We start from the raw sequence: 49,840 nt of genomic DNA on the forward strand, positions 1-49,840 counted from the left end.
GATGACACCCTGCAAAGCTTTGGGATTAGCACCTTGGATGGCGGTGCGGGCAATGACTTTCTCAGTGGTGGTGGTAATAGCATCTTAGAAGCGGGTGCCGGCGATGATACCCTCAGTGCCGAATTTGGCAGTGGGAATGTGCTGCGAGGCGGTGCAGGTAGCGATCGCTATTTGTTGCAGGCTTCCGGGCAGAATCAAGTTCAAATTCAGGATACAGGTGGCATCGATCGCTTAGACTTTGCTGATTTTGAAAACAATGTCAGTACAAGCCCTACCCTGTCGCTGTCGCTGTCATCGGGAACTATAGGCTTGGCCCGACAAGGCACGAGTTTAGTGATTGACATCAATAAAGACGGCATCGTCAGGGCTGCCGATGACATTGTAATTTCCGACTTCTTCGGTGCCTCGGCGACTGTCGAAGGTGCTGGCTTTATCGAAACAGTGGGCAACTTCTCTGGTAGCCAGATTCTGGCTGCTAATTTACCAGACTCACCCACCACGCCGACACCCACCGCGCCGACACCCACCGTGCCAACACCCACCGCGCCAACACCGATTGCGCCCACCCCGCCGAAGCCCACACCGATACCCACATCGGCTACGACGCCCACACCGGTTACAACACCTACACCCGTTTTCACTCCCCCACCGCCTGTGACGATCGCACTTCCGATCGCACTCACACTCACAAACGCACCCGCACCGACAGGCTCAGCGTCAGGAAATATCGGCAGCAACAGCAATGACGTGATTATTGCGATCGACGCTAACAGTCCCGTCTACGGCAACAAAGGCAACGACACCTTAATCGGCAATAGCGAAAACAACACATTCTTCGGAGGCAAAGGTGACGATGCCTTATTTGGCGACGACGGCAACGATCTCCTATTTGGCAACGACGGCAATGACACCCTGATTGGAGGCGACGGTAACGATATCGAGTTAGGAGGAAAAGGTGACGACTTCTTGTATGGCGGCGACGGTAACGATGCCCTCAGCGGCGATCTAGGCAACAATACCTTAGCCGGCGACGCTGGTAATGACTCCCTGTACGGCGGTAAAGATAATGATGCTTTGCTGGGCGGTACTGGCAACGATTTCCTCTACGGCAAAGAAGGCAACGACATTCTGAGTGGCGTTGACGGCACTGCTGCTAATCCAGGGCTGGGCGAAGTCGATACCCTGATTGGCGCTGAAGGCAATGATACTTTCTTGCTGGGAGATGCCACCAAGTTCTATTACAACGATGGCAACGATACCGGTAGTGGCGCAGGCGACTACGCTTTGATTGTCGGTTTTAACCCGACTGAAGATATCCTCCAACTTCAAGGCGCTTCTAGCACTTACCAGTTAGGTGATTCTCCCGCAGGCAATCCTGCGGGAACCGCTATTTTTAAGAAGACGAATGGCGCGGATGAATTGATTGCGATCGTCCAATCAGTTTCTTTCCTGGCTATGGACAGCACCTCTTTGCGCTTCGTCTAACGGCAAAGTTCGATCGCCCTCGATCGATCGGCGGTTGAAACCGCTTCTGGTCAAACTTTCGTCCACTCCTAGCGGACTAAGAAATTTAAGTTAGATTAAGTCCTGCCTTTGGTGCAGGGCTTTTCTTGTGCGGCCCAGGGGCGATCGGCTGCCACCCACAATTAAGCGTCAAAATGCTATACTCAAAATCAGAAAATAGTTGTACAATGTTTTTCTAGTCGTTTTTTACCGCGACCCCCTCTAACGTCAAAGAAGGTCAAAGAAGGTGAAAGCAGGTAAAAAACACTAAGCGCGGGCGTAATTCAGTGGTAGAATGTCAGCTTCCCATGCTGAACGTCGTGGGTTCGAGTCCCACCGTCCGCTTGCGGAAAAAGTATTTAAACCCTTGAGAAATCAAGGGTTTTGGCGTTTCTAGGGCTTAACCTCTGTGGCTGCACAGGATGTTTTTGGAGACAAACACAGGGTTTTTGAGGGCTGTTTGGAGACAATTTGGAGACAAAATTGGAGACAATCAAGTCCCTAGCTCTGCCAATACGTCCAATACTGCTTCCATATCAGCCAAGTCTGCCCTCGACTTTTTACGCCGCGCTTTCAACTGGTTGAGCAAGTCGGCCGGTTCTGGAAATTCTGCGACGGTCTGCGCTGAGTTTTTATTTGCTTGGCGATCGTGCCGCGCTTCCTTGAGTTCTTGCTCCAGCATCTGCACCTTCAGTCCTAAATCGCCGTTGCGCTCGTGTAACTGATTCAGTTCTGCATCCCATTCTGTAAGTTGCTTGTTGGCCGCTTTCAATTCAAGCCTGAGCGATTCATCGTTGCCATCGCTCAGGCACTCAATTTTCCCAGCCGTTCCTCAATGGCGGCCATACGCTCCATCACGGGGTCAAGACTTGAACTTACAGCCTTGTCTACAATGTCTACAATATCTGTAGACACGACGCTATCATCGCTTGGTGTAGACAAACCTGTAGATCCTGTAGACAGCGCGTTAGTGTCGCTTGGTGTAGACACCGTAGACAGTGTTGTAGACGTGTCTGAGACTTCCTTGAGAATGCGTTGTGCAGCTTGACTTACCGACTCACCCTCTAGTCTCTGAGCTTCTATCCAGTTCAGGAAGTGGCCCGAAGCTCTGAACGATACGACTTGACTTTGACTCATTGTAGACACCTGTATACAGCATTTGTCTACAATAACTGATAACCGTCTACACTGTCAACATATTGTCTACAGAATTTGTAGACACAAAAATCCCCCCATAAGGGGGATGAGTTTGAGCCGTCAGTTGTCAGCCAGCCTCTAAATTTTCCGCAGGTTACAGAAGAGCATGGAAATTACCCGTCCGCCCCTCATACCTTCGCGCTCTTGCCAGTCCACTTTGCAACTGATACTGGTAGTAATCTCAACGATGCGACCGTGCCAGTTGTAGCTGGAGTCCTCTGGCTTGTTGCCAGCCACTTTGTCTCCGACCCTGAAAGCTTTGAGCGGGTCAGAGCAAGGGACGCCCGTAAGTAGTTCCACCAGTTTTTGCTTGTCAGAGAGGGTGAGTTTTGCTATTCCATTGCACAATTCCAAAATAGTTGGGTTTAGTGCTCCAGCATCTCCAGCAGCGCTCTGTGTAAGAGTTGTTTGCTCCAGCGGTGCTCCAGCAGGTATCTCTTGCTGGAGCACTGCTGGAGACAATATCCTTGCTGTGTCTACTGCTGGAGATGCTGGAGCAATTTTTCCACTTGTTTGAGACTTTTGTTTGCTAATGCCGAGATAGTAAAAATCACCCATTGTCCGCTGAGACTCAAAGCCCCGTTCTGTATGCCGATGTTTCTCTAATTTGGGGAAAATCTCACACAGTCGAGCGTACAACTGGTTTATAGCTTTCACGGGCTTATCCCACTGATTAGGGAGTTCGTTCCAGATGAGTTTTTCCTTGCCGTCCTTGTTCCACTCAATCTCAAGTATTCCCGCCTCTTGATACCACTCTTGCAGTTCATTCCATAAGTCCTTAGCGTAAACACGCTCGCCCTTGCCAGCCTCATATCCCAAGTCCCTCACGAACTGCCACAAGTGTCGGCTTTCTTCCTGAGCTTCCCGCATCGCCTCGCGGGTTGCCTTGTAGTCAATGCCCTCGGTCAGCAGTAATGGCAACCGCTCCAACATCTTGTTAAGCATTGCCGGCGCAATCCGCTCAAGGATAAAGTTCTCGTCATCCTTAAAACGCGGGTCAGCCTCTAACTCGCCCTGAGACGGGTCAGCGTCGCGCTTGTAGGTTTTCTTGAAGCTCAAGATGCCGTAGCGGTCATCAATTGCAGCCGTTCCCCCGGTGATAGAGGGTAGTTTGTTGCAGTTGGCAAAAAAGGTAGCAACAGGCTTGTATTCGTAGCTGTCCTTGCCTTTGGGTTCAATATCAATCGGGTCGCCAGTAATGAACTGTTTAAGGCTCTGAATGTTGTCTAGGTCTACTTTTGAAGTGTTCTCAGAAGCCCAGTTGCAGACACCCCCTAAAACACCCGACAGATTGAACTTGCGACCATTATCGTAGGACTTGAAATCCGACAGCGACTTGTTAGTCATTCCCCGCCCGAATACAGCGGCCAACACAGCTCGCAGCGTATCCTTGCCGTTAGACCCCTCGCCATAGCACAGCAAACCTTTAACGCCCCGCCCCGTCAATTTCGAGCGCACAAGCTTCAAATTCAACGCAGCAGCAGCAGTTCTCAGGAATATCTCGCGCTGTGCCGGCTCCAAACACTCTAAAAGACGATCGCAATCCGTCGCATCAATATCGGGGTCATACGTGCAGCCGACATAGGTATAGATATTTTTGGGGTCATGCGGCACAAGCAAGTGAGAACCATCGGGATTGATTTTCAGCACCCCTTTAGTAGTGTTCAACCCATCAGGATTGATGGTATCGGGGTCTACTGCCACAGCCGAGAGGATGTAAGTGTAGACTTCCTTGAAACTGGCAGAATTGGCACGGTTGCAGCGATATTTCCCCCCCACAAATTCAGAGTAGGTACTCAACCACTCAAGGATGCGCCGCTTCTCTGTAGCCTCCGATCGCAGCTCGTAATGAGTCCCGGTGAACTCAAAAAGCTGTCCTGCTATTGAAACCCAGTGTCCGCCAGAATACAGCGCCTCGACAGTCTTTTGGATGTAGTTTCGCTCTGGAGTCGGTGCAGTGTCTGGGATGTAGTCACCCGTAACACTATTAGACTTCAAGCGTGCTACATTCTCTCGCGTGCGCGGGTGAGGAGTAAGAGAATTTAGTATGTCTTGAGCATTGAGTTTTTCGCCTTCAATCCAATCTTTGACATCCAATCCCTGACTCTTTGGTGGATTATTCCAAGCCCAAGATTCTGGGTAACAGTAGAGCCACATCGCGTCTGTAAAGTGTTCGGAGATTTTAGCCGCATCCTCAATCCCTGGTATGTCGCGGTCTGGACAAATAACAACTTTCGCGCCCTGTAAATCGCTTGTGTCAGTGATTCGCCATTTTCCAGCGCCGCCGATACTGGTGGTAGCGGCCAAACCTAAAGTCCAAAGAGTATCGGCACACTGCTCGCCGTCAACGATGAAAATGTAGCCGCCTTTTGCGATCGCTCTTTGGACATCGGCATAGCGATAAATCGGGATACTGGCACGCTGAACGTCCCCCAAGCCCATAACCCAGTCGTTTTTATCTTTGTTCCAGTGCTGTTGTTTGATATCTTTTTTGTGGTCTTTGCCATTGTCAATCCGTCGCACCCGAACAAGTGGAAAGCCGTCGCGGTCGGGATATTCCCAATAGCGAGTCAGAGCGGGGCGAATAGCTTTCTTTTCTTGAACTGGCGCGTAAAAGAAATGGCCGTCTTGGTCAGCTTTGCTGGTAGCCTCCCAACCAGTAGCGGGCGGTTGGTCGCGGTTGCAAACAGACAAATTGCCGACAGAGTAGCACCAGTCTGGTTTGCCACAGTGCGGGCAAAGATTTGACTTGGTTACACGAACAAGATTGCGGGTACTTGAAAACTGCCCGTTCATCGGGTTATTATTGTCGTACATGGATTTTGCTCGCCCATAGCGAGTTTGATTACCAAAAACCGTTGCGATGTAGGTTCCAATTACGAGCAGCGGTTTTTTGGCGTTTACATGAAAATTTTGAAAAATTGAAAGCACAAGTGGAACCAGCTTTTCTGGCGTCAAAAGAATATGACGTTCAAAAGCCAGACTTCCTCGTGCAAATGAGAGCCAGCTTAATGTTATTGGTGTGTTGCGTTCTTCGCACGCGCAGCCATGCGTAACTGCCAGTTTCCCGAACTCTGTTAAATCCGCCTTCCTTACAACTTATTTTGGGGGAATTCCCGAACTCATCAGCCGAAACCGTACAAGCCGCCTACTCTTTTCTTACCCAAAACATTTTCGAGAGTTGCTTTCAGATTCACCTTAGTCGCCCAAGGCTAGGACTCCACCAATTGCCTGTTAGGTCTTTTTTCCAGATAACCTGGTAGCTACATCTCCTTTAATAAAGATGCCAGGACAGTTTTACTTGCTCTATATTCTAGGGCTTACCCGACCGCAACTGGCAACCGCTTCGCTAAATTTTGGCGTCGGACGTTCCCGGAGCTTTGGTATTAAATGCAGAATATAGGCAAGAACGCCCGCCACTCAAAATTTTTGCCAGTTGCTAGACCTAAAATTTATCCGTAGGGTTTCTAGGGTAAGGGAGCGAATCATCATGATATCCAGGAATAGGAGCATCAAAGTTAAGAGCGAAAAAAATAGAATTAGGAAGCTCTCCCTCATTCGCGTCCATATAAGAAACTAATTCCAAAATCTTGTCCACATAAGCAGAAGGTATGCGTACCAACTTTGTTTGACCACCAGTCCGCCATTTATAAGGTCGCCCCGCCCCCGAGCGTACCCCACCCCGTTTAGTTTTTTTGACTCTCATTTTGTTACACAATCAAATTTTTGTTACACAATCAAATTTAGCTACAACCTTTTGCTGGCAGTCTCCTTAAATATTATATTTTTACTATTTTTATGTGTCTAACCGGGTATTACTCAGACCCGGTTTTTTTACACTTGTGCCTGGTGCCTGCGGCGCCCTAATTCTGACCGTCGTGGCCGGGGGGGGAGGCCACAGCCCGGCTGCCCCCCCCGGCCCACGTTTTCATCCTGCTTCTTCTTCTCCTTTAACAAATGGAATTAGAAATTCATACTCAGCTTTAGCATCGCGGTAAGCTTGACTGCTACCTGCACTTACTCCCCAAACTTCTTTAAGGATTTTGTTTTTACCAGTAATGCCTTTCGCATGGCATTGCAGAATTAATTCGATTTGTTCTTGCTGCCTAGTAGATAAATTCGCCACAGTTAGTTCGTTGGAATCGTTACAAGTCCGATTCAGCAACAGTTCTAACGATTCTCTTATCGAATCAAGTTCTATCTCCTGTTCGTGTTTGGTTCGCGAGCAAGCCGCCAAAATTTCTTCGGCTTCCTTCCGCCGTTGTTGCTCGGACACGTACACCGATGTGCTGATTTCATCGACTAAATCAGCGTTAACAGCAGCGTCTTTGAGTGCTTCAAACTCTTCTGCTTTAGCAAGCCTCAAAGCACTTTTACGTGCCTCAAAGCAGCAAGCGAAACCAGACACCAGGGCAATGCCTTGCATGAAATTGTGCAGGGGAATCTTGCGGGAAAAAATAAACGGCGGTGCTAGCCAGAGGGTAAGCCCAGAAACCGACAGCACGGAAACCTTTAGGAGCGACATAACATCACCCCCACACCGACCAAAACTCCGACTGTGCTGGCAATCAACCTGAATCTGAATTGCAGTAAATCGATTTTCAAAATTGCAATGATGGCATCATCCAATACCCAGGCAGCGACGCTGACAATGAGTTTGAGCGCGAACAACGCTTGCACAAATAACAGCAGGGACGGATGCAGCGACGCCAGCCAGCATAAAAAGCTGGAGGCGATCGCAGTCAGCAAAAAGTTGTTACCGAGTGCGATCGCTTTTATCATTCTTTAGCCCCTCCCAAAAGCTTGGCTTTGATGGCTTCAATCCGTTCAGTAGCACGATTTTCTGCCTTCTCCAAGCCGATACCCAGGCGGGCATATCCCGGTCGCAGTCCTTGCAGAGTCTTGGCGTGTTTCACGTCCCCGCGTTTTTTCTTGAGTTCGTTGGTCGCTACCGCAGATTCATACTTGCGGTGCGCTACGTGTACTTTGGCGTCCGCTTCCTCAATCCTGGTCATAGCTTTGTAAGTTTTCTTGGCGTGCCTTGCATCCTCAGTTTTCTGTTTGGCGAGTTTTTTCATTGCGTCCGCTTCTTCGGCAGAGAAGTAGCGTGGAGCCTCGCACACTGGTGTGGTGCGGATACTCGTAAAGCTTCCAGGATTTAGGGGTGTGATAACGCTCGCATCGGTCGGAGCGGTTAACTTCTCGCTTTTGTGGCTTATGGCTTCGCTACTGTCGCCACCAAATAGTCGGGTCATGGTTCCCATTATTTTGAAGCTCCGATTTGAATGTTTACGCGGACTGAAGGAAATAAATTCAAGGGATTGATTTGTCGCCACAAACTCATTGCCAGCACAAACACTCCCGCCGATGCGAGGGCAAGTGCAATGAGTTGACCGAAGTTAACCCAGTCCAAAAAAGTGGAATCTTGGCGGCTAAAACTACACACCGGGGATGAGCCATCATTAGTCCAATGCAGCCTGTCTACACTGTCTACAGTGGTGTCTACAATGTCTAGTGGTGTGTCTAGCAGCGTGTCTAGCGATTCACCATCGACAAGGTACAGTTCTAACAGCGCCTCCCATGTAGCAGTTTTGCTGAGTTTTCCGAACTGTTTGGCGTCTTCGTTGGTAAAACCACGGTCAAAAGCGATCGCTCTGAGCCGGTCAATCCGACGGCAACTGACAGCAGGTTTAGTCATCCCCGCCCCCCCATCTTGCTCGCCGTCAAAACCATGTGCAAAACTTTTTGAGCCTGAGATAGTTTGTGAGTAGCAACGCTCAATACATCGGGGGACTTGTCTGACCACGACTCAATGAACAACATAGCGCTCTTAATCGGTCGCTCTAACTCTTCAACCTCGCAGCACCGAGTCTCTGTACTCTCTCTCAAGCAACGTTCGGCAGCAGAGATAAAATCTTGCCACAGCTCGCATTCCTCCAATCCGTCTATGGCTTGCACTAGAAACCAATTAAGCTCCTCAAGCGTTTCGCGGTCAATTAAAACAACATCAACCGAATCGCAAGTCAATAAGAATTGCGATCGCCCCTCCGTAGGGGTTTCTAAATCTGGCATTATTATTTAGCTCCAAACGTTGTGTTCTAACGGTTTGGGGAAGTCGTGACTTGGCTAGCGGTGGAAACGCTTGTCAGTCGCGCATCAATCTTCCTTAGTTACTCACGATTGCAGACTTACAATCCCTTGTCAACACAAGGACTGTAAAGTTTTGTTTCGCAAAAGTTGCCCCTACAATCAACATATTAACAGCATCATAACGGGCGTAAATGCTCCAAAATCTTGCCGTCTAAATACACAGCATTAATTACTTTTTCCGACGTATCGCACCACTTAGCAACTACCGCACTAGGTACACCCTTACCTACCTGTTCGCTGATAAAAGTGTCTCGACAAGAGTAAGGCGTAGTCGTTTTGCGATGTCCTTCAATCTCGCGAGTTTTCTCGGTAATCGGGTCAACCAATTTATGCCAAGTTCGGATGGTGAAATTGCTGTAATTAATCGCCCCGCCCTTTTTGGGCGAAGGAAAAACCAGACTGTTCCTGTCCGTCAAGTTTTCCGGCTCAAGCTTTCTTAAAAGCTCGCTCAATTCCTGATTACAAGGGAACTTACGACGCTTGTTGTTTTTACTGCCATCAACCCTAGTTTCCGTCCCGCCCGGATGCTGTACACTGCCGTTAAACACAATGTGAGAAAAGTCGAAGGCAATATCGCGCCACCTCAAGCCAACAGCCTCGGAGGGACGGCATCCAGTCATGAACCAAAATTGCACCAAAGGGTAATAAAAGCAAAGCTTTTGCCCTGCGTAGCCCCTACCGTTCCAGTTCCCTTTGTGGTTCTTAAAGGCTTCTAATACTAACGCCTTTTCTTCTGGACTAAAAGCGTTCGGTTCGGGATCACTTTGCCAGTTATGTTTTGGTAAGTCGGCTGCCATGCCTTTAAAAGGGGAGACGCGCAACCCGCTGATTATTTTAAATTTAATCCCCCATTCAACCGCTGCATTCACGTAAGTCAAGACTCGCTTGGTCATACTGTTAGTAGTCTCGCCAAGCAGCCACGCACGTAATAGCAAAGCATCATCCTCAGACAAACTTTGGTAAGGACAGCGGTTAATATAAGCTTGAATACTGGTCACTAAATAGTGAAAAGTTGTGGGTTTGACAGCAGGTTTTTTGAACTCCAAGTATCTTTCAAACAATTTAGTTAGAGTCAGTTCTGGCTTGGACTTGACAGTCTCAATTACAGTCAAGTGAGTTTGCGGCTTGTACTTTTTGAGGGTAGGGTCAAAACGCTCGAACCTAATGTCGGATTCAATCAATTGGGCTTTAGCTTGTGCTAGTTCCCAGTTCTCAGGGGTGTCAGACAGGTTCAGGTACAGGTATTTACGATCGCCCCCGTAAATCTGGCGGGGCAACTGCAAGCGCAGCCTACCGCTGCGAGTCTGGACAACTACCGCTCCTTTTTTAGCCCTGCCAAGGGGATGGGTCATGGTAAAATTTTAAAAGCAACAGGACAATGCTAGCAATTTGGAGACAAATTGGAGACAAATTTGGAGACAAAAATTAGTGTGGAGGATGCAAGCCTTTGCCAGTATAGCGTTTCCCGAGTCATATCTAGTGCTTCCCATGCTGAACGTCGTGGGTTCGAGTCCCACCGTCCGCTTTGACTGAATTTTCATAGAAGTATGAAAATTAATTAGTGCTATAAATTCAATCTATGGCTTATTTCTTAACCGCTGCTTTATATAAGTTCGTTGAACTACCGGATTTTGCAGACCTGAAAGCACCGCTACTCGATTGTTGCAACAACAACAACGTCAAAGGCACTATCTTGCTGGCCTCTGAAGGCATCAACGGCACTATTGCCGGCACGTCCGAGGGCGTACACGCAGTGCTGGCATTCTTGCGTAGTCACCCGCGTTTTGCGGATCTGGTACACAAGGAATCTTTCTCGGAAAAAGCACCTTTTTACCGCCTGAAAATACGCTTGAAGCGCGAAATCGTCACGATGGGGATACCGGACATTAATCCCCGCCTCATGGCTGGCAAATATGTTAAGCCTGATGAATGGAATAAGCTGCTTGACGATCCCGATGTTGTCGTGGTTGATGTTCGTAACGACTTTGAGGTATCTATGGGTACTTTTGAAGGCGCTATTAATCCAAAAACAAAAAGCTTTTCCGAATTACCTGAATGGGTGCTGCGGGAAACTGCTTTACGCAATAAACCCAAGGTGGCAATGTTTTGCACGGGTGGTATTCGCTGCGAGAAATCTACTGCTTTTTTGCGTACTCAAGGTTTTGAGGAAGTCTATCATCTCGAAGGCGGAATTTTAAAATATTTGGAAACGGTGCCGGAAGCTGAAAGCCGTTGGCAAGGTGAATGTTTTGTCTTTGATGAGCGGGTTTCTGTTGGTCATGGGTTAAAGTCGGGTAACTATGAACTTTGTCGCGGTTGTCGTCACCCGATTAGTCAGGAAGATAAGGCTTCTGAATTATTTGTACTTGGTGTGAGTTGCCCTCATTGCCATGACTCAAAAACTGAAACCAAAAAACAAGGCTTATCTGAGCGTCAACGTCAGATTGAGCTTGCTAAGCGTCGCAATCAAGTACATATAGGCGCGCGCTACGATGCGAAGGAAAAAGTAGATGGTGCGATCGACTAATATTATTATTCACTAAGCTTAAAGAAACCCCGTTTCTACGAAAAATCTTGTTTAGCGACGAGAAATCTACGAAGAAACGGGGTTTCTGACCCGAAAAACCCGATCGCGCGATCGACTAATTATATCGTTTCCGGTTGCATCGGAATAATAAAATCGAGTCAACAGTTAACACTCAACCATTCAGTTTTTCGACCCGCCCGTCAACAGTCAACAGTCAACAGTCAACAGTCAACAGTCAACAGTCAACAGTCAACAATAATTCCGGTGCAACCGGAATTGATATAATATGTCAGCAAAATACCCGATTTTGTATTCCTTTCGTCGCTGTCCCTATGCTATGCGCGCGCGCTTGGCCTTAATGGTTAGCAATCGGGTGTGTGAGTTGCGGGAAGTTGTTTTGCGAGACAAACCACAAGAGATGTTGGAGGTATCTGCCAAAGGTACGGTACCGATATTGATTGATGTTGACGGGCGCGTACTCGATCAAAGTATCGATATCATGTTGTGGGCATTGAGACAACACGATCCTGAAAAATGGTTGATGCCAGAACAAGGTTCTGTTGCAGAAATGCTGGAACTTATTGCTCTATTTGATGAGGGGTTTAAATATCATCTTGACCGTTATAAATACCCGGACCGTTATCTAGGTGTTGATGCCCAAGCGCACCGGCATGAAGGTTCTTTATATCTGGGCAGACTAAATGCACAGTTAAGCGCGACTAAATATTTGTTTGGTAACAATGTAGCATTGGCCGATATGGCGATCGCACCTTTTGTTCGTCAATTCGCTCATACAGATCGAACTTGGTTTAACGAACAGCCTTGGCCTGGGCTACAAGCTTGGTTAACAGGGTTTACAGACTCAGAAATTTACGCTAGTGTTATGCAGAAATACGCGAAATGGGAATCGGGGAATGCAGGCGTTGTTTTTGGGCGATCGTAATTGTCCGCAATCAAGAGACAAGATTGCTTTCATTCGCTCTCAGTTCTTAAAATTATCTGCGTTTATCTGTGTTAATCTGCCTGACATCTGCGGTTGACGTATCAATCAAAGATTTATGTAAGAATTCTAAGATGCAATGTTATTCTAGTCGCTCAGGCGTTAGTGTAATCTAGTAAGTATTGTCAGGCTGAAATTATGATTGATGTTGGTTCGTTAGTTCGATCGCCCAGAAACGATTTGGGAGTCGGAAAAGTTGTCGAGGTATCGCGTACCGATGCCCTAATTGAATATTTTTGCTCAGTTAAAAACCGCATCCGCAAAACTGTGCCCTTAAGTCTGCTGCAAGAAGCCAGACTTCAGCGCCAAACCCGCTGCTACCTCTGGAGCACAAGTCAGGAAAGGTGGATTATCGGGCGAGTTTATGACTGGGATGAAGATAAATTAGAATACGAAATTGACCTCCCCGACAGCCAAAGTTTGCAAGCTGTCGAAACCGAACTTTACGTTCGCTGCAATATCCCGATCGCCGATCCGATCGACATTTTAGCAGTCAAAGGCCAAGAAACGCCGTATTTTCACGATCGCCGATTGGCATTCGTTCAATCTGCGATCGAACAGCGGGCCGTCAGCCGCGGCATGACTGGTTTAATTTCTGCTAACATAGACCTCTATCCGCACCAAGTTGAAGTCGTCCGGCGCGTCCTAGAAGACCCCATCGTGCGCTATTTATTGGCAGACGAACCAGGACTGGGAAAAACAGTAGAAGCCGGGACAATTCTCCGCCAATTTTTGCTAGACGAACCCAACGGACGCGCTGTGGTACTGGTTCCAAAATACCTGCTCGAACAGTGGCGGCAGGAGTTGGAAAATAAATTCTATTTGTCTCATTTCGCTGACAGAGTGCAGCTTGTTGCTGTTAGCGACATTAATCAAATTAGCCGCAATGCTAACCTAGATTTTTTGATTGTTGATGAAGCTCATGATGTGGCGGCAATGGCACACTCGAGCGATCGTACTCAGCAGCAGTCCTTTGAACTCTGTCAGAAACTAGCTCAAAAAAGCAAAAATGTATTGTTATTATCTGCAACGCCGGTTCTCGGCCGCGAGCAAGATTTTCTAACGATGCTGCACTTGCTAGATCCGACAACTTACCGTCTTGATGACCTGGAAAGCTTCAAGGAACAGGTGCAAAACCGTCAAGAAATCGGTCGCGCTTTGCTCGATTTCCGAGAAAATTCCCAGCCTGCTGTCTTGCAAACAAAACTTGCTCAACTTCGCAGTATTTTTGCAAAAGATGATTATTTAATCGGATTAGCAAGTGAGTTAGAAAGTTGTTTGAAAACTCAAGAAACCGCTGAACAGGCTCGCCTTGTCCGAACTATTCGCACTCACGTTAGCGATACCTACCGCCTGCACCGCCGCATCCTTCGCAACCGCCGGGATGCCGTTGAGGATGTGATTTTTGACCGAGATGCTGTCCCCAAAGCCGAGTACGATCTGAATGATGAACAGTGGTCGGAAATTCAAGCTGTACTCGATAAGTGGCGCACAGTCGCTCCCAAGTCGAGCGAATATCAGAGAATTTTTCTGCTGTTTTTCCGCGCTTCTGGTACTTGGTTGAGTGTTTTAGAACGGGTTGTCAGAGCTCGTTTGCAGAAAAAATCGACTCCAGAACTAGATCGCGAATTTGGACAAAATGACACGGCGATTTTGACCAAAACTGCGCTGTTTCCCGAAGAAAGGGAAATGCTGGAAACCTTGCTCAATACCCTGGAAAAGCCCCAGGAAGGAGCCGATCGACTCAGTTTGTTACGAATCGCGATTCTCCGATTTCTAGCAGTGGCTTTGAAGGTTCCGCGCGAGTATCACAGCAATCCTCGCGATTTGCTGTCGAGAATTCAACAGCAAATTAAACGGCCGATTCCGGGCGAGCGTTTCCCGAAAATTGTGATTTTTACCAGTTTTACTGCAACTTGTAAAGAGATTGCGGAAAATTTAGCTAAAATCTTTGGTAAAAATGCGATCGCCAGCCATGACACGAGCAAATCGGCTGATGAGGTTGAGGCTAGTCTCAAACGGTTTAAGACTGAGGCGCATTGTTTTATCTTAGTGTGCGATCGCTCGGCGGAAGTAGGGGTAAATCTGCAATTGACAGATTGGTTAATTCATTTCGATTTGCCCTGGTTTCCCAACCAGTTAGAACAAAGACTCGCCCGAGTCGATCGCATTGGCAGCAAAATGGGAGGGCAATTTTGTTTCTTTGCAGGCCCGGATTTGCCTGAGAGTCCCCACGAAGCTTGGTTTCAAGTTTTAAAAGACGGGTTTGATATCTTCAACAAATCTATTGCCAGCCTTCAGTTTTATGCTGAGGAAAAACTTCTCAAACTTGAAGAAAAGTTGTTTGCTGAGGGAGGCAAGGGCTTATCCAGCGAAATTGCAGCGATTAAAACTGAAATCGAACAAGAGAAAATTAAAATCGACGAACAGTACGTTCTAGATGAAATTGATACTCTTGATGACAGCGCCTCTGTGTATTTTGAATCTCTCGATAACTGCGATGCTAAGCATAAAGAAATGCAGCGGGCTGTGGAAGGTTGGTTGTGTCAAGCTCTCCACTTCAAACAAATCGAACATCCGAGTATATCGGGGTTGCTGCGCTATCAACCTACTCAAAAAACTTTGATTCCCTCGAACGATTTGAGAACTAGATTGATTCCTTATTGTCAGCAGTATGGTAGTTACAATCGCCGCATTGCTCATCAGAATGCGGATGTCGCTCTTTACCGCATTGGTGAGGGGTTGATCGATGCACTTGGCTCTTATATTCGCTGGGACGATCGGGGTCAAGCTTTTGCTATGTGGCGACATGATGAAAGTTGGGACGCGGCACCCGGGAAGGAGTGGTTCGGCTTTCAGTTTAATTATTCAATCCAGACTGATGTGCAGCCCGCCCAGCAAGTTTTGGAAGCACAAAATATCGAAAATTACAACTTGAAAGCTTTGCAGCGACGCGCTGATGCTCTGTTTATCCCAACTTTTGAAACGGTGTATGTAGATGCTCGTAGCGAGGAGATGTCTCTGGTGGAAGATGCGGAACTTCTGGGGATTTTGCAGCGGGCTTATAAGGGGAAAGGCCCAGGGGATCGAGATTACAATTTGTCAAAAAATCGCACGTCGCTTATTGACAGTTTTGTCGATCCGCTAGAATGGGATGATTTTTGCCAAAAGGGACGGGTGATATCGGAGGAATTGCTGCGCGGGCGATCGGCTTTTCGGGCAATGTGCGAGCAATCTGCTGTTACTGCTGCTATTCAACTCGAAAACCGGGTGAATCAATTGCAGTTGCGGTTGCATCGACTTTCTAAATCTGAACAAGCTTTAGAATCGGTTTTGGCTGAGGAAATCAGTACGGAAAGTTTGTTGAGTGAAGCTGTTTTAGCTGGTATTCGCCGCCCGCACATGACTCTTGAGTCTGTGGGGTTTATTGTGATTTCTGGGCGTCCTCCTGTAAAGTCGGAGGATGAAGGATAATTTGTTTGGGTGGGCGATCGCTTTTGTTGGGGGCGATCGCTCTTTTTTGAACCGCAGATGCAGGCGGATAAACGGGGATGGACGCAGATGGATGAAAGGGCGATCTGTTTTATCTAAACTGGGGAAGTGGCAGCAATTTTTAGGTGATGGGACTGTAAAAAGGCTAAGATAAATGGAGTAGTAATGAGTAGTAGTGATTTAGTTAGAAGCCACGCTTCGGCCTGACATTAATGCGCGTCGATCGCATGGGAATTGCACCGCACAGCCAAAATGAAGAAGTCTCCGATAAAAATTCTGCTCGTAGAGGACGATGGAGGGCTGACTGCAACCCTGGCTAAGGTGTTGGAAGCAAATCATTACGGGTTCGATCGGGCAAATGATGGACAAGTGAGCCTAGACTTGGCTGCAGCAATTGAGTATGACCTGATTTTGTTAGACGTGCAGGTTGCCAAATTAGATGGAATTAGTCTATGTCGGCAACTGCGATCGCAAGGCTACTGCAAACCGATCCTGTTAATGACTGCAAAGGACTCAGATGCGGAGGTGGTGGCTTTTTTGGATGCGGGGGCCGATGATTACATCAGCAAGCCTTTTGTTACGGAAGTATTACTGGCAAGGATACGAACTTTATTGCGACGCAGTAAAGCACTTTCCCCAGGAGGTTCTACTCAGAATTCAGCGGCTAATATTTTGACTTGGGGAGCTCTTTGTTTAGATTTAGATGCTGGTAGAGTGACATTTGCCGGACAAATAATTTCACTGACAGCGACAGAATATAATGTGCTGGAACTATTACTGCGAAATCCCGATCGCATTTTTAGCCGCAGTGCTATTTTGGATCGTCTGTGGGGATTTGATGACGCACCAACCGATCGCGCTATTATCACTCATATTAAGGATGTCAGAAAGAAACTGAAGGCGGGCGGCTTAACTGAAGAAATTATCGAAACAGTTTATGGCATGGGCTATCGACTGAAACCCTACCCCCAATCTGCGTCTAGTTCAAATAATCCTGGGGTTGAGCGCACCAAAAAACATCAATCTCGCGGGATAGATAAGTCTAAAAGCGACAAAATTTTAGAGCGGTTTCGGGGAAGCTTCAACCAACAAATTGCTGTATTGGATGAGGCAAAAACTGCTCTATTAGCAGGAAAATTAGCAACCGAATTACAGCAAGCTGCAAAACATGAAGCTCATAAATTAGCCGGCTCTCTCGGATCTTTTGGTTATCCCGAAGGCTCGAAATTGGCACGATCTGCTGAGCATTTGCTAAGAAACAATCGCTCTTGGACTGCTGAGGAAATTACCCGCTTCTCGGATTTGGTGACAGGATTACAGCAGGAATTAGACAAAACACCGATTACATCAACGGCTGCAGCAGTTTCTACTCTTTCCAATTTTAACTATCGGGTTTTGGTAGTTGATGATGATGCTGCATTAACAGAGCGGTTGAAAGTAGAATCGGAAGCTTGGGGATTTCGGATGAAAATTGCGCCGAATATTACTGCTGCCCGATCGCGTCTTGCTTTGTCAATGCCCGATGTGATGTTACTAGATTTAAGCTTTGCACAGACAGAGGAAGATGGATTGACGCTACTGCGAGAACTGACTGAGCGATCGCCTACTCTTCCTATAATCGTTTTTACCGGACGAGGTAGTCTTGCCGATCGCTTGGCTGTATCGCGCTTAGGTGCTAAGCAATTTCTCCACAAACCTGCAACCACCGAGCAAATTTTTCGAGCCATCGCCCGTGTTTTACCCAGTCCCAAAACTTCCGAGGCCAAAGTCTTAATCGTAGATGATGACCCTGTGATGCTGGCTAAATTATCAGCGTTACTCACTCCCTGGGGACTTGAGGTGACAAATCTCAAAGAACCACAGCAATTTTGGGAGGTGTTAATTAGCACTGAACCCGATTTAGTAGTGCTGGATCTAGAAATGCCGATCGTCAGCGGCTTAGAATTGTGTCAGGTCGTCCGACAGGATATCCAATGGGAAAATTTACCGATTTTGGTGGTGACAGCCCATACCGCTCCAGAAGCTCTCCAACAAGCCTTTGCAGCGGGAGCCGATGATTTTATTACCAAGCCGGTACTAGGGCCTGAATTAGTCACGCGGGTACTCAGCCGAATCAAGCGCTCTCGTCCTTTACTTAATCCTGGAAATACTTAAATAGAACTTACGCACTAGGGCTAAAAATCCGGTTTCTGCCTCAATCTAAATAATGTAATTAATTAAGTAGATTAATGATAGAACATACTGATGAAGATTCTGGGAAATGGCAACAACAGCCACAGCAAATCCTGGCTCAAACAGCCCTTTCTCTCTCCACATCCCTCAAACTAGAAGATATTCTCAAGACTACGGTAACTGACCTCAGAAACATTCTGCAATGCGATCGGGTAATTATCTTCCAATTTGCTTCAGACAGGAGCGGAAAGGTGGTGGTAGAGTCCGTTGGTTCAGAATGGACAGCAATCTTATCCACTCAGATATACGATCCTTGCTTTGGTGAAAGCTATATCGAACCCTTCAAACAAGGCTTATTCACCTCTAAATCTGATATTTATACTGCCGGAATTGATACTTGTCACCGGGAATTATTGGCAAATTTTCAAGTGAGAGCTAACCTGGTTGTTCCTATCCTTAAGGGAGAAGAACTTTGGGGATTATTGATGGCCCATCAGTGTACAGCACCTCGCGAATGGCAACCCTCAGAAATTGAACTCATGCGACAGCTAGCTACTAAAGCAGGAATTGCTATTCAGCAAGCTGATTTATTTGAGCAAGTACAAACGGAACTGAGGGAGCGGCAACAAGCAGAAATTGCCCTACAACAACTCAATACTGAACTCGAACAACGAGTCATAGAACGGACTGCAGAACTCACTGAAGTCAACCATAGCTTGCAACACTATATCACTCAAGTTGAAGACCTCTATAATAATGCTCCCTGTGGCTATCATTCCGTAGATGCAGCAGGAACAATAATTATGATTAATGATACAGAACTGAAGTGGTTAGGCTATACCCGCGATGAAATTGTGCATAAAAAATATAGGAATTTAATGACATTGGAAAGTAAAAATATTTACGATCGAAACTTTACATTATTTAAAAAACAAGGATGGGTAGAAAATTTAGAGCTTCAGATATTGAATAAAAACGGACAACTCATTTGGATCAACTTAAATGCTACAGCAATTTATGATGAAGCAGGTAACTTCATCATGAGTCGTTCTAGCGTATTTGATATCACCGATCGCAAACGTAGTGAAGAAGCATTCCGCCAATATGAACGCATCGTATTCAATACAACAGATGGGATTGTATTGATGGATCGCAACTATATTTATCAAATAGTTAATCAAGCTTATTTGAATTGGTGCAACAAATCTGAAAGCGAAGTTATCGGAAATTCTGTGAGAAATATCCTGGATGCAGAGGTATTCGACTACTTGATTAAACCTAGGTTAGACAGATGTTTGGCTGGCGAAAAAATTCAGTATGAAAATTGGTTTGAATCTCCCAATTTAGTCAGGCAATTTTTGAGCGTTACCTATACGCCTTTACGTGATATAAGCGAAAATATTGTAGGGGTAATCGTCAGTCTGCGCGATCTGACTAAACTTAAAAAAGCCGAACAAATGCTTGAGCTTCAGGCTGTCATTACCCGCAACATGGCGGAAGGCATTTGTTTAGTAAGAGCAGATAATGCAGCCATTGTCTATGCCAATCCTAAATTTGAGCGGATGTTTGGCTATGACTTTGGTGAACTTAACGGTCAGCACGTTTCGATTCTCAACTATGGCAGCGAATCGGTAAGTCCTGAAGATGTAAATCAAGCTATTCGGTCTGCCGTTTTCCAAAACAGTGAATTCAGCTATGAAGTTCAGAATGTCAAGAAAGATGGGACTCCATTTTGGTGCAGTGCAACTTGCTCTGTATTCAATCATTCCGAGTATGGCGATGTTCTGGTGGCCGTTCATCAAGATATCACAGTAGCGAAGCACCTCGAAGAAGTTCGACAAGAGGCGGAAGCAGCCTTACTACAGAAATCCCGAAAGGAAAATTTGCTCTGGAGGATTACTCAAGGGATTCGCCAATCTTTGGATCTGAATGCCGTTCTCAATACTGCTGTTACTGAAATTAGGGAGACATTACAAACCGATCGCACTGCCATTTACCGCTTTAATCCTGATTGGAGTGGTGATTTTGTCGTGGAGTCAGTTGGTGAGGGTTGGGTAAAACTGATAGGGAGCGATATTCAAAAAAATTGTGGAGATACCTATCTGCAAGAATCTCGCGGCGGTCGGTTCCGCAATCATGAAAAATTTGTAGTTAATAATATTTACAGCGCTGAACTTCAACCCTGTCATATCGAGCTAGTGGAACAATTTCAAGCAAAAAGTTATGCAGTTTTCCCGATATTTTTGAGAGAAAATCTCTGGGGTTTGTTAGCTATCTACCAAAATACGGCACCTCGTCAATGGCAATCGTGGGAAATAGAATTACTTGAACAGATTGCCAGCCAATTGTCGATCGCCATTCAGCAATCCAAACTCTACCGACAACTTAAGCTAGAACTGCAAGAACGCAAACAAGCCGAGGCCACGATCCGAGAAGCCGAACGACGCTGGCGATCGCTCTTGGATAACGTGCAGTTGATTGTTGTCGGACTAGATCGATGGGGAAATGTTAATTATGTTAATCCTTTTTTCTTAAAAATTACAGGATATACTAACCCAGAAGTTTTAGGAAAAAATTGGTTTGAAAACTTCTTACCCCGTTCTATTCAAGAATCAATTAAAATAGTTTTTTCCGAAGTGGTAGCCCATAACTATCATCCCTATTATCAAAATTGTATCTTAACCAAATCGGGTGAGGAACGATTTATTGCCTGGAACAATACCATGCTGCAAGATTCAGAGGGAAACATCATTGGAACTATCAGCATTGGGGAAGATATTACCGAACGACAAAAGCTAGAACAGATTAAAAATGAGTTCATTGGCATTGTCAGCCATGAACTTCGCACTCCTTTGACAGGAATTCAAATGTCATTGGGGCTAATAAAAAGTGGGGTTTATGATAAAAAACCCGAAAAATCGAGACGCATGATTGAAATCGCCCTCCTCGATACCAATCGTTTAGTGAACCTGGTTAATGATATTTTAGATTTGGAGCGCCTAGACTCCGGGCGGGCAATTGTGGAGAAAACTGTTTGCAAAGCTGCCGATTTGATGCAGCAAGCAGTAGATAGCATTCAGGCGCTGGCTACTCAACAGCAGATATCATTAATCGTTAACCCCACGGATGCAGAAGTCTGGGCGACAGGAGATGCGATCGTCCAAACCTTAACAAATTTGCTCAGTAATGCGATTAAATTCTCACCTGCCGATTCCACAATTCATCTGAGTGCCCAAAACCAGACGGACTTTGTGCTGTTCCAAGTTAGCGATCGCGGACGAGGGATTCCAGCAGATAAACTAGAACTGATTTTTGGCCGATTTCAGCAAGTTGATGCCTCTGACTCCCGCGAAAAAGGAGGCACCGGCTTAGGTTTAGCAATCTGTCGCAGTATTGTTGACCGGCATGGCGGCAAAATCTGGGCGGAAAGTATCTTAGGTGAAGGCAGCACATTTTGCTTTACCCTACCCTTACCCACCATTGAATAACGCTTATAGCCTTTCTCAGTAACATGAGGTGCTCTCGCGGGCATAGGGCCTAGGGCATGGGGCATTGGGCATAGGGCATGGGGCATGGGGCATGGGGATGGGGCATAGGGCATGGGGCATGGGGCATAGGCCATCAGTTGCGGTGTATACCTCATTTTATTGAGAACCGCTATAGATTAATCTGTACCATCAATCCCAAATCCAAAATCTCCCACCCAAAATCCGATGACTGACAGACAAATTCTAGTTGTTGACGATGAAGAACACCTTCGGGAACTTGTGCAAGCCTGCTTAGAAGATTTAGGCGGATGGAAAACAGTGGGGGCAGGATCGGGAGAGGAATGTTTACAAATACTGCAAATACAACAACCCAACGCTATTTTGCTGGATGTATCTATGCCGGGAATGGATGGGTTTGCTGTCTGCGAGATCCTCCAGTCCGATCCGATTACCCGATCGATTCCAGTGATTCTGCTGACAGCGAAAGTTTTGCCCAGCGATCGGGCTAAATTTGCCCGGATGGCGGTAGCTGGGGTAATTGCCAAACCGATCCAACCCATCACCCTGACGGAAGAAGTAGCAGAAATTTTGGGATGGATGGAATAACTTTCACCATTTTTGTGAATTTTTGTAACAATAACCGCATCTTTACCAAATCCTTACCGTTGCCATTTAGTCTCCTGTTATGAAGCTAACAGTTCTTTGCATTAGGAGGAGACTCAATGAATTCTTTTCAAGCTTTGAATGGTGGAAGTCAGGATCTCGCAGGTTCATTTTCCGGTTTGCCCACTGGTTGTCAGCAATCCACACTTTGGATTGCTCATACAGAGGAAACACCGATCGCAGATATTAAAATTCAAGAAAAGGATATGACACTTATCCTGAAAGTTCAGATTTCTGACATTCATCTTGTCAAGTTGAATCTCCAAATCACTCCAGAAACTGTTTTAATCGAAGGTCAACCTACCGAAGCGGCGGGAGTAGAAGGTTATTTCTTTCCTAGTGGATTTCAAAGTCTCATCCCGTTGCCCCACCGCGTACATCCTGAAATCTATGAAACTGAAATACATTCGGATCGTTTAACAATTCAGCTTGCTAAAGAATTGATAGTTCCGCCATCCCAAATTCGGATTCCACTCTCAACTGCAAATTTGAGCTATTCCTCAAAAATGTATATTTGAAACCCAATTGGCAACCGAAAAATTGATTTCTCATCCACCCAAATAAAATGAACGCTTTGCAAGTAGCTAAGTATGAGGGCAGTCTCCTGCCCCAAAACAAGATGATAGGGAAACAAATTCTCATCGTTGATGACCAAGAACACCTCCGCGAACTGGTACAGTTGTGCCTGGAAGACCTCGCGGGATGGAACACCCTGGCGGCCGAATCAGGACAAGAATGTTTAGAAATCCTAAAAACAGAACGACCTAACGCTATTTTGCTGGATTTATCAATGCCGGGAATGGATGGGTTTGCTGTGTACGCTCGTCTCCGATCCGATCCCATAACTCGATCGATTCCAGTGATTCTGCTGACAGCAAGAGTTTTGTCAAGCGATATGGCCAACTTTGCCGAAATGGGTGTTGCTGGGGTAATTCCCAAACCATTTGAAGCCACCACCCTGCCGGGAAAAGTGGCAGAGATTTTGGGATGGAATGATTGACCGAAAGCATCCAGGATACAAGCCCCCGGATTCATTCCGAAAGCAGACTCAGGACCGAGAAATAAAAAACCTGTATCCGATGAAACTTGCCTAACGTATTTATCCCTAGGTTCAATGCTTCAATCTAAAATCTCAAATCTCAAATCTCAAATCGATTGACACTCCCCAGTATGGCAGACTCCGTATTCTTAAGACTTGACCAGAAAGAATTGGTTTAAAGCCCTAAGCCCGATCGGGAGAAATTAAAAGAAGAGTATTCATTACTCCAATCCTCTTCCTTCCAGGTAGAGAACGCTATCAACAGTCAACAGTCAACAGTCAACAGTCAACAGTCAACAGTCAACAGTCAACTAAAAATCTTAATATCCCTATTGGTAGGCTTTCCAAACTCACCCTGGGGGCGTGACCACCCCCGCCAAAAACCCAGACAGGGCTGCTATTTGACAGGATCTTATTCAAAGAAAAATGAAGCCTTTGCAATGTATTGGTATGACTACAAAAAGACTTTTATTAATTCACAAAAATCCGACTATAGGGGAGGTAATCCAGGCTTGCTTGACTGATTTGGTCGGTTGGAAGGTGGGAGTTGCTAGTTCGACTGGAGAAGGTTTTCGACAAGCAAGTCTCTATCAGCCAGATGCGATTATTTTAGAGGTTTCTATCGGCGAAATAGATGGATTGCTATTTCTCAAACAACTAAAAAGCCAACCAGAAACCCAAGGGATTCCGGTTCGGCTGCTAACTCTCAAAGCTAAATGGTCAGATTTATCACAGAGTTGGTTCCACAAATCTCAACTTGCAGCAGCGATTGTCAATCCTCTCGAACCAACTATGCTTGGCGTTGAGATTGCGAAGGTGTTGGGTTGGGATTTAGACTGAGTATCTTCTCTGGGACCCTGGGGATTGTTGGATACAATTTCTCTCAGACAATTCAGTTATATCAACTCCGGAAGCATCGGAATTAATATTACTCACAGTCAGGACACGGCGAGTGCCTTAGTCCCTACCCCCATTAATTGTAGGGACTAAGGCACTCGCGGTGTCCTCTATATCATTCCGATGCAACCGGAAACAATATTATTGCTATTTTTACGAAATATGTCGATTTGCATCACTTTCTTAACAACTTTGTATTCTTTACCAAATCTTTACTTCTTACCTCTACATTCATAGAATTGCTGCTTCAAGCCAGCTTACAGCCCTTGGCAACAAAAGATAAATACACTTTCATAGATAAAAAAGAGGTTTTTATGACAAGCTGTCCTTGCTGCACGAATCAAATGCTGCCTCACCTTCGCCAAGCTCAAGTATACTGGTTTTGCCGTCAGTGTTGGCAAGAAATGCCTGTGTACAGTCTTAACAGCTACGGTTCATCACTCTCTAAAAATTTAGTTAGAGAGTTAAGCATTAAGAAGCAACTTTTTTCAGAGGCGATAGTTTAAAGGTAAAATTCCATCGCACAGGCGTGATGCCCGTGCCACAAGGGAGGCGGATGAATAAAAGGGTTCCCGCACTTACGGGCTAAACCTCTTCAAAAATCGCGCCTCGCTGCTGTAGATTCACCTGCATCTCCTCATCGATTCCTGAATTGTTCCCGAATCTGGCTGACTCGACATTCGCACCGCTGAAATTAGTATTTGTTAAGTTCACTTCCAGCAGATTTGCGCCGCTCAAGTTGGCACCGCTGAGGTTAGCTAAAGCTAGACTTGCTTTGTGCAAATCTGCGCCGCTTAAATCAGCATTTCCTAAGAAAGCGCCACTCAAATCTGCACCGCCGAATTTGGCATTTTGCAGGTTGGCGTCGCTGAAATCGGCATCGCTTAAGTCTGCACCCCGGAAATTTGCCCGATCGAGATTTGCGCTGCTAAAATCCACTCCACTTAAATTCGTTCCGCGCAAGCTGCTACCCGCGAAATCTACTGCTGGATTGAGATTGGCGATTTTTGCCAACTCCACAAAGTTATCGCTTTGGGCCCCGATAATGCGATCGACCATTTTCTGCAATTGGGATTCAGCTTCCGGGACCATTTCCACTTCGCGCGGTTCCACCGGAGGCAAATTGTAGGACAATAGCGCCCAACTGAGGGCAGGTTGGAGTTTATTTGCTTGCAGGTATATACTCAGGATTCTTTCTAAAACTGAATGTTGATTTGGCGTGATATCGTGCGGCCATAAACCCTCCGCATCTGTGAGATAAATATCTTCTTTAGCAACTTGAAAAGCCGCTGCTATCCGAAATTGTTTGGCAGTCAATTCTCCCAGCTTAGCACTTTTTAGCAAACCTTTTAATACTGATTTGCCCTGTTCTACTGCAAAAATCCAAGCTGGCGTCGTATCATCGCTTATTGTGGAAACGTGACACAATATGCTCTCTGTTTCCTTGATTTTTTCCGCCTGAGCGCCGCCCTGAACTCCCCGCTGACTTTCGCTCACTAAAATTTCTGCACTACTTTGAATGGGGAGGGTTTCTTCAATGGGCAAAAGCTTGAAAGAACCGACTAACTGACGTGATGCTACGGGAATTTCGCAGTTTTCTAGATAGAGCTTGAGCGTCCCGCCTTGCAGACCAAATTTGACGCGACCACCTAGCAGGGGTTCCCAATGCTCGTTAAAATTCAGGCTCAAGTGGATGTCGAGCTGCTGGGTTTGGGCTGCAACCGATGGAACTGGAATTGCTTCTAATTGCATCCACAAGCAATCTGGGTATTTGTTGTGAGAATCTAGCGATCGCATATCGGTAGAAGTGCTGGCTTTGCCAGACTGTGATGGAGTTTTTGAGGAGGGCTTAACTTTTAATCTATCACACTACAGCATTTTTTCATCCCTTGAAACTGGAATTTTTGTTTAATTTTCTGGATCCTTCATGGGTTTTGCTGAATTTGGCTTTTTACCCACTTCCGAAATGCTTTCACTAATTCCAAATACTCCATTGTTTCTGCTTGTTCCAAAAATCTGACCATCTCTAATATCGGTAAGCTGGGAAATGCTAAACTGAGTTCACACTCAAGGTATTCTCCATTTTCTAATCTGTTGATTCTGAGTCGCGCTCCATTATAAATCCAAACTTCCGGCACTCCCAGATCCCTATAAACCTGCAAGCTATTTTCCGAACGGCTGGTAATATCAATTTCCACCACTAAATCCGGCGGCGGATCTTGATTCAGGTCGATTCTTTTTTTGCCTTTAACTGCACTAAGATTTTGGATGTAAAAACATTCATCCGGTTCGACACCGCTAAGTTCAGGACGCTTGAAAGTTGTGGAACCAAGGGGTTCAATGCTCACATCTAATTCTTCAGCTAAGGTTTCAACAAATCGACCCATTATTGTTTTGAAGCGTTCGTGTTCTAGGGAGGGTACCATAATTTGAAGATTGCCGCGATTGTATGTCAGTCGAATTTGCCGATCGCCGATTTCGGCAAGCAAAGTTTCGTAGGTTTGCCAACTGATACCCGATAGCTGGACAATTTGTTCCGGGGGGGCGAGAGTTTGAGCAGTCATCTGATTTTAGATTTTAGATTTTAGATTTTAGATTTCTCCCCCGCATAAATCCGGGGCCACAAACCAAATTCTTTTGAATGATAGTGCTAGTTTTATGCTTCGTGCCTAGGCCGGGGCCGGGGCGTAGCCATCGCACTTTTACATTATATCATCAAAAAAAGCTCGATCGCTCTCTAATTACCGAATTAAAATAGGTGCGATCGAGCCAGATTTTAACTCACCAATCTGCACCGGAAATACCGCCGCCAAATCCAGAGACAACTCTGGAAAACCAGGAATTACTACCGTCTGATTTGGCAACACAACTCGTTGCAATTGATAACTAAAACTACCGTTTTGTTTGCGATAAGGTTCGCTGTGCATTTCCAGTTGGTTATCAACCAAATTAAATATCCAATAATGAGTAATCCCTGTTTCAGCATAGAGAGGCAACTTCGTTCCCCGATCGTACTTCAAAGTAGAATCGGCAACCTCAATTACCAACAAAATATCAGCAGGCTCCGGGTGAGAAGATAAATAATTGTCAGAACGATGGCGGGAAATAACAACATCAGGCTCTGGTTCGCTATCATCCGTCAAAATAATGGGTTCTTGACCGCGCACGATCGCTCTTTTTCGCAGCAGCGGGTACAATTTTCCTAACAGTAGCGAATTACAAACAGAGTGAAACGTACTTTTACTAGCCTTGAGGATAATTTCTGGGCGAATCAATTCAATTCGGTCATCTGGCTCAAAAAATCCCAGTTCTCCCAAACGGTGATATTCGGCGATCGAGAACCGTTTTGCAGTTACGGCAGTCAATCGATTTTAGATTTTAGATTTTAGATTTTAGATTGACCCCACGGATAAATGCTCTTTCTTGAGGATTTTCGATTTTCGAAAAGGGATTGATTCCACGGATAAATCCGAGGGCTTGTACCACCTTTGAAATTCTTGGTCATAGCTTTTATTACCCTTTACAATTACCAACAGTTCCAATTCTACTCAAAAACCCCGCCCCGTGCCCTCAATTCAAGCTTCACGGCTTCCGAAATTCCCAGACAACCAAAAAACTTCGCATTGTCCACCACCGCATTTTTCAAATCAGCGCGGCTCAAATCAGCACCGTTTAAAATCGCACCGCTCAAATCAACACCGCTCAAATCAGCATTTTTTAAATTAGCATCGGTCAAATTTGCATCTACTAAAATCGCATCCGGTAAATAAGCACTGCTCAAATTTGCTCCGGTTAAATTTGCACGGCTCAAATTCGCCCGAGGCAGCTTTGTCCGCAAATCAGCACCGCTTAAATTAGCGCTGCTGAGTTCAGCATCCCGCAAATTAGCATTGCACAAATTAGCATCAATTAAAATAGCAGCGCTCAGCAAAGCACCGCTGAGATCCGCTAAGGTCAAATCGGCGCCCCGGAGATTTGTTTCGCGCAAATCCGCACCGTTAAAATCAGCGTAGTGCAAGTCAAAACCGCTTAAATTAGCCCCGGCAAAATCCTCAACCGGATCCAAACCAACTGTTTGTGCAAGTTGTACAAAATTATTAATTTTATCGGTTAAAAACAGTTCGCGGACGATCGCCAATTGCTGCTGTCGGTACTTGTCGGCCTTCTCGTAATCTGCTAAATACTTGTAACCGAGCTTCAAATTCTTGAGAGCATTGCGCTCAACGAGATCGTCCTTGCTGGCGCGCGCGATCGACAACTGCTCGTGATAACATTCGATCGCACCAGGCAAATCTCCCTTAGCATCGCAAGCTAGCGCCAAATAGCCCAAAGTTTCCAGGGTTTGGCGCGCATCGCCAGTTTCCCGGGCGATCGCCAAACGCTGCTGCTGGTAATCAATAGCACTAGAAAAATCCTCCAGAGTACAGCAAGCATTGCCCAGATTTCCCAAAGCATTCGCCTCGCCCCGGCGATCGCCAATTTCCCGCGCTAACACCAAATGCTGCTGGTAGCAGTCGATCGCTGACGGATAATTTCCCAGCGCTTCGTAAGCTGCGCCCATATTCCCCAGGGCCGCACCCGATCGGCGCTTATCGTCCATTGAGCGATACAGCCCCAGCGCTTCCTGCCAAGACTCCAGCGCCGCCTCAAATTGGCGCGCCTGATATTGCGAAATCCCCTGCTTGATTAGCTCGTTAGCTTGTTCGCTCATACTGTCAAAATTAGTAGAATAACTCAAGTTGATATTAATCGAGTCAAAGCGATAATTGCTAATCGGTAATTGCTAATCGGATGTCAAAGCGAGGAGGAGTTTTCTGCCGATAACTCCTCCTATTGAGTGTGAGCGCGGTACACACTGTTGCTAGAAGGACGTAACCCATAGCAAAGAAGGCCGGCTGGCTGGGGCTTGAGTGTCAATGAGTCCGTCTAACCAGATTAAGAATCGCCCCAATCAGTTCCTCCGGCTCAACGGGCTTGGCAATATGCCTTTGAAACCCAGCATCAAGCGCTTGCTGCTGATTAAAATCCCCCGCATAGGCAGTTAACGCGATCGCGGGAATTTCCCCACCTTGCTCTGGTGGTAAAGCTCTCACTTGCTGCATCAGCATATAGCCATCCATATCTGGCATCCCAATGTCGCTCAGCAGCACGTCTGGCTTCGATCGCATTAACGCCGCCAAGGCGGAGCCTGCTGAGTCGGCGAAGATGACACTTGCCTGGGCCTGCTGCAACAGAAAAACCACAAATTCCCGTGTATCGGTATCATCCTCGACCACTAAAACTTGAACGCCTTTCAAATTGAGGGAGGCCTCCTCGGATTGCTCCTCCTGACTGACGGCTGGCTCAATCGGCATCAGTGGCAGTCTGACGGTAAATGTGGCTCCTAGCTGTTCACCAGGGCTTTGGACCTGAACCGTTCCGCCATGGAGTTCAACTAGGTAACGGACGATCGCTAATCCTAATCCCAATCCCCCAAACTTGCGCGTCGTAGCACTATCGGCTTGGCGGAAGTAGTCAAAGACGTATGGCAGAAACTCTTGAGGAATGCCCTGGCCGTTGTCGCTGATGGTGATTTGAGCTTGATTGCCCACTTGCTCTAATCGCACCTCAACCCGACCGCCTGCGGGGGTAAATTTAATAGCATTGGAAAGCAGATTCCACACCACTTGCTGCAAGCGGGTGGAATCACCTGACACATAACCCACGTTGTAATGAAGGCTGACCTCTATCCCAATGGATTTGGCCCCGGCCGCCAGCCGAACTGTTTCGAGGGCCGCTCTTATAGTCGATGCCAAATTGATCGCAGTGGGATTCAGGCTGAGCTTCCCTTGCAAAATCCGCGAAACATCGAGCAAGTCTTCAATCAATTCAGATTGCAACTTGGCGTTGCGTTCAATTGTGGCGAGGGCTTGTGCCGTCTTCGCTTCGTCGAACTTGCGAATTTGTAGGAGCTTTGACCACCCCAAAATGGGATTGAGGGGCGATCGCAGCTCGTGGGACAATACTGCCAGAAACTCGTCTTTGATGCGGTTTGCTTGCAGCAACTGCTCGGCTTGCTGCTGTAATGAAGTTGTCAGGTTTGTCCGTTCCAGAGCGATCGCTACCTGATCGCAGGTTACTTGCAGCAGGTGAATTTCTTCTGAAGTAAAGCAAGTCCGGGTAAGACTGCCGAAGGAGAGCGTCCCCAACAACCGTCCCCGAGCAATCAGCGGTTGAGCGGCATGAGCGGTGATACCCATTGAGTGGATAACTCGAGCATCAGGAGCGGCGGCAATTTGCTCTCGATCGAGAACAATTTGCCGCCGATCGCGAGCAACCACTCCACACATATATTCACCGAACTCGATCCATTCCATCATTGCTGCCACTTCCTCAGAAATCCCACTAGAATTCCTCAGATGCAGGAGAGGCCGATTGTCTTTCTCCTCAACTAAGTAGTTGTAGTAACAATGCAGGTCTAGCTGGGCTGAGAGCTTGCTAAACAAGGCGTTCATCAGCGCTAGGGGTTGTTCGGTGGCCAGCAAATCACTGGTCATTTCATATAGCAGATGTAGCCGTTGGTTTGCCTGTCGCTGGGCGGTCTTGTCTTGCAAGATATTCACAAATCCTTGCGTGTTGCCAGTTTCATCCTGTAACGGCATCATTAAACCACTCGCCCAAAAGCGGCTGCCGTCTTTCCGCATATGCCAGCGTTCGTTCTCTACTTTTCCCTGCGTCAGAGCAATTTCGCTTTCCGTCTGTGCTCGTCCCTGTTCCTTGTCTTCGGGCGTGAATATGATGCTACCGTCGCAGCCGATCGCCTCTGCGTCTGTGTAGCCCAAAACCCTTTGGGCGCCAGAATTCCAACTAGCAATAGTGCCACCCGGATCGAGAGTGAATATGGCGTAATCTTTGGCACTCTCAATAATCAGACGGAGGCGGGATTCACTCTCGCGCAAGGCGACTTCTGCTTGGAAGCGATCGGTGATGTCAATACAGGAACCGATGTAGCCGAGGAAATCGCCTTCTAATGTAAACCGGGGGATTCCTGTGTCTAGAAACCAACGGTAGACTCCATCAAAGCGTCTGAGGCGATACTCCATCTGAAACTGTTGCCGAGCATCAAAGGCAGTGACATAAGTATCTAAGCAATGTTGCAAATCATCGGGATGGACTGCTTCTAACCAACCATTGCCCATTTCTTGCTCGATCGTCCGTCCAGTAAAGTCTAGCCACGGCTGATTAAAGTAATTACAGAGTTTATCAGTTCCAGACATCCAGATCAGAACAGGAGCGGTATCTGCCAGTTGGCGAAAGCGAACTTCACTCTCGCGCAGTTCAACTTCTGCTTGTTTGCGATCGGTAATGTCAATGATAAATTCCACGCCCTCTGTTTCATTGAACTGCGTCGCAGCGAACAGTGCCCACCAGCGCGAGCCGTCTTTGCGGATGTATTGCTTTTGATAAGGATTAGTGCGCCCGGTTGCTTCAAACTCCTCGACTGCTCTGAGGGAATGGGGCATCCACTCCGGCGGTGTCATTGTGTCCCAGCGCACCAATCCTTGCTCAGTATCCTCACGGCTGTAGCCGCTCATGCGGAGGAAAGCGTCGTTGGTTGCGGTGATAGTACCGTCGGTTTGGAAGAAAATGACCCCGACTGTTTCGATCGCCATCGCCCGACGCAGACGCGCTTCGGATTCGCGCAAGGCAAGGCTCGAGCGATCGCGATCTAATATGATGCTGGCGACTTGGGTGGCGAAGTCGCACAGTCGGTACTCCAAATCAGTCGGCCTCCGCGCCTCGTCGAAGCACAGAATCAGAGAACCGAGGGGCAGGTTGTCTGCGCCCTGTATGGGCGCGGAATGACACGCCAGCACGCCGTGAGTCAGGCATAAGTCTCGCCATCTCGGGGACCAGCGATCGTCGTTGGCGATGTCGGCACAGGTGACAGGTTTGCCCGAATACACTGCCTCGCCGCACGTACCGAAGGCAAGCTCATTAATCGGGGCATCCTTGAGTCCTTGAGCGAAGGACGGCCCAAAATCCGGAGCGATCGAATAGGGAAACGTCAGTCCCTGGGCATCGGCTACCAGGATGCAGGCTCGCGTGCGCGGATTTAGCTTGGACACGGAGGCACACAGGGATGAGAGACATTCCTCCAGCGGGTGCCCTGAGGCGGTAAACTCCAGCAGTCTCTTCTGCTCGGCCTGTACGAGTTGGGCCTGTTTGCGATCGGCAATGTCAGTTACAAAAATTTTCAGCCCATCGGCCGAGGGGAAAACCCGGTACTGAAACCAGCGATTGCAGCGCAGATAAAGATACTCAAACTCGACGGGCGTTTGGGAGCTCATCGCCCGATGCAATTGAACGCAAACATCGGTGTCAACGGTATTGGGAAACAAGTCCCAATGGTTGTAACCGAGCAGTTCTTCTCGCTGCTTAAAAAGCATCGAGCACAAGCGATCGTTGACGTAGGTGAAGTGCCAGTTGCGATCGAGAACAAAGAAACCATCACTGATGCTAGAGAGAATGCTTTCCACCTCCTGACGAGCTGTTTCTGCTTCTGGCTGCTGCACTTGTTCCTGCTGGAGTGCTTCGAACCGCTGCGCCTGCTCGACATTTGTTTCCACTCGTGCTAACAATTCACCGTCAGAAAACGGCTCAGTCAAGTAGTCGTCGGCTCCAGCTTCCATGCCCCAGAAATCGAGCAGCCTGTTCACCAGATTCAGCAAGCGTTGCCCGTTGCGCTGCACCACCTCCATCCGTTCTCGATGCTCGGCGGGTAGCGGCACGTTTCGATCGGTGAGAGCGTCCTCAGTTGAACCGATTATCAGGGTTAGGGGAGTCCGCAATTCATCGCTGATGTTACTCAAAAAAACCGTGTTGGGGCGATCGAGTTCTGCCAGTGCTTCGACTCGTTTCCGCTCTTGTTCATAAGTGCGGGCATGGCAGATGGCTGTTGTCACCTGCCCTGCGATCGAGTCAAAAAAGCCTTTGTAATCCTCATCAAAGATTCTGAGCGGACTCACTCCGGCAATCAAGAACCCGAAGGTTTCTCCCGATCGGGCCAGCGGTAGAATGACCGCTTGATGGGGAGATTGGAACCAGGCGCCGCCTGGTAAAAGTCCAAATCGCGCTTGTAAATCCTCAACTATCTTGCTTTCACCCGTCTCCATGACTTGCGTCAGTTGCCACCCCTGGGACGTTTCAGCGGATGTCAGATCGATCGCCTCTGGGCTGGCGATGGTTCCGGCGGCTAACCTGGTTGTGCCGGCAAGTCGTGCACAAGTGCGATCGCGATCGAGGAGATACAGCAGTGCAAACGGGATGTCACAGGCGTTAGAGGTCAATGCGGCGGCCCAAACCTCGCAGGCGGCTTCTACCGTCAATGCGGTGACTGTTGCTGCGCCCCCTTCACGCAGCGTCCTCAAGCGGCGATCGTTCAACACCCGCTCTGTTTCTTCGGTGACAGTGCCAAACACACCGCCTGGCCTGCCATCTGAGGCGGGAACAGGACTGTAGGAGAAGGTAAAGTACCTCTCCTCTGGATACCCGTTGCGCTCTACGATCGGCAAGGCTTGTTTATTCCATGACGATTTGCCTTCTTTTAAGACGGCTTCAGCTTGAGGCCCAACCACCTCCCAAACGTCTGCCCAAACCTTAAACGCAGATTCACCCAGGGCCTGGGGATGACGCTGGCCCAGGATCGGGATGTAAGCGTCGTTGTAGAGGTTAATCATCTCGTTCCCCCACCAGATGAACATGGGGTAGGGGGAACCCAACACGAGCCCGATTGCGGTTTTTAAGCTCTCGGACCATTTCTCGACAGCACCAAGGGCCGAATGCGACCAATCGTGCGATCGGATCAGCGCCCCCATCTCGCCACCACCCGCAAAAAGCTCTTGAGGAATTTCCTCCGATCCATTGACGCTCATTTTTTATTCCTATATAAAAATATTTGGTTGGCAGTGCCTCAGCTTCAAACAATCCCGACCCACCCCGAAAAACTAGGCTGTTTAAGTTTCTTAAGCATTCTTTCCTAATGCTTGCGCTTCCCGGAGACTACCCTCAGGGTTTGCTAGGAAATCCCAGTTAGAAATATAATAGTAACTATTGTAAAACTTCATTGAGTTTATAAGCAATTATAAACAATAATGGTATTATATTGTTCTGAGTGTTGAACAAGGAAGACGCACAGCCTAAAGAACGGAAGTCTCAAATGCAACTAACAGAGAGGCACATCATTAAATCGACGGAACACCGTTTCGCCCAAATTGACGAACTAGCCTTTAAATCTAAGAACCTCTACAATGCCGCTAAATACGTCATTCGTCAGAGCTTTCTTTATGGATGGGGCTATGTCAATTACAACGAAATGAACCGTTTGATGAAGTCTCACAAAGCATACAAGGCTTTACCTGCTTTCGGTTAGTCAGCAAATATTGATGGTGCTAGATAAGAATTGTCCATCCTTCTTTGAGGCGATTAAGAATTACAAAACGGAACCCTCTAAATTCACGCGATCGCCCCAAACTGCCGAAATACAAAGATAAGACCAAAGGGCGAAACCTCCTTGTATAAACGATTCAAGCAATTAGTAGCAAACAGTTAAAGAAAGGAATCATTAAACTTTCGGGTACTGAATTTTCGCTCAAAACAAAAGTCAATACCGAGCCGATTTGCTTTCGTTAGACTGGTTCCGAAATGTGATTCCTATGTAGTGGAGGTAATTTATGATAAACCAGAGTCCACCTGTATAGCAATCCTCGCATCACTTTCAATAACTTCCAGGCTCTGCCTGGGAATAAATGTCACTCTTGCTCTGCCTCGCCTGCTACAATCGAACCCAGGCAGAGCCTCCGGATCTGCATTACCAGGCTCTGACTGGTAACGAGTAGAATCATTTAGGATTGCTATAGCAACCCTAACTTTGTACCTAGTATTGATTTAGGACTAGATAATTTAGTGGCGTTAACTTCAAATCAACCGGGATTTATCCCTTTGTTGATTAACGGGCGACCATTGAAATCGATTAACCAGTTCTACAACAAGCGCTCTTCAAGATTGCAATCCCAGTTAACAGGGAACCGCAAAACATCACCCCGGATGAGCGCGCTTAACTCGCTGGATCGATCAGAAAGTTGACAATTACTTACATCATGCTAGCCGTCTAATTATTAACTTTTTGCTCGCCAAGCAGATTGGGACGCTAGTAATTGGCAAGAACGCGCAGTGGAAAACTGAAATTGATCGAGGGAAGCCTACTAACCAAAACTTTGTTAGTATTCCTCACTCTCGATTGATTGAGATGTTGGAATACAAAGCTCGGTTGGTAGGAATCGATGTAATTGTACAGGAAGAATCTTACACATCTCGCGCAAATTTTTTGGGTTTAGATTCAATCCCTGTCTACGGGAAAACAGAAAAAGAGCCTGTGTTTACGGGTAAGCGGATTAAAAGAGGTTTGTACAAAACATCGGTTGGTCAGTTAATTAATTCCGATGTGAACGCCGCGTACAACATCCTCTCAAAAGCAATCCCAACTACGCAGCACTCTTGATAGAGAGCTGCGTAGTTGGGCCGAGGCAGGTCAATCCGCTCAAAGTAAAAGTGAAAGGGGAGGGACTTAACGCCTCCCATGTCATGTCATAAATGACTATACTTTTGCCAGCTATCAGCAAATCGCCTCAACGAATCAAGAATCGAGCGCTTCTTTATACCTCAGAGTGTCAAACCTGTTGGGGATCTGTCCCTCTCCCTCTCCCCCATCCTTATTTTCACGCCGGTGCCCGACAAAAAAAAGACAAAAAAAGAGAGAGCTACGTAAGTAACTCTCTCTGCCATCAGGGTGCATCTACATAACACAATATAACACGAGGGGTATGAGGGGTGAAACCCCCAAACGTGAAGATATGGTAAAGAAATGTATATAAATTATAAAGTTATCATACCGCGCCAAAAGCTAGAGGGGGGCGGGATCGGGGAAAACCGATCGCCCGCCGCACTATCCGCTACATGACCCCCTTAACGATTGCTTAGCCTGGGCCGTTAAGCTTGGCCGCGAGCAGCTCATTGGTCAATTTGGGATCGGCCCGGCCGCCCGTCTCCTTCATCACTTTGCCGACAAAAAAGCCCAGCAGCTTAGTTTTGCCGGCTCGGTACTGTTCGAGCTCCTTGGGATTGGCGGTCAAAACTGCATCGATGGCGCGCGCGATCGCCCCAGTATCCGAAATTTGAATCAAACCCTTGCTCTCTACGAAGTTCTGAGGAGAACCGCCGTTGGCGAGCAACTCGGGCAAAATATCCTTAGCGATTTTGCCGCTGATGGTGCCGGCATCAATTAGCGCCAGCAGTTCGGCTAAATCCTGCGGTTGGAAAGGAATTTCTGAAATCGCCAGCTTTTCATTTTTCAGATAAGCAGTAATATCGCCCATCACCCAATTGGCAGCTTGTTTGGGGACAGCACCGGCGGCGATCGATTTTTCAAAATACTCAGCCACGGCTTTGTCGTCTGTCAGCACCCGCGCGTCGTAGGGAGAAAGAGCGAGCTCGGTTTCGTAGCGATGGCGCTTTTGGGCCGGCAATTCTGGCAGTTGAGCTTTCCACTCCTGCAATTGCTCGGTCGAAACTTCGATCGGAGGCAAATCCGGTTCCGGGAAATACCGATAATCGCTGGCACCTTCCTTGGTCCGCATACTGAAAGTACACTGCTTGTTTTCATCCCAAAGCCGCGTTTCTTGGACGATGGTTTCGCCATTTTCCAGAGCTTGAATTTGCCGCTCGATCTCGTAATCGATCGCCCGTTCGATCGCATTAAAAGAGTTCATATTTTTAATTTCCACCTTCGTGCCGAACTCTTTTCGGCCAACGGGGCGCACCGAAATATTCACGTCGCACCGGAGCGAACCTTCCTGCATATTCCCGTCGCCAACACCGATGTAGCGGACGATCCGCCGCAATTCTTGACCGTATTCGGCAGCTTCCGCGCCCGAGCGCAAATCCGGTTCCGAAACAATTTCGATTAGAGGCACACCGGCGCGGTTGTAATCCACCATTGAATAAGTAGAACCGCTCAGCCGATCGCTGCCGCCGTGGACCAATTTTCCGGCATCTTCCTCCATGTGCAAGCGAGTGATTCCGATTTTTTTTCTAGTAGAATTTCCCGTCTCGTCCACCAGTTCAATTTCTAGCCAACCGTTATTCGCGATCGGCAAATCGAACTGAGAAATTTGATAATTTTTCGGCAAATCCGGATAGAAATATTGCTTGCGGTCAAACTTACTGTAAGGTGCGATGGAGCAGTTGAGAGCCAGCCCTGCTTTCACCGCATATTCCAGCACTTTTTGATTTAATACTGGCAACACTCCAGGCATTCCCATACAAATTGGGTCAATGTTAGTATTTGGGGCATTGCCAAATTCTGTAGAAGAACTGGAGAAAATTTTAGTATTCGTACTCAATTGACAATGAGTTTCGAGACCGATAATGGCTTCGTACTGAGTTTGGTTTTTTATCGAAGAGGGTGCAGCAGCAGTCATAAGCGATTTAAAAGACTGAATAACTTGAGATTTTATTTTAGCTTTTTATTGACCAAACCGATTGGAGATTATTTGTAGGTAGGGGCGGTTTCATTGGTGTCAACAAGCCGGTTAACCTGCAGGGAAAGCAGGGGGGGTTGAAACCCCTCATTTCCCTGTGTCCAAGCGCGTGGAAAGTTGAGACCAATGGCGATCGGCACAAGCAACGCCCTGCGGAGGATTCGCGATCGCGAAGCCGATATCCTTTGGATCGCCCCCAAACAACAACCCTGTGCAAAAATATATTGAGTGGCAGCTCCCGCCCACACCCCTAGGTCCAGGAGAGTTTTAGATCGATCGACCACAATTGGCGATCGCATCGATCCCCAAACCCTTTTACTGGCAGTCTTTAATAGCACCGCCCGCCGACAGCGATCGGCTCCGCGCACCAATTAAAAATTAAAAATGTATAATTTGACATAAAATTACATATTTTTAATTTTTAAACTTTAATTTTGAATTGTAAAAGTAACACTTGCGTAAGTGTCAAAAATATGCCGGAAATTCCAGTTGAAAGTGCCACACTGTTTCACAACAGCATCACTGAGCTAGAGCAGGCGGAATCAGCCCTCGAACTCGCTTGGAACGAACTCGAAAAACAAACAGCAGAAACCATTGCTCATATTGCCAAATCCGGCTGCGCAAACACACAGGAAATGACCGACCGCTTGGCGCTGGCGAAGCAACTCCGCCAGCAACTTCAACGTCAAATAAAACAAGCCAACTCGCGGCTGGAATTTCACCTAGAAAACACGCCAATGGCAGTTATAGAGTGGGACAGGGAATTTCGGGTAGTGCGGTGGTCGCCAATGGCAGAACAAATATTTGGCTGGAGTGCAGCAGAAGTAATCGGTAAATACTGGGACGAATGGTCAATTGTTCATCAAGAAGACTTCGAGCAAGTGTGCGCCGTCACAAATCAACTGTTACACCGCAGAGAACCCCGCAACATTTGCCGCAACCGCAACTATACCAAAGATGGCTCGGTAATTTACTGCGAATGGTACAATTCGGCTGTAATCGATGAATCGGGAACAGTAGTTTCAATTCTCTCTTTTGCCAGAGACATAACCGAGCGCCACCGCACTCGAGAAGAACTGCACCGGCGCGAGCAAGCTTTCAGCACCCTAGCCGAAAATGCGACTGATATCATCGCCCGGTTCGATCGAGAACGGCGCCTCGTTTACATCAACCAAGCAGTAGAATCAGCGACTGGAAAACCCCCCGCAGAATTAATTGGCAATAGCAACAGACAATCAGGAATGCCGCCCGACTTGTGCGACTTGTGGGACGAGACTTTTCTGAAAGTTTTTGGCACGGGCCAACAAGAAACTATAGAATTTGAGTTTCCCACTCCCCAGGGCATAAAACATTACCACTGTCGAGTCATTCCCGAATTTGCTGAAGACAATTCAGTAGAAACCGTTTTATCCATCGCCCGCGACTTCACAGAACTAAAACAAGTCGAATGCCAGTTGCGACAAAGCGAATCCAAATTTAGAGCCATTGTTGATTCTAACATGATCGGTCTAATTTTTTGGGATATTAACGGCAGCATTACAGATGCCAACGCCGCTTTTTTAAACACGGTAAACTACACGCGGGACGATCTGCTTTCAGGAAGAATTAACTGGCAAGAAATGACCCCGCCAGAATACGTGAGTATAGACACAGAAAAAGTGGCAGAACTGAGAGCTAGAAATACGGTTATTCCCTTTGAAAAAGAATTTATGCGCTCCGATGGTAGCCGCGTTCCGGTGCTGCTTGGCAGCACATTTTTAGAAGGAACGCAGCAGTTAGGTGTTAGTTTTGTGCTGGACTTAAGCAAGCGCAAACAGGCAGAAGCGGAACTGCAAAAACATCAACAACTTTTAGAGAGCATCCTGACAACTATCCCCAACTTTCTCTACATTTACGATGTAGTAGAGAACAAAAATATTTATGCAAATGAATCTGTCACAGCCATACTCGGCTACACTGCAAAAGAATGGCAAGATTTGAGTATAGATGCTGTCGCTAACTTAGTTCATCCCGAGGATAGGTTAAAGCTAATTACAGGTATGGAGCGGCTAAAATACAGCAGCAATCCCTATGAAACGGATGACAGAGACTACAGAATCAAACACAAAAATGGGGAATGGCGCTGGGTGCACGATCGGTCTACAATCTTCAAAAGAACCCCAGACGGGCAAATGAGGCAAGTTATCGGTTCCGTACTCGACATCAGCGATCGCAAACAAGCCGAAGAATCATTAAAACAGCAAAAAGAACTGCTGCAAACTATTTTCGACAACGTGCCGGTCATGCTCGCATTCTTGGGCAGCAGCGGTGAAGTAAACTGGGTAAACCGCCACTGGGAACAAGTGCTCGGCTGGAGTTTTGCAGAAATCAAAGACCGCGATATCTTGGCCGAATTTTATCCGCAGCCAGAATACCGTCAATACGTTTTGGATGAAATCCAAGCAGCAAATCAGAACTGGAGCGACTTCCAAACAAAAGTTAGAGACGGGCGAATTATCGACACTTCTTGGGCATATGTTCGCCTTTCCGACGGCAGGTGTATCAGCATTGGTCAAGATATCACCGAACGCAAACGAGTAGAAGCTGAACTCAAAGAACTTAACGAAACTTTAGAAGCTCAAGTCGCCCAGCGAACCGCAGAGTTAGAGACTTTTTTTGATGCTTTGCCGGACTACATTTATGTTGTAGAACGGGACAATATGCGCTTTTCTTTTGTCAACCATCCCCTTGCCAAAGTTTCCGGCTTCGACAGCAGGCAGCAAATGCAGGGCAAAACCATTTTTGAGTGCTATCGCAGCGAACTGACAGAACGATTTTCCCGGGAAAATTTGCAGGTATTTGAATCGGGCAAAACTCTGCACTTCCAGGAAAAATTTGTGAAAGCGGACGGCAATGCTTACTTCGACACGTTTAAAATTCCGCTGAGAAATCTCAACGGCGAGGTTTATGCTTTAATTGGCACTGCTCGCGATATCACAGAGTTGGTAGAGACAAAACAAGCGTTGTCACAACGTACAGAGCAATTAGAAGTTGCCAATCAAGAATTAGAATCTTTTTCTTACTCAGTTTCCCACGACTTGCGCGCGCCTTTGCGACACATTTCAGGTTTTGTCAATGCCTTGAAGCAGCGGCTAGAAGCAACTGAGGGTTTGAGCGATAGCAAAATACTTCACTATCTGGAAGTAATTGAAGACAGCAGCCAAAAAATGAGCCTGTTGATTGACGGTTTGCTCGCCCTGTCGCGGGTGACTCGCACTGAGTTGATGCACATTCCGATCGATCTGGTCCGTTTGGTACACACTGCGATTAAATTGACTAAACCCCCAAATGTCTCAGATCCGGCCCAAACTCCCCACAGCGTTGAATTTGCCGTCGGAAATTTGCCGACGGTAACGGGAGATCCAACCTTGCTGCAACAGGTGTTCAGCAACTTGATCGGTAACGCCGTCAAGTTCAGCCGCGGACGCACTCCCGCTACAATAGTTATTGATGCTTTACCGGATGGAACGATTTTTGTCAAGGATAACGGTGTGGGTTTTCCGATGGAATATGCCGATCGGCTATTTGGAGCCTTTCAGAGGCTGCACTCCCAGAGAGAATTTGAAGGTACTGGCATCGGTTTGGCGATCGTCCAGCGGATTATTCACCGCCACGGCGGCACGGTTTGGGCCCAAAGCCGACCTAGTCAAGGAGCCACGTTTTACTTTAAACTAGGGCAAACAATCTCAAATGGTAATATAGATTCGTAAGTTAAGTGTATAAGAGTTTGAAATTCTGAATTTGAAACTTTTATACACTTAAATAAGTCACCATCGGTGAGAGCATCCGAATTTTGGTTTGACAGGAGTGTTGGCTGTGAGAGATCGAAGTGAAAGATATAGGCTTGGCTGTGCAAGATGCTCGCACTCCTAAAAACGCTTTTTAGAGAATTGGGATGCTCCCCAATCGGTTCGGTCAGCCTTCGACTGCGGGTACTCGCATAAAGGTTTTGAGAGTAGAGTATATAGGGGTTCGATCGCGTGGTGAGCTATGCCCGTGGATCCGTCAGCTTGATGTCAGATAGTACCTCAGGTTACTGAGAAAGGCTATATAATTTATTTTGCTAAGAATAACTAAAAATACCGAGATAAAATTAACCTAACTCAATCTAAAAAATTACATTTAGCAACAAGAACAACTAATTTAAAACCTCCCCAATACCTTATGTTAGATATAACTGAGACAAACTATCTACTAAAAGTGGTAGCGGAATCAACATTGCAATTGTTGATTGTCGAAGACATGGCAGAAGATATGGAATTAATAGTGCTCGCCTTAGAAGCGGGGGGAGTAAATTTTAATTGGGATACGGCAGAAACAGCAGCAGAGTGCAGAAAACTGCTCGAAAATTGCCATTACGATGCTGTACTATCAGATTACCGCCTGCCAGGTCTCAACGGTTTAGAAGTGTTGAAATTAATGCAGGAATTAGGGAAAAACATACCATTTATTTTAGTAACCGGAAGTTTGGGAGAAGAAGCGGCAGTTGAGTGCATCAAAGCCGGAATGACCGATTACGTATTAAAAGGGCGGCTGTTTAGGTTGCCAACAGTCTTAGAACGATCGCTCCAAGAATACAAAATGCGGCGCCAGCAGCAAGAAGCGATAGCCCAACTGCACCGACAAGCTCAGCGAGAAGCGATCGTCAACCGCATCCTCCAAGCCATGCGCTTCACCCTGGTACTCGACGAAGTGCTACAAACCACCGCAGATCAACTGCACGAAGCTCTCGAAATCAGCGCCTGCGCTATCTTGCAGCCTGATGCCGAAGGCGGCATCAGAGTTAGCAACATCAGCTCAGCCGCCGGTAGAGAACGGTTCGTCGGGCTAAATTGCGAATTTGCCGAGCACTACCACTCCTGGCTGGCGGCGGGGGAAACCCTGGCGGTTGACGAGTTATCGACCCTGTGCCCGTCCCTGCAAGCATCAGCAGATTTTGTAGGGTTTCGCGCCGTCGCGATCGCGCCGCTGCTCTACCAGCAGTCATTTTTGGGAGGAATTGCCATCTATCAGTGCGATCGGGCGCGCTCTTGGACCGCCGAAGAACTGTCGCTACTCAAAGCTATAGCCGACCAGTGCGCGATCGCGATCCACCAAGCGGAACTATACCAACAAGCCCAAACCGAACTCGCAGAACGCAAGCGCGCCGAAGCAGCAGTCTGCGGCATCCAGCAGCAGCTAGCGACAATGGCAGCCAACATTCCCGGCTCAGTCTACCGCGTCGTGCTGCATCCAGACGGCACAATATCGATGCCCTACATCAGTCCGGGCGTGCGCGAAGTTACTGGGATCGGGGCCGAAGAAGTAATGAAGCGCCCGGAACTCTTGACCGAAATCATCCATCCAGAGGACAAAATCTCTTTTGACAGCAGCGTAGCAGCATCGAGAGCGAGTCTTTTGCCGTGCGATCGCCAGTACCGGATCGTTCTGAGATCTGGGGAGGTCAAGTGGGTGCAAGACAGCGCCAGATTTTCCCAGAACGAAAACGGCGACATAATTGTAGACGGAGTAGCTCTCGACATCAGCGATCGCAAAGAAGCCGAATCAGCCCTCAGAAAAAGCGAACAGCGATTTCGATCGCTGATTGAAAACGCCACAGACATCACGATCATTATCGACGGTGAGGGCATCTTCCGCTATATCAGCCCTTCGGTCAAACGAATTTTAGGATACGCGCCCCACCAGGCGATCGGGCGCAGCGCCTTAGAAATAGTTCACCCCGACGACTGCGCCGCGATCGCCCAAACCCTCAAAAAAGTCATTGAAAACCCCAAAAGAAGCCAGTCCCCAGTTGAGTACCGAGTCCGCCACCGCAACGGTTGCTGGTGTTATGTAGAAGCTGTAGCCACCAACTTGCTGTACGATCCGGCAGTCCAGGGAATCGTGATTAACTGTCACGACATCACTCAGCGCAAACTCGCCGAGGAAAAACTGCTGCACGACGCTTTTCACGACGCCCTCACCGGATTGCCCAACCGATCGCTATTTACCGATCGGCTTTCACACGCTTTGAAACGGGCAAAACGGCGCAAAGACTACTTGTTTGCCGTGCTGTTTCTCGATTTAGATAGATTTAAAGTAGTCAACGATTCCCTCGGCCACGCGATCGGCGATCAACTGCTAGTAGCGATCGCCAGGCGTCTGGAAGCTTGTCTCAGGGCCGGAGACACAGTGGCCCGCATCGGAGGAGACGAATTCGTGCTGTTGCTCGAAGACATCGAGAGCATAAATGAAGCTACCAGCGTTGTCAACCGCCTGCAAAAGAAAATCACCTCCCCGATCGTTCTCGACGGACACGAAGTATTTATCACCGCCAGCATCGGCATAGCTTTGAGTTCTGGCGAATACGTGGAACCGACAAACCTGCTGCGCGACGCCGACACGGCAATGTACCGCGCCAAAGAACTCGGCAGAGCCCGACACGAAGTTTTCAACAGTTCCATGCACGCCCACGCTTTGCGGCTGTTGCAGCTAGAAAACGACCTGCGGCGGGCGATCGAATCAATTAGAGACCCGGTTAGAGAAGAAGACTTTCCCCCATCCCCCGCATCAGCCTTACCTCCCTTATCCGCAGCGCCCCAGTTTATCCTTCACTACCAGCCGATCGTGTCGATCGCCAACGGCAAAATTACCAGTTTTGAGGCCCTTGTGCGCTGGCAGCATCCCGAACGCGGCTTAGTTTCCCCAATGGAATTCATCACAATGGCCGAGGAAACCGGCTTGATCGTACCCCTGGGCCGCTGGGTACTGCGGACAGCTTGCCAGCAAATCGGCCAGTGGCAGCAACTATTTCCAAGCAACCCGCCCTTGAGTGTCAGCGTCAACCTTTCAGCCAAACAGTTTTCTCAGCCAGATTTAATCGAATACATCGACCAAGTTCTGGCAGAAAGTCACCTCGACGGCAGCAGTTTAAAACTAGAAATTACCGAAAGCGTACTCATAGAAAATTCCGAATCAGTAACAGCAATGCTGGTGCAGCTCAGAGCCCGAAACATAGACTTGTGCATTGACGACTTCGGCACCGGCTATTCATCTCTTTCCTACCTGCACCGCTTCCCCACCAATACCTTAAAAATAGACCGCTCATTTGTTAGCAGGATGGGAGGTGATTTTGCCCTCGGCAAAGGAGCTATCGACCCCACAGAAATTGTGCGGTCGATCGTTACTTTATCGCACAATTTAGGCATGGATGTAGTAGCCGAAGGAGTCGAAGAAGCCTCGCAACTATCTATACTCAAAGGATTAAAATGTGAGTACGCCCAGGGATACTTTTTCTCAAAGCCAGTAGACTCTCAAACAGCAGCAGCCCTAATCCGACAGCAAGCAGAACATCAGAATTTGCTGACATTTAGTTTGTTAGAGAAAGGCAATTAAAAAAACACGGCACTTTGTACGTCCCGTTTCAGCATAAAATCTTAAAATATTTTAAAGCTGTCCCTAACTGGCGTCAGTTAATAACTACGGCATCCAAATCACTATGACTATTGGCTACCTCGCCCTCGTTCTCCACGCCCACTTGCCTTTTGTCCGCCACCCAGAAAGCGACTACGTTTTAGAAGAAGAATGGCTGTTTGAGGCGATCGCGGAAACCTACATTCCCCTGTTGCAAGTCTTTGAAGGGCTCAAGCGCGACGGCATCGACTTTAAAATTACCATGAGCATGACACCGCCCTTGGTGGCAATGCTGCGCGACCCCTTGCTGCAAGACCGTTTCGACGACCACTTGGCAAAACTCGAAGAACTAGCGGATCTCGAAATCGAACACCATAGCGGAAACGGTCACCTCCGCTATTTAGCAGAACATTACGCCGCCCACTTCTCTCAAGTCCGCAACTTTTGGGAAAGGTACGATCGAGATTTAGTAAAAGCCTTCAAACAATTCCAAGACAGCAACAACCTCGAAATCATCACGTGCGGCGCCACCCACGGCTATTTACCGCTGATGAAAATGTACCCCGAGGCAGTCTGGGCGCAAATTCAAGTAGCCTGCGACAACTACGAACAAAACTTCGGCCGCCGACCAAAAGGCATTTGGCTGCCCGAATGCGCCTACTACGAGGGCTTAGAGCGGATGTTAGCCGACGCAGGCCTCCGCTACTTTCTCACAGACGGTCACGGCATCCTCTACGCCCGCCCGCGTCCCCGCTACGGCAGCTACGCCCCAATTTTCACCGAATGCGGAGTAGCAGCCTTCGGCCGGGATCACGAATCATCGCAGCAGGTTTGGTCTTCCGAAGTCGGCTATCCAGGCGCCGCCGAATACCGCGAATTCTACAAAGATTTGGGTTGGGAAGCTGACTACGACTACATCAAGCCCTACATCATGCCCAACGGACAGCGGAAAAATACCGGGATTAAATATCACAAAATCACCGGTCGCGGATTGGGTTTAGGCGATAAACAGTTGTACGATCCTTACTGGGCAAGGGAAAAAGCAGCGGAACACGCCAGCAACTTTGCGTTCAACCGGGAACGCCAAGTCGAACACCTCAACGGCATTATGCAGCGTCCGCCGATTATTGTTTCACCTTACGACGCCGAACTTTTCGGTCACTGGTGGTACGAAGGGCCTTGGTTCTTAGATTACCTGTTCCGCAAGAGTTGGTACGACCAAAATACCTACGAGATGACGCACTTAGCCGATTATTTGCGGGGAAATCCGACTCAGCAAGTGTGCCGCCCGTCTCAGTCGAGTTGGGGTTTCCGGGGTTTCCACGAATATTGGCTCAACGATACCAATGCTTGGATTTACCCGCACTTGCACAAAGCAGCGGAACGGATGATTGAGTTGGGAAGCATGGAACCGGCGGATGAGTTGCAGTGGCGCGCCTTGAACCAAGCCGCGCGGGAAGTGCTGCTAGCTCAATCCTCTGACTGGGCGTTTATCATGCGTACAGGGACGATGGTGCCCTATGCAGTGCGGCGGACTCGATCGCACTTAATGCGCTTTCACAAGCTGTACGATGAAGTGAAAGAAGGCAAAGTCGATTCGGGTTGGTTGGAGAAGGTAGAAGAGATAGATAACATCTTTCCCGAGATTAATTATCGAGTTTATCGATCGCTATAAGCAAACTTCGAGCAAATCCCGACAGTTTAAAACCCGCCAGCGCGGGTTTTTTTCATACACTAGCTTTGTAGGGTGCGTGAGAACGAGAAATCTTCAACTACCAACGATGAGGCTATTTCTCACGCACCGCACAATCGCATTACAGGTGATCGTAGATATTTGGAAGATCGAGAGGTTCAGACCTGTTCGACATCCGAATATAAAATTCAAGTTTCTTTTCGTTCGTTTTCTGTAGCCAAGCTTTTTTCGCCGATTTTTTTATATAAATCGCACAGACATCTTTCCCATCAATTTTTTCAAACCTAATTTTAATCTGCTGAGTAAAGTTGCTGCCAATACATTGACAGATTGAATCAATAATTGTCCGCTCTAGCCGATCCAGATTTCCATTTGACAGTAAAGAGAAATCCTTTTCTAGCCCGAAAATATTACCATTATCTTCAACGCCGATAATGAGAGTTCCACCTTCAGAATTAAGAAATGCAGCAATTGTCTTAAGAGTGCTAAATCTTAAGTCTTTATTCTCACAATTGCGCCGAACATCCCACTGAAAGGTACTCTTATACTCCAGGCGATCGCTTTCAGGGAGTTTGATCAACTCAGAAATTGGGCGCAGTTCGCCAATTTTTCTGATCGTTGTTAAAAAGCGGCGCAGTTGTCGTTCCTCAATCTGTCGTTTCAATATTTCTTCTGTATCTGCTGCATCGATTACCGTTTTGTTAATCACGGCAATGTACTGACCAAAATATGTTCGATCCAACGTTTCTATATTCTCGTTAATCCACTGCTCATTCTGAACGTTACCCCAACGGTTGAAATAGGCGATCGCCTCCTGAATCGATTCATGAAGTATATCGAAAATATTACCTCGCATATTTTTAGAAATATAGTCCCATGCGCCCATCTTGAAAGCAGTGCGGCAATCTGAAACTGTATCATTGGCAGTCAAGATAATAACTACAGAAGAAAGATTTCGGGCTTTCACTTCGTCAATAACAGCAAATCCACTGTCATCCTGCTCCATTCGCATATCTGCAATAATTACGTCAAAGGGCTTTCCCAATTTCTCTTTAGCTTGAGCAACACTGGTAGCCGTTTCAATCTGCTCGTAGCCATAGTCCCCAAGCCATTCCAGTAACTCATTCAAAAATCGAGGATTGTCTTCTACCAAGAGCAAATGAACGTTTTTAGTTTGCATATTATCTTACACCTCTTCCTCAAGATAAGGAATATAAATTTCAAATCTAGCTCCATCTTGTCCCGTTTCCCGAATATAGCCCTTCATCTGGGTCAGGGTTTTACGGATAATGAACAGCCCTAATCCGCTACCTTTACCCTCCGGAGAGGTGGTTTTTAGGGGTTGAAAGATCCAATCTTTCTGATAATCTGGAACGCCCTTACCATCATCAGCAAATTCAAGAAACAGATATTTTTGCTCTCCAGGGACATTCATTCCCCGAATTCCTGATGGGTTGACCACATCTTGGGATGTGATACGAATGGTCAATTTCGGCTGGTCAGCATTGTGCTTCAGAGAATTTTCGACCAGTTCATTCAATGCACTCTTTATTTTTTCCTGATCTCCATAGAACTGAGAGTCACCGTTTCTTATGTCTAGAAGAATGCAAGCATTATCAATATGGCAAGTTATTTCCCACTTTTCAAATAGTTCCTTGACATGAAAACGGTGATTTTTGATAGAGATACCTTCGTTGATAGCTTTCAAGTCATTGAGAGCACTCTGGGTTAGTTCCAGTTGTGTCAGCAATTTATCAAACTGGGCGTAATGCTCGTCATTAGGTGATAACTTTCGGATGGCTCGTATAGTCTTCGACTTGATCACAGCCAATTCGTTATTCACAAAGTCAGAGATATCATGGGCAGTTTTGGAAATGACCGTCAAAATCCTCCGATAGTCGTCATTAGAAATAGTTTCAATCTCAGATTTTTGTGCTTCCTTGCGTTTGTCAACCTCTTGGAAGACATCTTCAATCGCTTGAATAATACCGTTTAATAAGGGATCTTCGCGATCGGAGCGACGTGAAATTCGATAAGCAATTGCTTTGAGGATGCTGATCTCATTGGCGATTTTGTGATACATCGCCCGATTGAGCATTTCCGTGTCGCTTAATTCACTTGGGACATCAGTTTTGACCATTTCAAAGTAGTCTTGCTCACTAAAGTTAAGAATCAGCATTTCCCTTGCCTGATTGTAGCGCGGAGAATCTTTGTCGATTTGCCGCAGCATTTGAATGGCTGTATCGTTATGAGGATCGCGGGCAAAAATATTTCTAGCACTGTGGAGCCGTGTTTTCTCTTTGTCATCCGAGTTTGCAATTGCTGCCTCGAAATATTCGTCACCTTTCTTTCGTTGCTTAATGCAGTAGTATAGCCTACCTAATGTGAGCAGAATTATATTAGCTTCATATTGACTCAGAAGATCCATTTTAATTGCAAATAACTGGTTAATTGCCTCTTGGTACTTGCCTAATCTTTCTAAAGCAGGGAAATAGTTAAAATAAATAAAATTGTTTCGTATATTAGAATTTTCTAATCCCATTTGTAGTGCGTTTTCAAAAAATGGCAAAGCCTTCTCATCCTGACCAACTGAAGCTAAAGTAATAGCATAACTACTGATAGTTTTCGGATTATTAGGTTCAATTTGAAGTGCTCGCTCAAACAAAGGCAAAGCTTTCTCATACTCACGAATCCAAGTCAAAGCATAGGCATAACTACTGAGAATTTTCGGATTATTAGGTTCGATTTTTAGCGCTCGCTCAAACAAAAGCCAAGCTTTTTCATACTCACGAATCCAAGTCAAAGCATAGGCATAACTATTGAGCGTTATCACATTATTAGGTTCAATTTGAAGCGCTCCCTCAAACAACTGTAAAGCTTTCTCATGCTGATTATTGGAAATCAAAGTTTTGGCATAACTATTTAGCGTTATCAGATGATTAGGTTCAATTTGTAGCGCTCGCTCAAACAACGGCCAAGCTTTCTCATGCTGATTATTTGAAATCAAAGCT

Annotated in this window: 34 protein-coding genes and 1 tRNA gene; 18 read left to right on the top strand and 17 right to left on the bottom strand. The window is 47.1% G+C overall.

Annotated features, from left to right (window positions below; translation table 11 throughout):
- Window positions 1-1,485, top strand: a 1,485-nt coding sequence (locus QUB56_RS04375) for a calcium-binding protein (RefSeq protein ID WP_332953485.1), incomplete at its 5' end; no start/stop codon positions are given.
- 291 nt (window positions 1,486-1,776) lie between these two features.
- Window positions 1,777-1,848, top strand: a tRNA-Gly gene (locus QUB56_RS04380).
- A 148-nt stretch (window positions 1,849-1,996) separates the two neighbouring features.
- Here the strand turns inward: QUB56_RS04380 and QUB56_RS04385 are convergent.
- The 9 genes from QUB56_RS04385 to QUB56_RS04425 all read right to left on the bottom strand — a co-directional run bounded on the left by QUB56_RS04385 (window position 1,997) and on the right by QUB56_RS04425 (window position 10,202).
- Window positions 1,997-2,275, bottom strand: a complete 279-nt coding sequence (locus tag QUB56_RS04385; RefSeq protein WP_332953486.1) for a flagellar alpha dynein — start codon at window positions 2,273-2,275, stop codon at window positions 1,997-1,999.
- Between the two features lie 32 nt (window positions 2,276-2,307).
- The gene (locus QUB56_RS04390; RefSeq protein WP_332953488.1) at window positions 2,308-2,640 is read right to left on the bottom strand and encodes a hypothetical protein; all 333 of its coding nucleotides are present in this window, start codon (window positions 2,638-2,640) and stop codon (window positions 2,308-2,310) included.
- A 138-nt stretch (window positions 2,641-2,778) separates the two neighbouring features.
- The gene (locus tag QUB56_RS04395) at window positions 2,779-5,631 is read right to left on the bottom strand and encodes a DUF5906 domain-containing protein (protein WP_332953489.1); all 2,853 of its coding nucleotides are present in this window, start codon (window positions 5,629-5,631) and stop codon (window positions 2,779-2,781) included.
- Between the two features lie 997 nt (window positions 5,632-6,628).
- Complete coding sequence (locus QUB56_RS04400; protein ID WP_332953490.1) at window positions 6,629-7,225, bottom strand: hypothetical protein; 597 nt, start codon at window positions 7,223-7,225, stop codon at window positions 6,629-6,631.
- On the bottom strand, window positions 7,213-7,482 hold the full coding sequence (locus QUB56_RS04405; protein WP_332953491.1) for a hypothetical protein: 270 nt from the start codon (window positions 7,480-7,482) through the stop codon (window positions 7,213-7,215). The genes QUB56_RS04400 and QUB56_RS04405 overlap by 13 nt, the downstream gene beginning before the upstream one ends.
- The gene (locus tag QUB56_RS04410; RefSeq protein ID WP_332953492.1) at window positions 7,479-7,955 is read right to left on the bottom strand and encodes a hypothetical protein; all 477 of its coding nucleotides are present in this window, start codon (window positions 7,953-7,955) and stop codon (window positions 7,479-7,481) included. Before QUB56_RS04410 ends, QUB56_RS04405 begins: the two co-directional genes overlap by 4 nt.
- An 8-nt stretch (window positions 7,956-7,963) precedes the next feature.
- Complete coding sequence (locus QUB56_RS04415) at window positions 7,964-8,398, bottom strand: hypothetical protein (RefSeq protein WP_332953493.1); 435 nt, start codon at window positions 8,396-8,398, stop codon at window positions 7,964-7,966.
- On the bottom strand, window positions 8,395-8,772 hold the full coding sequence (locus QUB56_RS04420) for a hypothetical protein (protein ID WP_332953494.1): 378 nt from the start codon (window positions 8,770-8,772) through the stop codon (window positions 8,395-8,397). Before QUB56_RS04420 ends, QUB56_RS04415 begins: the two co-directional genes overlap by 4 nt.
- Before the next feature lie 194 nt (window positions 8,773-8,966).
- Window positions 8,967-10,202 carry a tyrosine-type recombinase/integrase gene (locus QUB56_RS04425; RefSeq protein WP_332953495.1) on the bottom strand — a complete coding sequence of 412 codons (1,236 nt, stop codon included), beginning with the start codon at window positions 10,200-10,202 and terminating at the stop codon, window positions 8,967-8,969.
- A 227-nt stretch (window positions 10,203-10,429) separates the two neighbouring features.
- On the opposite strand from QUB56_RS04425, the gene trhO reads away from it, so the two are divergent.
- The 10 genes from trhO (at window position 10,430) to QUB56_RS04475 (ending at window position 24,634) form a co-directional block, all read left to right on the top strand.
- Window positions 10,430-11,377, top strand: a complete 948-nt coding sequence (trhO, locus tag QUB56_RS04430) for an oxygen-dependent tRNA uridine(34) hydroxylase TrhO (RefSeq protein WP_332953498.1) — start codon at window positions 10,430-10,432, stop codon at window positions 11,375-11,377.
- A gap of 286 nt (window positions 11,378-11,663) precedes the next feature.
- Entirely contained in the window at window positions 11,664-12,320 is a 657-nt protein-coding gene (locus QUB56_RS04435; RefSeq protein WP_332953499.1) for a glutathione S-transferase, read from the top strand.
- A 195-nt stretch (window positions 12,321-12,515) separates the two neighbouring features.
- Complete coding sequence (gene dpdE, locus QUB56_RS04440) at window positions 12,516-15,851, top strand: protein DpdE (RefSeq protein ID WP_332953500.1); 3,336 nt, start codon at window positions 12,516-12,518, stop codon at window positions 15,849-15,851.
- Between the two features lie 270 nt (window positions 15,852-16,121).
- Window positions 16,122-18,023 (top strand): response regulator, encoded by a 1,902-nt coding sequence (locus QUB56_RS04445; protein WP_332953502.1) that lies wholly within the window; start codon window positions 16,122-16,124, stop codon window positions 18,021-18,023.
- Window positions 18,024-18,097: 74 nt separating this feature from the next.
- The gene (locus QUB56_RS04450) at window positions 18,098-21,529 is read left to right on the top strand and encodes a PAS domain S-box protein (RefSeq protein ID WP_332953504.1); all 3,432 of its coding nucleotides are present in this window, start codon (window positions 18,098-18,100) and stop codon (window positions 21,527-21,529) included.
- A 225-nt stretch (window positions 21,530-21,754) separates the two neighbouring features.
- Window positions 21,755-22,135, top strand: coding sequence for a response regulator (locus QUB56_RS04455; protein WP_332953506.1), 381 nt, complete (start codon window positions 21,755-21,757; stop codon window positions 22,133-22,135).
- Between the two features lie 116 nt (window positions 22,136-22,251).
- On the top strand, window positions 22,252-22,710 hold the full coding sequence (locus QUB56_RS04460) for a hypothetical protein (protein ID WP_332953508.1): 459 nt from the start codon (window positions 22,252-22,254) through the stop codon (window positions 22,708-22,710).
- 101 nt (window positions 22,711-22,811) lie between these two features.
- The gene (locus QUB56_RS04465; RefSeq protein ID WP_332953574.1) at window positions 22,812-23,192 is read left to right on the top strand and encodes a response regulator; all 381 of its coding nucleotides are present in this window, start codon (window positions 22,812-22,814) and stop codon (window positions 23,190-23,192) included.
- A 489-nt stretch (window positions 23,193-23,681) separates the two neighbouring features.
- Window positions 23,682-24,071, top strand: a complete 390-nt coding sequence (locus tag QUB56_RS04470; RefSeq protein ID WP_332953510.1) for a response regulator — start codon at window positions 23,682-23,684, stop codon at window positions 24,069-24,071.
- Between the two features lie 371 nt (window positions 24,072-24,442).
- Window positions 24,443-24,634 (top strand): hypothetical protein, encoded by a 192-nt coding sequence (locus tag QUB56_RS04475; protein ID WP_332953512.1) that lies wholly within the window; start codon window positions 24,443-24,445, stop codon window positions 24,632-24,634.
- A 79-nt stretch (window positions 24,635-24,713) separates the two neighbouring features.
- On the opposite strand, the gene QUB56_RS04480 is transcribed toward QUB56_RS04475, so the two are convergent.
- The 5 genes from QUB56_RS04480 to QUB56_RS04500 all read right to left on the bottom strand — a co-directional run bounded on the left by QUB56_RS04480 (window position 24,714) and on the right by QUB56_RS04500 (window position 34,042).
- Entirely contained in the window at window positions 24,714-25,925 is a 1,212-nt protein-coding gene (locus QUB56_RS04480; RefSeq protein ID WP_332953513.1) for a pentapeptide repeat-containing protein, read from the bottom strand.
- Window positions 25,926-26,053: 128 nt separating this feature from the next.
- Window positions 26,054-26,692 carry a Uma2 family endonuclease gene (locus tag QUB56_RS04485; RefSeq protein ID WP_332953515.1) on the bottom strand — a complete coding sequence of 213 codons (639 nt, stop codon included), beginning with the start codon at window positions 26,690-26,692 and terminating at the stop codon, window positions 26,054-26,056.
- Between the two features lie 177 nt (window positions 26,693-26,869).
- On the bottom strand, window positions 26,870-27,493 hold the full coding sequence (locus QUB56_RS04490) for a Uma2 family endonuclease (RefSeq protein ID WP_332953518.1): 624 nt from the start codon (window positions 27,491-27,493) through the stop codon (window positions 26,870-26,872).
- A gap of 179 nt (window positions 27,494-27,672) precedes the next feature.
- Complete coding sequence (locus QUB56_RS04495) at window positions 27,673-28,839, bottom strand: pentapeptide repeat-containing protein (RefSeq protein WP_332953520.1); 1,167 nt, start codon at window positions 28,837-28,839, stop codon at window positions 27,673-27,675.
- Between the two features lie 202 nt (window positions 28,840-29,041).
- The gene (locus QUB56_RS04500) at window positions 29,042-34,042 is read right to left on the bottom strand and encodes a PAS domain S-box protein (protein ID WP_332953521.1); all 5,001 of its coding nucleotides are present in this window, start codon (window positions 34,040-34,042) and stop codon (window positions 29,042-29,044) included.
- A gap of 284 nt (window positions 34,043-34,326) precedes the next feature.
- Between QUB56_RS04500 and QUB56_RS04505 the strand changes: the two genes are divergently transcribed.
- The 3 genes from QUB56_RS04505 (at window position 34,327) to QUB56_RS37110 (ending at window position 35,667) form a co-directional block, all read left to right on the top strand.
- Window positions 34,327-34,539 carry a hypothetical protein gene (locus tag QUB56_RS04505; protein ID WP_332953523.1) on the top strand — a complete coding sequence of 71 codons (213 nt, stop codon included), beginning with the start codon at window positions 34,327-34,329 and terminating at the stop codon, window positions 34,537-34,539.
- A gap of 533 nt (window positions 34,540-35,072) precedes the next feature.
- On the top strand, window positions 35,073-35,252 hold the full coding sequence (locus QUB56_RS37105; RefSeq protein WP_445243306.1) for a hypothetical protein: 180 nt from the start codon (window positions 35,073-35,075) through the stop codon (window positions 35,250-35,252).
- Window positions 35,253-35,292: 40 nt separating this feature from the next.
- Complete coding sequence (locus QUB56_RS37110; protein WP_445243307.1) at window positions 35,293-35,667, top strand: IS200/IS605 family accessory protein TnpB-related protein; 375 nt, start codon at window positions 35,293-35,295, stop codon at window positions 35,665-35,667.
- Window positions 35,668-36,142: 475 nt separating this feature from the next.
- Here QUB56_RS37110 and gatB read toward each other — a convergent pair whose 3' ends face one another.
- On the bottom strand, window positions 36,143-37,645 hold the full coding sequence (gatB, locus tag QUB56_RS04515; protein ID WP_332953524.1) for an Asp-tRNA(Asn)/Glu-tRNA(Gln) amidotransferase subunit GatB: 1,503 nt from the start codon (window positions 37,643-37,645) through the stop codon (window positions 36,143-36,145).
- A gap of 533 nt (window positions 37,646-38,178) precedes the next feature.
- Between gatB and QUB56_RS04520 the strand changes: the two genes are divergently transcribed.
- From QUB56_RS04520 to QUB56_RS04530, 3 genes are all read left to right on the top strand, one after another.
- On the top strand, window positions 38,179-41,454 hold the full coding sequence (locus QUB56_RS04520; RefSeq protein ID WP_332953526.1) for a PAS domain S-box protein: 3,276 nt from the start codon (window positions 38,179-38,181) through the stop codon (window positions 41,452-41,454).
- Between the two features lie 454 nt (window positions 41,455-41,908).
- Window positions 41,909-45,118 (top strand): EAL domain-containing protein, encoded by a 3,210-nt coding sequence (locus tag QUB56_RS04525; protein WP_332953527.1) that lies wholly within the window; start codon window positions 41,909-41,911, stop codon window positions 45,116-45,118.
- Window positions 45,119-45,221: 103 nt separating this feature from the next.
- Window positions 45,222-46,811, top strand: coding sequence for a glycoside hydrolase family 57 protein (locus tag QUB56_RS04530; protein WP_332953528.1), 1,590 nt, complete (start codon window positions 45,222-45,224; stop codon window positions 46,809-46,811).
- A gap of 139 nt (window positions 46,812-46,950) precedes the next feature.
- Here the strand turns inward: QUB56_RS04530 and QUB56_RS04535 are convergent, their stop codons facing one another.
- The gene (locus tag QUB56_RS04535) at window positions 46,951-48,009 is read right to left on the bottom strand and encodes an RNA-binding domain-containing protein (protein WP_332953530.1); all 1,059 of its coding nucleotides are present in this window, start codon (window positions 48,007-48,009) and stop codon (window positions 46,951-46,953) included.
- Window positions 48,010-48,015: 6 nt separating this feature from the next.
- On the bottom strand, window positions 48,016-49,840 hold a 1,825-nt coding region (locus QUB56_RS04540; protein WP_332953532.1), incomplete at its 5' end, for a tetratricopeptide repeat protein.

The organism is Microcoleus sp. AR_TQ3_B6 (assembly GCF_036702785.1).
Taxonomy (GTDB): Bacteria; Cyanobacteriota; Cyanobacteriia; order Cyanobacteriales; family Microcoleaceae; genus Microcoleus.

Excerpts from the sequence above, each read along its gene's own strand:
- QUB56_RS04460 (WP_332953508.1), top strand. The coding sequence starts at position 22,252 with ATGAATTCTTTTCAAGCTTTGAATGGTGGAAGTCAGGATCTCGCAGGT.
- QUB56_RS04520 (WP_332953526.1), top strand. The coding sequence starts at position 38,179 with ATGCCGGAAATTCCAGTTGAAAGTGCCACACTGTTTCACAACAGCATC.
- trhO (WP_332953498.1), top strand. The coding sequence starts at position 10,430 with ATGGCTTATTTCTTAACCGCTGCTTTATATAAGTTCGTTGAACTACCG.
- QUB56_RS04415 (WP_332953493.1), bottom strand. The coding sequence starts at position 8,398 with ATGACTAAACCTGCTGTCAGTTGCCGTCGGATTGACCGGCTCAGAGCG.
- QUB56_RS04495 (WP_332953520.1), bottom strand. The coding sequence starts at position 28,839 with ATGAGCGAACAAGCTAACGAGCTAATCAAGCAGGGGATTTCGCAATAT.
- QUB56_RS04410 (WP_332953492.1), bottom strand. The coding sequence starts at position 7,955 with ATGACCCGACTATTTGGTGGCGACAGTAGCGAAGCCATAAGCCACAAA.
- QUB56_RS04475 (WP_332953512.1), top strand. The coding sequence starts at position 24,443 with ATGACAAGCTGTCCTTGCTGCACGAATCAAATGCTGCCTCACCTTCGC.
- QUB56_RS04400 (WP_332953490.1), bottom strand. The coding sequence starts at position 7,225 with ATGTCGCTCCTAAAGGTTTCCGTGCTGTCGGTTTCTGGGCTTACCCTC.
- QUB56_RS04390 (WP_332953488.1), bottom strand. The coding sequence starts at position 2,640 with ATGAGTCAAAGTCAAGTCGTATCGTTCAGAGCTTCGGGCCACTTCCTG.
- QUB56_RS04435 (WP_332953499.1), top strand. The coding sequence starts at position 11,664 with ATGTCAGCAAAATACCCGATTTTGTATTCCTTTCGTCGCTGTCCCTAT.
- QUB56_RS04455 (WP_332953506.1), top strand. The coding sequence starts at position 21,755 with ATGACTGACAGACAAATTCTAGTTGTTGACGATGAAGAACACCTTCGG.
- QUB56_RS04405 (WP_332953491.1), bottom strand. The coding sequence starts at position 7,482 with ATGATAAAAGCGATCGCACTCGGTAACAACTTTTTGCTGACTGCGATC.
- QUB56_RS04465 (WP_332953574.1), top strand. The coding sequence starts at position 22,812 with ATGATAGGGAAACAAATTCTCATCGTTGATGACCAAGAACACCTCCGC.
- QUB56_RS04470 (WP_332953510.1), top strand. The coding sequence starts at position 23,682 with ATGACTACAAAAAGACTTTTATTAATTCACAAAAATCCGACTATAGGG.
- QUB56_RS04535 (WP_332953530.1), bottom strand. The coding sequence starts at position 48,009 with ATGCAAACTAAAAACGTTCATTTGCTCTTGGTAGAAGACAATCCTCGA.
- QUB56_RS04480 (WP_332953513.1), bottom strand. The coding sequence starts at position 25,925 with ATGCGATCGCTAGATTCTCACAACAAATACCCAGATTGCTTGTGGATG.
- QUB56_RS04420 (WP_332953494.1), bottom strand. The coding sequence starts at position 8,772 with ATGCCAGATTTAGAAACCCCTACGGAGGGGCGATCGCAATTCTTATTG.
- QUB56_RS04525 (WP_332953527.1), top strand. The coding sequence starts at position 41,909 with ATGTTAGATATAACTGAGACAAACTATCTACTAAAAGTGGTAGCGGAA.
- QUB56_RS04425 (WP_332953495.1), bottom strand. The coding sequence starts at position 10,202 with ATGACCCATCCCCTTGGCAGGGCTAAAAAAGGAGCGGTAGTTGTCCAG.
- gatB (WP_332953524.1), bottom strand. The coding sequence starts at position 37,645 with ATGACTGCTGCTGCACCCTCTTCGATAAAAAACCAAACTCAGTACGAA.
- QUB56_RS04500 (WP_332953521.1), bottom strand. The coding sequence starts at position 34,042 with ATGAGCGTCAATGGATCGGAGGAAATTCCTCAAGAGCTTTTTGCGGGT.
- QUB56_RS04530 (WP_332953528.1), top strand. The coding sequence starts at position 45,222 with ATGACTATTGGCTACCTCGCCCTCGTTCTCCACGCCCACTTGCCTTTT.
- dpdE (WP_332953500.1), top strand. The coding sequence starts at position 12,516 with ATGATTGATGTTGGTTCGTTAGTTCGATCGCCCAGAAACGATTTGGGA.
- QUB56_RS04450 (WP_332953504.1), top strand. The coding sequence starts at position 18,098 with ATGATAGAACATACTGATGAAGATTCTGGGAAATGGCAACAACAGCCA.
- QUB56_RS04445 (WP_332953502.1), top strand. The coding sequence starts at position 16,122 with ATGAAGAAGTCTCCGATAAAAATTCTGCTCGTAGAGGACGATGGAGGG.
- QUB56_RS04485 (WP_332953515.1), bottom strand. The coding sequence starts at position 26,692 with ATGACTGCTCAAACTCTCGCCCCCCCGGAACAAATTGTCCAGCTATCG.
- QUB56_RS04505 (WP_332953523.1), top strand. The coding sequence starts at position 34,327 with ATGCAACTAACAGAGAGGCACATCATTAAATCGACGGAACACCGTTTC.